Annotated in this window: 36 protein-coding genes (2 of these 36 cut by a window edge); 10 read left to right on the top strand and 26 right to left on the bottom strand. The window is 35.1% G+C overall.

Annotated features, from left to right (window positions below; genetic code table 11):
• Positions 1–1,550 carry the 3' portion of a MutS-related protein gene (locus tag NU08_RS09990; protein ID WP_129746986.1) on the top strand. Its footprint begins 223 nt before the window's first position, so 1,550 of the gene's 1,773 nt are visible here — the last part of the coding sequence; the start codon falls outside the window, past its left edge; it ends in the stop codon at positions 1,548–1,550.
• A gap of 75 nt (positions 1,551–1,625) precedes the next feature.
• On the opposite strand, the gene NU08_RS09985 is transcribed toward NU08_RS09990, so the two are convergent.
• The gene (locus tag NU08_RS09985) at positions 1,626–3,230 is read right to left on the bottom strand and encodes a Na+/H+ antiporter (RefSeq protein ID WP_129746985.1); all 1,605 of its coding nucleotides are present in this window, start codon (positions 3,228–3,230) and stop codon (positions 1,626–1,628) included.
• A gap of 173 nt (positions 3,231–3,403) precedes the next feature.
• On the opposite strand from NU08_RS09985, the gene ribB reads away from it, so the two are divergent.
• Both ribB and NU08_RS09975 read left to right on the top strand, forming a co-directional pair.
• Positions 3,404–4,066: a 3,4-dihydroxy-2-butanone-4-phosphate synthase gene (gene ribB / locus NU08_RS09980; protein ID WP_129746984.1), complete on the top strand. Its 663-nt coding sequence runs from the start codon at positions 3,404–3,406 to the stop codon at positions 4,064–4,066.
• 202 nt (positions 4,067–4,268) lie between these two features.
• Positions 4,269–4,841 (top strand): Crp/Fnr family transcriptional regulator, encoded by a 573-nt coding sequence (locus NU08_RS09975; RefSeq protein ID WP_207214065.1) that lies wholly within the window; start codon positions 4,269–4,271, stop codon positions 4,839–4,841.
• A 323-nt stretch (positions 4,842–5,164) separates the two neighbouring features.
• Here NU08_RS09975 and NU08_RS09970 read toward each other — a convergent pair whose 3' ends face one another.
• Together NU08_RS09970 and NU08_RS09965 are read right to left on the bottom strand one after the other, a co-directional pair.
• Complete coding sequence (locus NU08_RS09970; RefSeq protein WP_129746983.1) at positions 5,165–6,862, bottom strand: ribonucleoside-diphosphate reductase subunit alpha; 1,698 nt, start codon at positions 6,860–6,862, stop codon at positions 5,165–5,167.
• 19 nt (positions 6,863–6,881) lie between these two features.
• On the bottom strand, positions 6,882–7,856 hold the full coding sequence (locus tag NU08_RS09965; protein ID WP_008467402.1) for a ribonucleotide-diphosphate reductase subunit beta: 975 nt from the start codon (positions 7,854–7,856) through the stop codon (positions 6,882–6,884).
• A gap of 782 nt (positions 7,857–8,638) precedes the next feature.
• On the opposite strand from NU08_RS09965, the gene NU08_RS09960 reads away from it, so the two are divergent.
• The 4 genes from NU08_RS09960 to NU08_RS09945 all read left to right on the top strand — a co-directional run bounded on the left by NU08_RS09960 (position 8,639) and on the right by NU08_RS09945 (position 14,098).
• Entirely contained in the window at positions 8,639–10,129 is a 1,491-nt protein-coding gene (locus NU08_RS09960) for an ankyrin repeat domain-containing protein (protein ID WP_129746982.1), read from the top strand.
• A gap of 106 nt (positions 10,130–10,235) precedes the next feature.
• Complete coding sequence (locus NU08_RS09955; RefSeq protein WP_008467406.1) at positions 10,236–10,718, top strand: DUF2271 domain-containing protein; 483 nt, start codon at positions 10,236–10,238, stop codon at positions 10,716–10,718.
• A gap of 131 nt (positions 10,719–10,849) precedes the next feature.
• On the top strand, positions 10,850–13,033 hold the full coding sequence (locus tag NU08_RS09950) for a PepSY domain-containing protein (protein WP_129746981.1): 2,184 nt from the start codon (positions 10,850–10,852) through the stop codon (positions 13,031–13,033).
• Between the two features lie 72 nt (positions 13,034–13,105).
• Complete coding sequence (locus tag NU08_RS09945) at positions 13,106–14,098, top strand: FAD:protein FMN transferase (protein WP_129746980.1); 993 nt, start codon at positions 13,106–13,108, stop codon at positions 14,096–14,098.
• Between the two features lie 169 nt (positions 14,099–14,267).
• On the opposite strand, the gene NU08_RS09940 is transcribed toward NU08_RS09945, so the two are convergent.
• On the bottom strand, positions 14,268–15,143 hold the full coding sequence (locus tag NU08_RS09940; RefSeq protein ID WP_129746979.1) for an NAD(P)H-binding protein: 876 nt from the start codon (positions 15,141–15,143) through the stop codon (positions 14,268–14,270).
• 81 nt (positions 15,144–15,224) lie between these two features.
• Between NU08_RS09940 and NU08_RS09935 the strand changes: the two genes are divergently transcribed.
• The gene (locus NU08_RS09935) at positions 15,225–15,590 is read left to right on the top strand and encodes a winged helix-turn-helix transcriptional regulator (RefSeq protein ID WP_008467415.1); all 366 of its coding nucleotides are present in this window, start codon (positions 15,225–15,227) and stop codon (positions 15,588–15,590) included.
• 114 nt (positions 15,591–15,704) lie between these two features.
• Here the strand turns inward: NU08_RS09935 and NU08_RS09930 are convergent, their stop codons facing one another.
• The 15 genes from NU08_RS09930 to NU08_RS09860 form a co-directional block, all read right to left on the bottom strand.
• Entirely contained in the window at positions 15,705–16,658 is a 954-nt protein-coding gene (locus NU08_RS09930; RefSeq protein WP_242502529.1) for a M20/M25/M40 family metallo-hydrolase, read from the bottom strand.
• 280 nt (positions 16,659–16,938) lie between these two features.
• Complete coding sequence (locus tag NU08_RS09925; RefSeq protein WP_129746978.1) at positions 16,939–17,988, bottom strand: sialidase family protein; 1,050 nt, start codon at positions 17,986–17,988, stop codon at positions 16,939–16,941.
• 310 nt (positions 17,989–18,298) lie between these two features.
• On the bottom strand, positions 18,299–19,885 hold the full coding sequence (locus NU08_RS09920; RefSeq protein WP_129746977.1) for a SusD/RagB family nutrient-binding outer membrane lipoprotein: 1,587 nt from the start codon (positions 19,883–19,885) through the stop codon (positions 18,299–18,301).
• 16 nt (positions 19,886–19,901) lie between these two features.
• Positions 19,902–22,988 (bottom strand): SusC/RagA family TonB-linked outer membrane protein, encoded by a 3,087-nt coding sequence (locus tag NU08_RS09915; protein ID WP_129746976.1) that lies wholly within the window; start codon positions 22,986–22,988, stop codon positions 19,902–19,904.
• 263 nt (positions 22,989–23,251) lie between these two features.
• Entirely contained in the window at positions 23,252–25,912 is a 2,661-nt protein-coding gene (locus NU08_RS09910; protein ID WP_129746975.1) for a glycoside hydrolase family 3 N-terminal domain-containing protein, read from the bottom strand.
• Between the two features lie 13 nt (positions 25,913–25,925).
• The gene (locus NU08_RS09905; protein WP_129746974.1) at positions 25,926–28,166 is read right to left on the bottom strand and encodes a GH92 family glycosyl hydrolase; all 2,241 of its coding nucleotides are present in this window, start codon (positions 28,164–28,166) and stop codon (positions 25,926–25,928) included.
• A gap of 11 nt (positions 28,167–28,177) precedes the next feature.
• Entirely contained in the window at positions 28,178–29,662 is a 1,485-nt protein-coding gene (locus tag NU08_RS09900; protein ID WP_129746973.1) for an alpha-L-fucosidase, read from the bottom strand.
• Positions 29,663–29,698: 36 nt separating this feature from the next.
• Entirely contained in the window at positions 29,699–31,552 is a 1,854-nt protein-coding gene (locus tag NU08_RS09895; protein WP_129746972.1) for a glycoside hydrolase family 35 protein, read from the bottom strand.
• Between the two features lie 12 nt (positions 31,553–31,564).
• The gene (locus tag NU08_RS09890) at positions 31,565–33,877 is read right to left on the bottom strand and encodes a beta-N-acetylhexosaminidase (RefSeq protein ID WP_129746971.1); all 2,313 of its coding nucleotides are present in this window, start codon (positions 33,875–33,877) and stop codon (positions 31,565–31,567) included.
• 208 nt (positions 33,878–34,085) lie between these two features.
• The gene (locus tag NU08_RS09885; protein ID WP_129746970.1) at positions 34,086–35,108 is read right to left on the bottom strand and encodes an isoaspartyl peptidase/L-asparaginase family protein; all 1,023 of its coding nucleotides are present in this window, start codon (positions 35,106–35,108) and stop codon (positions 34,086–34,088) included.
• Positions 35,109–35,198: 90 nt separating this feature from the next.
• Positions 35,199–36,317, bottom strand: a complete 1,119-nt coding sequence (locus NU08_RS09880; protein WP_129746969.1) for a putative glycoside hydrolase — start codon at positions 36,315–36,317, stop codon at positions 35,199–35,201.
• Positions 36,292–37,359, bottom strand: coding sequence for a carbohydrate-binding family 9-like protein (locus NU08_RS09875; protein ID WP_129746968.1), 1,068 nt, complete (start codon positions 37,357–37,359; stop codon positions 36,292–36,294). The genes NU08_RS09880 and NU08_RS09875 overlap by 26 nt, the downstream gene beginning before the upstream one ends.
• A gap of 7 nt (positions 37,360–37,366) precedes the next feature.
• On the bottom strand, positions 37,367–38,332 hold the full coding sequence (locus NU08_RS09870; protein ID WP_129746967.1) for a glycoside hydrolase family 130 protein: 966 nt from the start codon (positions 38,330–38,332) through the stop codon (positions 37,367–37,369).
• A gap of 270 nt (positions 38,333–38,602) precedes the next feature.
• Positions 38,603–40,480, bottom strand: coding sequence for a sodium:solute symporter family protein (locus NU08_RS09865; RefSeq protein WP_129746966.1), 1,878 nt, complete (start codon positions 40,478–40,480; stop codon positions 38,603–38,605).
• A 22-nt stretch (positions 40,481–40,502) separates the two neighbouring features.
• Entirely contained in the window at positions 40,503–42,743 is a 2,241-nt protein-coding gene (locus NU08_RS09860; RefSeq protein WP_129746965.1) for a GH92 family glycosyl hydrolase, read from the bottom strand.
• A 130-nt stretch (positions 42,744–42,873) separates the two neighbouring features.
• Between NU08_RS09860 and NU08_RS09855 the strand changes: the two genes are divergently transcribed.
• Together NU08_RS09855 and NU08_RS09850 are read left to right on the top strand one after the other, a co-directional pair.
• Entirely contained in the window at positions 42,874–43,932 is a 1,059-nt protein-coding gene (locus NU08_RS09855; RefSeq protein ID WP_008467436.1) for a sensor histidine kinase, read from the top strand.
• 72 nt (positions 43,933–44,004) lie between these two features.
• On the top strand, positions 44,005–44,718 hold the full coding sequence (locus NU08_RS09850; RefSeq protein ID WP_008467437.1) for a LytR/AlgR family response regulator transcription factor: 714 nt from the start codon (positions 44,005–44,007) through the stop codon (positions 44,716–44,718).
• A gap of 345 nt (positions 44,719–45,063) precedes the next feature.
• On the opposite strand, the gene nagB is transcribed toward NU08_RS09850, so the two are convergent.
• The 7 genes from nagB to NU08_RS09815 form a co-directional block, all read right to left on the bottom strand.
• Entirely contained in the window at positions 45,064–46,977 is a 1,914-nt protein-coding gene (nagB, locus tag NU08_RS09845) for a glucosamine-6-phosphate deaminase (protein ID WP_129746964.1), read from the bottom strand.
• A gap of 479 nt (positions 46,978–47,456) precedes the next feature.
• Positions 47,457–49,550, bottom strand: coding sequence for an alpha-L-fucosidase (locus tag NU08_RS09840; protein ID WP_129746963.1), 2,094 nt, complete (start codon positions 49,548–49,550; stop codon positions 47,457–47,459).
• Positions 49,551–49,635: 85 nt separating this feature from the next.
• Complete coding sequence (locus NU08_RS09835) at positions 49,636–50,280, bottom strand: Pr6Pr family membrane protein (RefSeq protein WP_129746962.1); 645 nt, start codon at positions 50,278–50,280, stop codon at positions 49,636–49,638.
• A gap of 48 nt (positions 50,281–50,328) precedes the next feature.
• Entirely contained in the window at positions 50,329–50,886 is a 558-nt protein-coding gene (locus NU08_RS09830; RefSeq protein ID WP_129746961.1) for a YdeI/OmpD-associated family protein, read from the bottom strand.
• A gap of 53 nt (positions 50,887–50,939) precedes the next feature.
• Positions 50,940–53,348: a sugar-binding domain-containing protein gene (locus NU08_RS09825; protein ID WP_129746960.1), complete on the bottom strand. Its 2,409-nt coding sequence runs from the start codon at positions 53,346–53,348 to the stop codon at positions 50,940–50,942.
• A 272-nt stretch (positions 53,349–53,620) separates the two neighbouring features.
• Complete coding sequence (locus NU08_RS09820; RefSeq protein ID WP_129746959.1) at positions 53,621–57,151, bottom strand: malectin domain-containing carbohydrate-binding protein; 3,531 nt, start codon at positions 57,149–57,151, stop codon at positions 53,621–53,623.
• Positions 57,152–57,522: 371 nt separating this feature from the next.
• Positions 57,523–57,671 carry the 3' portion of a glycoside hydrolase family 20 zincin-like fold domain-containing protein gene (locus tag NU08_RS09815; protein WP_129746958.1) on the bottom strand. It continues 2,581 nt past the right edge of the window, so the window shows 149 of its 2,730 coding nt (coding positions 2,582–2,730); its start codon lies off the right edge, out of view — the gene reads right to left on this strand; it ends in the stop codon at positions 57,523–57,525.

Here is a 57,671-nt window from a genome sequence, read left to right as displayed (position 1 = left end):
AAAGATTGCTGGCAGAAACGCTTTTAAAAATTAATAAAAATGAAATTGCTTTTCTGAAAAGAGAAAAAACACCTTTTGAAAATGGAGCCGAATTTATCGATTTTCATCATCCTTATGCTTATGATTTGGATATTTTTGGAGAACATTCTTTATTTCAAAATCTAAACCGAACAGCTTCTTTTATCGGAAAAAAAACACTTGCAGAACTATTGCTGCATACGCTTCCAGAAGCTGAAATTTTAGAAAATCAGGAAGCAATAAACGAATTGAAAAATAAAATTGATTGGAGACAGAAATTTCAGGCTTTAGCAATTATAAGTGAAGATTCTAAACAATCTTACGAAGCAATAAAACATTGGACTTCTTTTACAAACAATTCGCTACCTAAAGTTTTAGTTGTACTATCATTTATTCTTCCAGTAACCTTTTTTGGATTTCTGGCTGCGTATTTTATTACATCAAAAACCATTATACTTTCTTATTTAACGTATGTCTTTATTGCCAATTTAATTGTTTTAGGAAGAGCTGTAAAGCGAATTCAATCGGAAATTGCAAAAGCGGATAATGTCGCTAACATCATAAAGCAATATAGTTTATTGATTGAAAAAATTGAACGTGAATCTTTCCAATCTAAAAAGTTACTTCGTTTACAAGAACAATTGAATTTCAAGAATGCCAAAGCGAGCCAGCATTTAAAACAGCTTTCTGAGTTGTTTTCAAGAATGGATACAATAAATAACTTTGTTACAGCCACTTTATTCAACGGAACATTTTTATTTAATCTTCATGTTTTAAAAGCGTTGTTAAAATGGAAAGAAGATTATGCTTCAGAAATGAATCATTGGGTTTCTATTATTGGCGAAATTGAAGCGCTAAACACTCTGGCAAATTTGGCGTATAACAATGAAGATTTCGTTTTTCCTGAAATCAATTCTGATTATAAAATTGAGTTTAAAAATCTAAGCCATCCATTATTGAATCCTGCGACAAGAGTTGGAAATGACACTCAATTTCATCCAAAATCTTTTGTGATTTTGACTGGATCTAATATGTCTGGAAAAAGTACATTTTTGAGAAGCTTAGGAATTAATATGGTATTGAGTGGAATCGGATCAGTTATTTGTGCATCAGAAGCTAAAGTGCATCCGCTTCCTGTATTGGTTTCAATGCGATTATCAGATTCTTTATCGGATAGCGAGTCTTACTTTTTTGCTGAAATCAAACGCTTAAAACAAATTATGGATGCACTTGAAAATCAGCCTGCATTTGTTTTATTGGATGAGATTTTAAGAGGTACAAACTCTGATGATAAAAGAAATGGAACAATAGAAGTGGTAAAAAAGATAATTTCTAAAAAAGCAATTGGCGCCATCGCAACTCACGACATCGAAGTTTGTCTGACCACAAATGAATATCCTGAAATTTTAACCAATCAATGTTTCGAAGTTGAGATTCGAAACAACGATTTACATTTCGATTATAAACTCCGAAACGGAATCTGCAAAAACAAAAGCGCAACTTTCCTAATGCAGAAAATGGGGGTTATTTAATGGTTAATGGTGAATTGTTAATTATTAATTTTCTAAAAAGGGAATCATTTACAATTCACCATTAACAATTAACAATTAATTTTCCTCGTACATTTCCATCCACAAACGAGTTTCTTCCAAATCCAATTCTTTTTCTATTTTACGGAAGATTTCTTCGTTTACAGAACCCGATTTATGCATTGATTCTAATTTTGCTCGTTCTACATTTAGTAAATCGATCTGAATTTTAGTGAAATCATTGAAAATTTCTCCTCCTAAAAGCTTTCCATTTCCGAAGAAATTAGCAGGAAGTTCCGTTTTTTGAAGACGATTGAATTTTACCTCATATTTACTTTTAATGTTATGCAACAATTCATCGTTCAATAGCGAGAAATTATCTTCTATATGTGCTATGGTTTCTGAAACAATTACATTTCGAATATTGTATTCTTCTGCAAGTATTGAATAACGCTCAATTTTAAGCTTTTTAATCAGCCACGGAAGTGTAAGTCCTTGTATCACTAAAGTTGAAAGTATAACACAGAAAACTAAGTATATAATTAAATTTCGAAGCGGAAATGCTTCTGTTTTATTCAACATCAACGGAAGCGCCAAAGCTGCTGCCATAGAAACCACTCCTCGCATTCCCGACCAGCCAAAAATGATCATATTTCGATAATCAAAAGCTTCCTTTTCACGAATTCTTTTACTAAGCATTCTTGGAATCATTGTTGCAGGAACAACCCATAAGAAACGAACCAAAATCACTACAATACTTATCACCGCTCCCCAGATAAACAATGAGTTCCCAGAATAATTGCTAATTCCTGCGATAATCTGCCTCAATTGAAGTCCGATTAAGATAAAAATTAAACCATTAAGAATATTATTTAAAACATCCCAAATTGTATTCGACATAATTCGGCTTTCGTGAGAAAAGATTGTTCCTGATCTTGCTGCCAGAAAAAGGCCTGTTGTCACTACTGCCAAAACTCCTGAGCCTTCAAAATGTTCTGCAAGCAAATAAGACGCAAAGGGTGTCAATAACGTCAATGTCACCTCGATAATATCATCACAAACAAATCTTTTATGAATATAAAACATGACATAACCAACAGCCAAACCTATTGCGATACCCAAAACCGACATCAACACAAAATTTAATCCAGCTTGCCATAGAACAAAATTCCCTGCTGTGATTGCCGTAAGCGCATATTTATACGCTACAAGACCACTAGCGTCGTTTACTAAACTTTCTCCTTCTAGAATAGCAATTAATCTCGGATTAAGCCCTAAACCTTTTGTAATGGCTGTTGCCGAAACCGCATCTGGAGGCGAAACAATAGCACCAAGCAAAAAAGCTAACGGCCAAGACATATCATCTATTAGCCAATGCGCAAAAACGGCAACCAATCCTGTCGTAAAAAAGACCAAACCTACAGCAGCAAAAGTTATCGGACGAATCGACTGCTTAAAATCGGACCAACTAGTGTGCCACGCGGCGTGATATAAAAGAGGCGGTAAAAATATTATAAATACAATTTCTGGACTCAAAGCAATCACGGGCAGTCCTGGAACAATACTAATTACAACGCCACATAAAACCAAAACAATCGGAATTGGAAAATTGTATCTTTTGCTAACAAGACTAAGAAAAGCTACACCGAAAAGCAGCATTATGATTACAGTAAAATTCTCCATTTGAGGGTATGTATTGGATTTTGGATGATAGAATTCGGGTACTAAATTAAGATTTTATGGCAACTAAATTAGATTAACATTAAAAAAATAGAATATCAATTTATTGACTTATATCAAACTTTTTGGTTTTAAACCGCTTTAGATTTGTTTCTTATTATTTCTAAAAACTTTTTATGATAAGTACAGAATTAAATCCGTTAGTGCAATTTGGAATTTCAAGTAAAGAACGTGTTGAAAATGCTTTGGAACAGCTAAGAAGCGGAAAAGGTGTTTTGGTAACCGACGATGAAAATCGCGAAAATGAAGGAGATCTTATCTTTTCTGCGCAACACATAAATGTTCAGGATATGGCGTTAATGATTCGTGAATGCAGTGGCATTGTCTGTATTTGCTTGACGAATGAAAAAGCCGATGAATTGGAACTTCCTTATATGGTAAAAGAAAACACAAGCAGTTTTCAAACTCCGTTTACCATTACGATTGAAGCAAAAAATGGAGTGACAACAGGAGTTTCTGCAAAAGACAGAATTACAACTATAAAAACTGCAATTGCAAAAAATGCAAAACCAAAAGATCTAGCTAAACCTGGACATATTTTTCCGCTTAGAGCAAACGATAATGGCGTTTTAGGACGAAACGGCCACACAGAAGGAAGTGTCGATTTAATGAAATTAGCAGGTTTGCAACCTGAAGCTGTTCTTTGCGAATTGATGAACGAAGACGGAAGCATGGCGAAACTAGACAAAATCGTTAGCTTTGCACAAGAACACGATTTGGTGGTTTTATCTATTGAAGATATTATTTATTACCGCAAATTTGTTAGAGATTATAAATAGCCCGTCTGCCGAAATTTGTTTAACACATAGAAACATAGATTTTAGAAATCTACAAAAGATGTTTCACTCTAAATAATACACAGAGGTCTATGTGTTAAAGCTTGCTTTTTCTGCAACCTTTAACAGAAGCAACAAAAACTATGTTTCTATGTGTTAAAATTAAATTTTGTTTATTTTCACCCAAGGGGCATTATAAATAACTATGATATACGAACAGCTTGGTAATTCCATTCGAAAAAGCATAAACGTTTCTGATGAAGATTTAGAAACTATTCTCTCTTATTTTAAACTTATCAAAAAAGGAAAAAACGAGATTTTGCTGGCTAAAGGCCAAATTAGCCAAGAAACTTTTTTTGTTGCAAAAGGCTGTTTAAGAATCTTTTTTATTAATGAAGAAGGAAAAGATGCCACCCGATATATTGCTTTTGAAAATCAGTTTGCTACAGCTTTAGTCAGTTTTATAACTAAAATGCCAGCGCTTGAAAATATTCAGGTTGTGGAGAAATCAGAATTGCTGAGCATTTCCCATGAAGATTTTAATCATTTAATGGAAATTGTTCCGCAATGGCGTGAGTTTTACAGCAATTATCTGGAAAAAGCGTATGTAAATAATGCCAATCGATTAATGTCTTTTACCACAATGGACGCTTTGGAAAGATACAATCAACTTTTGAAGATAAATCCAGCGATTGTAAAAAGATTGCCGAATAAAATTGTGGCTTCTTATATTAATATTTCTCAGGAAACTTTGAGTCGGTTGAAGTCTAAAATTTAGAGTTATTTTTTTAGCCACTAAGACGCTAAGACTCTAAGTTTTTTTTTATTTTTTTTTACATGAATTGCCTCCAGCTTTAGCTGGAGATAAAAAAGAAGAGTAAGAAGGCTTTAGCCAAATTCAAATTTTGGCTAAACCCTTTTACAATTTAAAACAAAAACCTCCAGCTAAAGCTGGAGGCTATTCATGTCTATCTTAATCAGCTTAAATCTTTTAAAATCTGCATGAAACCCTTTGCTTTTTTTGCAAGTGAATCTGCGTGAAACTTTCTGACACATTCTAAATAAAAAAACCGAATCTAATTTAAGATCCGGTTTTGATTTTTATGATTCACAACTGCTGCACGAAACAAGACTTGTTACTAATTCTTTAGAAACACTTTGGCTTCTTTGGTAGTACAAACTTTTTACTCCTTGTTGCCAAGCTTCAATCATTAAACGGTTTACATCTTTAATTGCCAATTCTGCTGGAATATTAAGATTTAAACTTTGTCCTTGATCTACAAATTTCTGACGAATTCCTGCTTGCTGTACAATTTCTAACTGACTGATTTCTTTGAATGTTTTAAAAACATCTTTTTCCTGTTGAGTCAATTGTTCCATATGCTGAACACTTCCTCCGTTTAACATAATTCCTCTCCAAACTTCTTCGTTATCTAAACCTTTTTCTTCTAACAGCTTCTTAAGGTATTTATTTTTACGCATGAAATTACCCTTGCTCAATCCAGCTTTGTAATAATTACTGCTGAAAGGCTCAATTCCTGGCGAAGTCTGTCCTAAAATTGCGGAAGAAGATGTGGTTGGAGCAATTGCCATTGTAGTTGTATTACGTCTTCCGTAACCTTTTAGCAATTCTGGCTCACCGTAAATTCTAGCCAATTCTTGACTTGCTTTATCGGCTTTATCACTAATATGTTTGAAAATTTCAGTTGTTTTCATTTTAGCCTCCATTCCTTCAAACGGAATCATGTTTTTCTGCAAATAAGAATGCCATCCTAAAACTCCTAAACCAAGCGCACGATGTCTTTTTGCAAATTTATTAGCCGCAGAAAGATAATAATTCCCTTCTGTTTTTTCGATGAATTCCTGTAAAACAGCATCTAAGAAAAAGATCGCCAATTTAACTGCTTCAGTATCTTTCCATTCTTCATACAATTCTAAATTCATAGAAGAAAGACAACAAATAAATGATTCGTCATGAGTTGATGGAAGCATAATCTCACTGCATAAATTACTTGCGTTGATTCTAAGATTTTGATCTTTATAAACTTGTGGTTTATTTTTATTTACGTTGTCACTAAAGAAAATATACGGCAATCCTTTTTGCTGACGGCTTTCTAATACTTTCGCCCAAATTTGTCTTTTTTCTGCATCTCCATCGATCATTTCCTGCATCCAGTAATCTGGCACACAGATTCCGGTAAACAAATTTTGAATTGGGTTTCCGATACTCTTAATTTTCAAAAACTCCTCGATATCTGGATGATCGACGTCTAAATAAGCAGCAAACGCACCACGACGAACTCCACCTTGAGAAATGGTATCCATTGCCGTATCAAAAAGCTTCATAAAACTTACTGCTCCACTACTCTTTCCGTTGTCTGTTACAGCACTTCCACGTTCGCGCAATTCGCCAAAATAACCAGAAGTTCCACCTCCAATTTTGGTTTGCATAATTACTTCTCCTAGTTTATGCGTGATGCCTTCAATTTTATCTGGAACATGCACATTAAAACAAGAAATCGGCAAACCTCTTTCTGTTCCCATATTGGCCCAAACTGGCGAACTGATACTCATCCAACCTCTTTCGATCATTTCCATGAAAGATTCTTTCAATTCTGGTTTGTAAAGCCTTCTAGCGGCAGCTGTACAAATTCTATCAATTGCTCCTTCTACAGTTTCTCCTTTTAAAAGATAACCGCGGTTTAAAATCTGTTCGCTTTCAGAATTTTTCCACCACATTTTAGTGCCGTTTTGTGGTTCAAAATTGTTGTTTTCAGGGTTTATGTCTGTTGTATTCATAATGTATTATGGGCTTGTATTAGAAAAGATCGTTTGCAGTGATACTTTTATCGTGTTTTGTATATTCTACAGGACGTTTTGCAAAGAAATCATCTAGACTGTTTGCAAAAACCTCTTCTTCAAACCAAGTCATTTTTGAGTATTCTTCTGGAGAAACATTAAAAATAGTTTCGATATTGATTTGTTTTAAACTTTCGTCAATTCTAAATTTCATGAAGTTTACCAAATCTTCTTTATTTATAGTTTCAACAGCACCATTTTCGAAAATCCAATCTAAAATATCAGCTTCAACACCAATAGATTCTTTAACCGTTTCTCTTACCAATTCTAAAGTTTCTGCATCAAAATATTCTGGGAATTCTTCTCTGATTTTATTAATGATATAAATTCCGCCATTGGCATGAATCTGCTCGTCGATTGAAGTCCAAGCAATAATATTGCTCACATTCTTCATATACCCTTTGAATCTTGTGAAAGACAACAAAATAGCAAATTGGCTAAACAAAGACACGTTTTCAATCAAGATGCTAAATAGAATCAACGAAACCATATATTTTCTGTTATCTTGAGATTTTGTGTCTTTCAATACATTCGAAAGATAATCTACACGTCTGCGGATAACAGGAACATCCAATAATTTCTCAAATTCATCATTATAGCCTAAAACTTCCAATAAACGAGAGTACGCTTCTGAATGTCTAAACTCACATTCTGCAAAAGTGGTTCCCAACCCATTAAATTCTGGTTTTGGAAAATGCTCATATATATTGCCCCAAAAACTTTTTACAGCTACCTCAATCTGAGCGATTGCTAATAAACTATTTTTGATTGCCGTTTTTTCAGCCAGATTTAAATGCGCATGAAAATCTTGCGTATCGGCAGTAAAATCTACTTCAGTGTGTACCCAGTAAGCTTTATTAATCGCTTCGGTAAATTGCAGAACCTCAGGATATTCAAAAGGTTTATAATTGATCCTTTTATCGAAAATTGACATAATATATAGAGTTTTAAGTGACTACTTTGAAATAGAAATACGAGCGCTCAAGTTGGGGAGTGGTATTAGCGTGATTTCTATAATTACAAATTTAGCCCAGAGTTATTCTTTTGTCTAGTTTTAGATGTTAAAAATCTGCCCAATTATCAACAGTTTTAAAACTTCAAAAAACAGTGATTTTAGAAATCTTATCAACATGAAAATAATAAGTTCTAATTCGCAATGAACTAGCATTTTCACTAAAATTAAAGTCAAGTTATCAACATGAAAAAAGGTGCTTTTTGAGATCAAAAGCAAAAGCAGTTATCAACATTTAATTTTTTGAAAATAGAAATTTGAAAGACAATTTCAATTGAAAAAAAGTTTTCTATTGATAATAATTCTAAATAATATCATTTACCCGAAAAACATAACATTCTTTATTACAGATATTTAAAACAAATACATTTGCAAAAAGCTTTCAAAACACAGCAAAATCAGCATAAAAAACTATAATGCTTAACTAAATTAACATTTCAAAATTCATAACGCCTAAAAGAAGAAAACAATCCTAAAAACTGACATCAATTATTGTCCAAATAAAACAAAATTAAAATGGACTTAAGCAATTTTTAATTTTTGGGCAAAACTGAAGTTAAAATGCCTTTTTACAGTAAATTATTCTTGTATTAAGAATATAAATTTTTACATTTGCTTTTATTTTTATTTATTCTAAATAGAATAAGAATTTCCAACAAATTAAATTAATCTTGTACAACTCAAAAACCATAAATTATCAAAATATGAAAAAGAATCTTTTTGTTTCTTTTGCATTTGCTGCTACTTTATTTGTAAGTGCCCAGCAAAAAAACTCATTGTTAGATGCTGCTTTCTGGAAAACTTCTCCAACTGTTGAAACGGTTCAGGCGGAAATCGCCAAAGGAAATAACCCAACTGAAGCTAATGCCAATGCGTTTGACGTTACTACCTTAGCCATAAATAACGATGCTCCTTTTGCAACAATCAAATTTTTAGTAGAACAGCCTGGAAACTCAATTACAAAACTGACTCACGATAATCGCATTTATCTGCACTGGGCTGCCAATAGAGGCAATACTGAATTAGTACAATATTTAATTGGAAAAGGCTCTGATGTAAACTTTGAAGACAGCCACGGAACAGCTCCAGCTGATTTTGCGGCTTCAAATGGCCAGTCAAATCCAGCAATGTATGATGCTTTCTTTAAAGCAGGTCTTTATCCGACGAAAAAATATGCAAATGGCGCAAACCTTTTGCTTTTGGCTATTGCTTCTGATAAGGATTTAAAAGCTGCAGAATATTTTTCTACTAAAGGAATGTCTTTAAAAGATGTTGACAACGACGGAAACACCGCTTTTACTTATGCTGCAAGATCTGGAAATATCGCTCTTCTGAAAAAACTTTTAGAAAAAGGAATTAAACCAACAGACACCGCTCTTTTATTTGCTGCACAAGGAAGCCGAAGAGAGACAAATACTCTTGAAACTTATAAATATTTGGTTGAAGAAGTAAAAATTAAAGCTACAGCTCAAAACAAAGCAGGACAAAACGTATTGCATCTTTTGGCTGGAAAACCAAATCAGACAGAGATTATTCAATATTTTTTAGCAAAAGGAGTTGATCTAAACAAAGCCGACAAAGAAGGAAATACTCCATTAATGGCTGCTGCATCTGCAAGAGAAACGGGAGTTTTAGAACTTTTCCTTCCAAAAGTTAAAAACATCAATGCTCAGAATCTGAAAGGAGAATCGGCTTTGACTTTTGCTGTAAAAAACGGATCTCCAGAAGCTGTAAATTTACTTTTGGCTAAAGGTGCTGATGTAAATGTAAAAGACAAAGACGGAAACAACTTAGGCGTTTATTTAGTACAATCTTATCGTCCGGCAGGAAGAGAAAAAGCTGCAACAGATCCTTTTGATGCAAAAGCAAAACTGCTTCAAGAAAAAGGTTTGGACTTAGCAGCTCCTCAAAACGATGGAAACACTTTATATCATTTAGCGATTACTAAAAACGATGTTTCGCTTCTTAAAAAAATTACCGATTTAAAAGTGGACATCAATGCTAAAAATAAAGATGGTTTAACGGCTTTACACAGAGCGGCGATGACTTCTAAAGATGATGCTATTTTAAAATATTTAGTTTCTGCTGGAGCTAAAAAAGACATCAGCACAGAATTTGACGAAACGGCTTACGCTTTGGCTAAAGAAAATGAAGTGCTTACCAAAAATAATATCTCAGTTGAGTTTTTAAAATAACTTTTACATAGTTATGAGTTTTGAGTTATGAATTAGGAGTTAAAAATGAAGCTCATAAATAATTCAAAACTTATAACTCATAATTTATAATTTATAACTAAATTTCATGAAATCAATATTAAAAATTGCTCTTACAAGCGCTTTTATCTTTTTAGTTTCTTTCCAATCTCAAGCACAATCGAGCAAATATAAAATCATGCTTCAAATGAACAACTATATGGGAGAAGGCGCTTATATCGTTGTTTCGTTAGTTAATTCGGCTGGTGAATATGAAAAAACGCTTTATGTAATGGGCGATGATAAAAAATGGTACAAATCATTAAAAGAATGGAATAAATTCCACTCAAAGAAAAATGAAGATATTAGTGCCAAAACTGGCGCTTCTGTAACAGGTGGTGACCGCAGTGTAACTACAATCGAAATTGAGAATTCTAAAATAAACAAAGGATATAAATTGCGATTTGAATCGGCTGTAGAAGATCAGAAATACTATGTAAGCGATCTTGAAGTTCCGCTTACGACAGAAGGTCTTGCTGAAAAAACAGATGGTAAAGGCTACATTAAATACGTAAGATTAAACAAAATATAATCTTAAGCACATTATTTTTTAACCTTATAATGAGCACAAATTTTATTTTTGTACTTAGATTTAAAATCTGAGCTTTGTCATCGTTCTAAACTTTGACAAAGCTTTAAACGTTTTATAACAGAATACACTCCATGACTCTTTCTTTCTGGCGTTACGCACACTTGGCTCTAGCCTTATTTTCTTCTATTTTTTTGCTTTTAGCTTCCGTTACCGGAATTATTCTGGCAGTTGATGCAGTTCAAGAAAAAACACTTCCGTATAAAGCAGAAGATTTTAATAAAATAACTTTAGGAGAAACGCTGCCAATTTTAAAGAAAGAGTATTCTGAAATTACAGAATTGAGTGTAGATTACAATCAGTTTGTAACGCTTCAGGCCATTGATGCAGACGGAAACGACGTTAAAGCATACATTGATCCAAAAACAGGAAAAGCACTAGGAACTCCTGCAAAGAAAACCGAATTCATAAACTGGATTACGAGTTTGCATCGTTCGCTTTTTCTTCATGAAGCGGGACGTTTTTTTGTGGGCGTAATTTCTTTTTGCTTGTTATTAATAGCCATTTCGGGTTTTGTGCTGGTTTTGAAAAGACAGCGCGGCATTCGAAATTTCTTTTCTAAAATAATCAAAGAATATTTTGCTCAATATTATCATGTTCTTTTAGGAAGATTGGCTTTAATTCCGATTTTGATTATTGCATTAACGGGAACCTATTTATCGTTGGAAAGATTCAATTTTTTTATGGGTGAAGAAAAAGCTAAACCTGTAAAAACAGAACTTTCAGAAAAATCTAAAACAGTTTCAATTTTCAATACCACTTTGTTATCTGATGTAAAGAAAATCGAATTTCCTTTTACAGATGATCCTGAAGAATATTATATCATTGAATTAAAAGACAGAGAAATTGAAGTAAATCAAGTTACAGGAGCTGTAATTTCTGAAAAACTATCGCCAATGACGGCACAATTTGCGGCATTAAGTCTTGATCTTCATACAGGAAGAATTAATGGAATCTGGGCTGTTATTCTAGCAATTGCCTGCATTAATATTTTATTCTTTATTAATTCGGGTTTTGCGATTACTTTAAAAAGAAGGTCAAGCCGAATTAAAAATAAATTTAAAGCAAACGAAAGCACTTTTATACTTTTGGTAGGTTCAGAAAACGGAAGCACGTTCCGATTTGCTAATGCGATTCAGAAACAATTAATTGATCATGGACAAAGAGTTTTTGTTAGTGAATTGAATAAATTTTCAGTTTATCCGAAAGCAGAACACATTATCGTTTTTACGTCGACTCACGGTTTGGGAGATGCGCCTTCTAACGGAACGCAATTCAAAGCATTACTAGAAAAACAAAATCAAGAACAAAACATTAATTTTTCTGTAGTTGGTTTTGGTTCAAAATCATATCCCGATTTTTGCCAGTTTGCTATCGAGATAGATCAACTTTTAGGAAAACAAAAATGGGCAGATCGTTATTTGGATTTGAAAACTGTCAATGACAAATCGGCTGTTGAATTTGTAGAATGGGTAAAATTATGGAGCGAAAAAACAGGAATTCCGTTGGCGACAACTCCGTCAATATATAACCACGTTCCAAAAGGTCTGCAAAAATTTATGGTTTTAGATAAAACACCAATTTCTGAAACCGAGCATACTTTTATTCTGACTTTAAAATCTAATGCTAGAACTAAATTTAGCTCAGGCGATTTACTGGCAATTTATCCTGCCAACGATTCTAGAGAGCGCCTCTACTCTATCGGAAATCATTCTGGCAATATTCAGCTTGTTGTAAAATTACATCCAAACGGATTGGGTTCAGGATTTTTGAATGCTTTAGAACCTGGAAATATAATTAAAGCACAGATTGTTAAAAATCCTGCTTTTCATCTTCCGAAAAAAGCTTCTAAAGTGGCTTTTATTTCTAACGGAACAGGAATTGCTCCTTTCTTAGGAATGATCGAACAGAATAAAGCAAAACAAGAGCTTCATCTTTACAGCGGATTCAGAATGGAAACGCCAACATTGATGGCATACAAAAAGTTTGCTGGAATTATGATTCAGAAAGAACAACTGGAAAATTTTCATGTTGCATTATCTCGCGAAGCAGAACATATTTATGTAATGGATTTGATTAAAAGAGATGCCAATTTCTTCGTGAATGTATTGAAAAAAGATGGTGTCATTATGATTTGCGGTTCACTGGCAATGCAGAAAGATGTGGAGAATATTTTAAGTGAATTGTGCAAAACAAAAGGATTAAAAACGCTCTCTGAATACAAAGCCAATAAACAATTTTTGACGGACTGTTATTGATTGTTGATTTTAGATTTTAGATTTTAGATTTTAGATTGCTGATTGTTGATTTTCAACTTTGACTAGATTACCATGCATAAATTATTATCCTATAAAATTTCATTGTTTTTTGTAATTGCTTGCTGTTTATCAGCACATTCTCAAGTATTACGAAAAAGAACTACGCTTTTGATGGGGGGACGTTTTGATATTTCAATTGTTGACAAAGATTCGCTTTCTGCGGAAAAAAATATAGATGAAGTTATTGCTGAAATCACTAGAATTGAATATTTAATCTCCGATTGGAAACCTACTACTCAGGTTTCTGAAATCAATCAGAATGCTGGAATAAAACCTGTAAAAGTCGATCGAGAAGTTTTTGAGTTGACTAAAAGAGCCATCAAACTTTCTGAAATTACAAATGGTGGTTTTGACATCAGTTTTGCAGCAATGGACAGAATCTGGAAATTTGACGGTTCGATGACCGAAATGCCTTCGGCGGAAGCCATAAAAAAATCGGTTGAGAAAGTCGGCTACAAAAACATTATCCTAGACAGCACAGAATCGACTATTTTCTTGAAATTGAAAGGAATGAAAATTGGTTTTGGCGCTTTAGGAGAAGGTTATGCAACTGATAAATGCCGCGCCATGATGATTGCAAAAGGGGTTCAAGCCGGAATTATAAATGGCTCGGGAGATATGAGCACTTGGGGAAAACAGCCTAACGGAAAAGATTGGAAAATCGGAATTACAAATCCGTTTAAGCCTGAAAAGATTTTAGCTGCAATTCCGCTTAAAGAAGGTGCTGTAACAACTTCTGGCAGTTATGAAAAATTTGTAGTTTTTAACGGAAAAAGATATTCTCATATAATAAATCCCGCAACTGGTTATCCTGCAACTGGTTTGTGCAGTGTAACAGTCCTTGGTCCAAACGCCGAAACCGCTAACGGATTAAGCACTTCTATGATGGTTTTAGGTCAGAAAGAAGGTTTGCTTTTACTTCAAAAATTTCCCGATTACAGCTGTGTTCTGATTACGGATAAAGGAAAAATAGTTAAGTCTAAAAACTTTCCTTATAAGTTATGAATCGTGATTTATGAATTACTTCCAGCTAAAGCTGGAGGCAATTCATAAATAAGTTTTTACTCTTAGCTCCCGATAGCTATTGACATTAGGAGATCATTTTAACTACATTAGCAATAGAATGCTTTGTGTAAACAGTGTGCGAAAAATTCCTTTCTTGATTTTTTTGCAATTAGAATTTTGAAGCAAATTCTTTTGCAAAATCTTCTAATTTGATTTTACCCGTTGCATTTCCATCATTCTTTAGAAAATCTGCGGCAATGGTTTCGTTTCTTAACCCTGTTCCCATTTCGGTATATAAACCTGCCATTTCTTCTGGAACTCCTGCTTGAGTCATTCCGCCAAAATATTGTTCGTCTGTAAATTCAATCCACGGAAGCTCTGGTTTTCCAATAGCAGTTCCAAATGCTTTTACAATTTCTGAAGGCGTTTTTACATCACTTATAATGTAACGGATGTTTTTACCTTCTGTACTTTTTTGTAATTCTTCGGCAGCTGCGTTTGCAATATCTTCTGGATGAACTAACGGAATACGATTTGACACTGGGAAATTAGCCCCCATAATCCCTGCTCCTTTTATCATCGGGATATCATTAAAGAAATTAAAGTAGAAATATCCTGCTCTTAAAAAGGTAATTGAAGTGTCTAATTTTTCGTAAATCTTCTCGATATTATACAATCCTGCAATTGGTCCGTTTCCTGTTGGCAAATCGGCTCCAATGCTGCTTAGCATCACTACTCTCTTAATCTTGGCTGTTTGGATTGCTTTCGCGAAAGCGGCACCAGCATCTGTAGTATTCTTCACAATATTTACTCCGCCCATATTCGGAGGTGTCATGGCAAATAGAGCATCAGCATCGGCAAAAGTTTTAGAAAGAAAATCGGCATCGCTAACTGAACCAATTGCTGCTTTTGCGCCTAAATCTTCAATAGCAGATTTTCTATCTGCATTACTGCTTATAACGGTTACATCGTGACCTGATTGTACTAATTGTGCCGTTAATGGCTTTCCTATGTTTCCTAATGAACCTGAGATTATAATTTTCATCTTTAAATGTTTTTTTATTTAACAAGACAAAGGTATCTTTGTACTTACTTTTATACAAGTACTTACCCTAAAGTATGTATTATGACAGCAATTAAAGAATCGTCTACAATTCAGGAAAACAAGCAGTATGCGTTGGAAAAATGTCCCGTGACTTTTGTTATGGAAAAAATTGGAGGCTACTGGAAACCTATTATTTTATATCATTTATCGACTGGAGATAAACGTTATAGCGAACTGAAAAGAGCTATTCCGGCCGTAACAGAAAAAATGCTAATTCAGCATTTAAAGCAGCTGGAAGCTGACGGATTGGTTATTCGCGAGGCAAAACCTGTTGTTCCTCCGTTTGTAACTTATAGATTAAGTAATGCAGGAACTGGTTTGCTCCCTGTTATTGACGCCATGGCTTCATGGGCTTTTAAAATGAAAGACGGAGTCTATAATATTTAATAGACACCGTCTTTTCAAAAAAACAAAAACTAATTAACTTAACTTTTTATATGAAATTGATCAGGCATTAATTTCACTAATCGACTTAATTTATTGTATGGAATAATGCTTTGTTTAATTCTGTTTGATAAAAAACAAAGCTTCTTCATAATTGGCAATCTGTGTGAGCGCATTGTAAATATATTTTGAGACTAACGCTCCTCCTTCTGAATTAATAAATTCAATATCGTCATCTGGCGTATGGTATTGCGGATGTCCGCCTGTATGAAAACCAACAGCTGAAATGGATACTTTGTAAAAAGAAACATGATCTGAACCGCCTACATCTCCTGCGTGAATAACAGGATTTAGTCCTGAGTTTTCCTGCAGTTTTTTCATTAATTCAACTCCGTTTGGAAAAGTTCCCGCGCCTCCCATATAAAGCTCTTTTTTATCATTCAATCTTCCGACCATATCCATATTGAGCATTACTTTTACAGCTTCTTTTGGAACTAGGAGATGATTAATAAAATACTTTGAACCCAATAATCCTTCTTCTTCTCCACTAAACGAAATAAAAATGATGCTTCTTTTTGGTTTTACTTTTTGTTTTGAAATTTCTTCTAAAATGCAGAGCAAAGCCGAAACTCCAGACGCATTATCATCTGCACCGTTATGAATGGCAAAAGCTTCTTTCTTTTTACTTCCAGAACCTTGTCCACCCCAACCCCAATGATCGTAATGCGCACCGATTACAATGTATTCGTTTTTCAAATTAGGATCTGAACCTTCAATATAACCTACAACGTTTTGTGTAGCCACACTATCCGATTTCATTTTATTGATTCCTTCTTTGACAAATACTTTGAAAGGCTGATAATAACTATCATTGAATTGCTGTAAACCATATTTCTTAAAATACTTTTTGATATATGCAGCGGCGTCGTTATTTCCTTTAGTTCCCACAAAACGTCCTTCCAATTTGTCAGATGAAAGATATTTGTCATGTTTGTAAAAAGTCTTAGCCATTTGTGCATTCACGAAAGTGCAGCATAAAAATGCAGTTGTAAAAAGAAGTTTTAATTTCATATTTAATTATCTATAAATGAGACGCGGATGAAACGGATTTGCTTTGCAAAAACGCGGATTTTTACTGATTTAAATTGTTTTTTTTTAACACATAGAAACATAGCTTACAATAACTCTAAAAAGGCGTTTCACTAATTTAAATACACATAGCCATGTGTTAAAGCTAGCTTTTTCTATAATCTTAAACTAAAGCAATAAAAATCTATGTTTCTATGTGTTAAAATTAAATATTGTGTTTATCCGCGTTTTCACGAAGTGAATCCGTTTTGTCAGCGTTCTATTATCTTAAATCAAAAGAAGTATGTTTAATATATTTTCTATCATAAGTATACAAAACGTGTATTCTCTTGTCTGCGGTCTGGATTATGGCTGGATAACTGAATTCTCCTTTTTCTTGTTTTTCTAGATCAAATAGTTTAGTCCAATTTAAACCATCTTTAGAATATTCAACATCTAGAATATTTCGTCCATTAAACCAATCTTTACCTATTGGAAGCGGATTATTTACCAATAGAAACAGATTTTTGTTTACCGTTAAAGCATCAATACCAGAATTAGAATTGATGACGTTTATGGTATTGGTTCTAATCCAGCTTTTACCATTATCTCCCGACCAGCTAGAAACCACTTTATTATGCTTGCTTCGAGACAGCATCTGAATATCGCTTTTACCATGAATCAAAAATGTCGGTTGGATAACATCAAAGTTTTGATTGTTTTCTACTGCTATTTTCTTCCAAGAATCTGTTGCTTCTGTATATTCTTCCACATGCACACGCCATTCGTCTGTGTTGACGCTTTCTGTACTGCTTCCGCACAAAATTACGCCTGCTGTGGTTTCGATTGGTTTATTTCGGATTGGTCCTAAAATTCCGTCTGGAAGATATTTTGGTTCTCCCCATGTTGTTCCGTTATCTTTCGAAACAATCATAGCGCCAAACCATTCCCTCGGATTTTTTCCAATTTTATAAAACAAATACAAATTCTGACTTTTGCTTTTAAACAAAACTGGATTCCAGCATGGCAGTGTGTCTCCGTTTTTAATTAAGGGCTGAATCAGTTCTTTAGGCGCAGACCATTTTTTGTCTTTATAGGCCGAAATGTAAATTCCGACATCTTTTGCACCTTCGTATTTTCCGCCAAACCAAGCCGCTAAAATTTCGTTTGGCTTGTATTCCACCAAAGTTGAGGCATGGCTATTGGTTGTAACAGGCGGGTCTGCAATATAACTGCTTTCGATATTTACAGCTTTTATCTGCGCTTTTATTCCATTAGAAAAAAGAAATAAAGCCAATAACGCCACAACAGTATATTTTGTCTTTACAATCATTTTATTTTGAAATTATTAAACACATAGAAACATAGATTTTTTGTTTTTACGAAAAAGAATAAAGAAAGAAACTAGTTTCTAACACATATCTATGTGAAAGAAATATTTTTCTCTTTGCTTCTCTTTTTAGACACAGAACCTATGTTTCTATGTGTTAAAATTAAATTTGTTCAATTTCACACAAAGGAAACTGCTAATTATGAATTAAAGTTGGGGCAAAAATTCATAGGTCTTCATAAAAAACAAAAGGAGAGTTACCTCTCCTTCTGCTCAAGTAACAAATCGATTGATTTTTACTTTACCAAATTAATTATTTTGTGTCCCACCAAAGTCTTGTTCCACCTGAATCTGGACCTCCTAATTTAGAAACTCCATCTTCTACAGCAGCTTTGTTTGATGAGTACTCATTTGTAGTGTAAATAATTCTTTTCATCAAAGATTTACCAACTCCAGCATCTGGATTATCAGTGTTTAAAACTGGATAAATTACTTTAGCATCGCTTCTACGTAAATCTGCCCAAGCTTCCCAAGATTCTGGGAAAATGGCTAAGTATTTTTGAACTGCAATTTGAGTTCTTTGATCAGCAGTAGATGCAGACCAAGCAACTGGCAATTTAACTGGAACATCTTGTAAATCTAAAGTTGGGTATAATGTCAAGATGTTTGGCAATGTTGGCAATGTAGAACCATTGATGTAAGCATTAACAGTTGTAGGATCAGTGATTCCCCATTGTGCAAGAGATAATCTAATACCTGTTTCATACAAAGTCTTAGCATCTCCGCCCATGTTCCATCCATTTAAAGCTCCTTCCGCTCTACTTAAGTAGTTTTCAGAAGCCATAAAGATTTCAATATTTTTAGTTTCGCTAAGCGTGTTAGCAGCACCATTTCCTAAAACATCATTGTTAAATTTAGAGAACTCCGTAGTTCCAAATTGATCTTCTAGACCTCCAACTGGATTTCCTCTATAAGCACCTGTAGAAACTGGGGCAAACCATTTTGATAAACGCGGATCGTTGTAACCTACTAAGATACTTTCCATAGAAGCTGTCATTACATAACCCCAGCTATTTACGATCATGTTTAAGTTGTTTGGTGTAATATTACTTGCTTTAAAGAATGCGCTCTGATCGTTTGTCTGCATAACTCCCGCAGCTACTGCGGCTTCAGCTTGAGTTTTTGCTTTTGCAGGATCTTTATCAGAAATTCTTAAAGCCAGACGTAATCTCATACTGTTTCCAAAGATTCTCCATTTATCAACACTTCCTGCATAAACTCTATCATTTGGGGCAAGAGAAGCAACTGAAGTTGCAGAAGTAGAAGTTAGTGTTGCATTAGCTTCGTCCAATAATTTAAAGAAATCTGCATAGATAAATTCTACGCTGTCGTAAGGAACTTTTTCTTTTCCGTTTCCTGCTTCAGTGTAAGGAATTGGTCCGTAAGCATCAACCATTTGGTTGTACATGAAAACTTTCCAGATTTTTAATACTGCAGTCGCTTCTGCATTTCCTTCAGATGCTTTAAAGGCATTTGCTAAAGCTGGAGCCGCAACGGTGTAAAATCTTGTCCATCCTCTACCTTCGTATCCGTTTACGAAAGCATTTCTTTCTGTTCCGTACCCACAGTTTAAATAGTGGATAAAAGTTGACGATAAAATACCTGTCGCGATACCCCAAGTACCTTGATCATCTACTCCTGGAGACGAATAAGATCCATTGTGGATACCTGCATAAAGTGCAGATGCAAATGCTGGACCTGCCAACGTTGGATCTAATTGACTTTCTGTAAGCGAATTAGGATCTGTATTTATTTCGTCGAAGTCTTTTGTACAACTAGAAAAAGTAGACAGCATCGCTATAGCAAGTCCTAGTGTTTTTATTTTAAAACTATATTTCATGATATCTCTTTTTTAATTAAAATCCGAATTTAACATTAACTCCATAATCTCTCGTTGAAGGAATGTTGAAAGATTCTATCCCTTGTAGGTTTCCTGTACCTGCTCCTGCTTCTGGATCAAAGTACTTCGCTTTGTTTAAGAAGAAGAACAAGTTTCTACCTACTAATGAGAAATCGATGCTTGTAAATCCTGAGTTACCTAATAAACGTTTTGGCATTGAGTAACCAAAAACAAGCTCTCTTAATCTGATGTTTGTAGCATCATAAACAAATGGTTCTGCAATTGGAGTTCTCTGTCCGATTGCTGTCCAGTATTGCTCAGCATTAATGCTTGTTGTGTTTGGAGAGTAAGTTCCGTTTCCGTTAGCAACCACCCCATCAACAATAATTCCGCCATTTCTTCCTGCTAATGTAATGTCACTAACCCCTAAACCAGCTTGTCTAGCTTGAGTGTATGAAATCACTTCACCACCGATTCTGAAATCTACTAAGAAGCTTAAAGAGAAATCTTTGTATTTGAAGTTGTTTTTGAAACCTGCAGTCCAATCTGGATTAAAGTTACCAGCGCGAACATCAAAACCATTTGTAGCTAATGGAATACCAGCACTGTTAACAATGATTTGTCCAGCATCATTTCTTTGGAAACCTTTGATGTATAAATCACCATACTCACCACCTTGAACCACTTTACTTCTCACTAAACGCCCTTCACCAAGAACTAACTCATCTCTTCCTTCAAAGATAGATTTTACTTTTGACTTATAAGAAGCGTAGTTAGCTGTAACATCCCATGTAAAGTTTTCTGTTTGAACTGGCGTAGCAGTAAGCGTGAACTCGATACCTTTATTCTCGATATCTCCACCGTTTACGATTGCTCTAGAATATCCAGAAGACTCAGGAGTGTTGATATAGAAAATTTGGTTGTTCGTTAACGTTTTAAAGTATGTAAAATCTAAACCTAAACGGTTGTTGAAAAATCTAACATCGGCACCAAACTCAGAAGAAGAAGAAATCTCTGGTTTCAAGTTTGGATTTGCTTTTGTGCTTTGTCCGTATAACATACCACCGTTTCCTCCGATGTATGAATATCTCTGTTGTGTCTGATAAGGATCTGTATCATTACCAACTTGTGCGTAAGAAGCTCTTACTTTAGCAAAACTAATTACTTCTGGCAATGTAACCATATCAGAAACAACTGCTGAAAGTCCAAAAGATGGGTAGAAATAATCTGTTGGCAATGTAGAAGACCAGTCATTTCTAGCTGTTAAATCTAAGAATAAATAGTTTCTGAAACCAATCTGACCAAATCCATAAACAGAATTAATTCTTTTTTCTGAAGCTGTAGAAGTAGATTGAACTGTCTGAACGTTTGATAATGCGAAGAAGTTTCTTTTACTTAAAACTCCTCCAGAAGTTAAAGCAGAACTGTTTTGTTGCAATGAACTCGCACCAGCATTAAGACCCACAGAGAAATCTCCGAATTTTTCGTTGTAAGAAAGTAAAGCATCTACGTTCAATTCGCTTACGGTTTCATAAGATTCGCTATAAGAACCTAAATTGCTGTTGAAAGCCGCAGTTGCATATCTGTTTCTTACGTTTTTGTTTGTCATCTGGTCTAAACCAGCTCTACCCTGCAAGCTTAACGTTTTTGTAAACTCATATTTAAGAGAAGCTAAACCAATAAATCTATTTCTTTTATCTGTACGAGCATCATCTCTTAAAGCAGACCAGAATGGGTTTCCACCTGGCGCTCCAGTTTCATCAAGGAAATAGTTTACTTGTCTTTGTCCTGCAGCATCAAAATATTCGAAATCTTTGTAATCGTTGTAAGCGATACTACGAGGCAATAAATAAGCAGATGTTCCGATAGACTCTTCACCTGTTCTCAATAAGTTATCGATATCTTGAACAATGTAGTTTGTTTTTACATCCAATGATAATTTATCAGAAATTTTGCTTGTCAATCTTAAGTTAAGATTGTGTCTGTCCATTTGGTTTCCTCCAACAATACCCTCAGCACGTGTGTTAGTATAAGAGAAATAACCTTGCGCTTTTTCGTTACCTGCAGTAACTGTTAAAGTGTTTGCCAAGTTATAACCTGTTTTGTAGAAATCAATAACGTTGTTTGGCTGTGGAGAATAGCTTTGTGTAGCTGGTCCAGCATAGTTTGGATTACGAACCAATTGCCAAGCAGATACCTGACGTCCGTCTAAAGGTGCACCCCAGCTTGAGCTTGAGTTAGAAACATAATTTCCGTTTGTTCCTTGACCGTACTCGTTTTGTAAATTCATCAAATTATAAGCTGAAGAAGCCATAAAGTTAGATGATAACGAAACTGAAGTTTTTCCAGATTTACCAGATTTAGTAGTAATAACGATTACACCATTTGATGCTCTAGAACCGTAAAGAGCCGCTGCAGATGGTCCTTTAAGAACAGTCATCGAAGCAATATCTTCTGGGTTAATGTTAGAAATACCATCTGGCTGTGTAGTTCCTCCTGTATCAATATCAGGGTTAGTTGTAGTTGTTCCGTTACTAATTGGAACACCATCTACTACATAAAGAGGCTGGTTGTTTCCATTAAGAGATCTGTTACCTCTTAAAGTAATTCTAGAAGAAGAACCAACACCGTTTGAAGTCGTAGAGAAGTTAAGACCTGCAACTTTACCAGAAAGTGAGTTGGCAACGTTTAATGATCTTGCTTCTGATAACTCATCTACAGAAACGTTTTGTGCAGAATACGTAATCGCTTTTTTCTCTCTCTTAATACCAAGAGCCGTAACCACTACCTCTCCTAGCTGCTGCGTATCTGGGCCAAGAGTTACATTAATTGTAGATTGAGATCCCACAGCAACTTCCTTTGTAGCAGATCCTACATAGGTAAAAACTAAAACTGCTGATTGATTAGGAACGCTAATGCTGTATTTACCATCAAAATCTGATGAAGCACTTGTTTTAGTTCCTTTAACAATAATATTTGCTCCAGGAATCGGAATCCCGCTTTGAGCATCTGTTATCGTTCCTTTTACTGTTGTCTGCGCTTGTAGGCTTTGAAACCCGAAAAGGCATATGACCAACAGTAATTTTAGTACGTTTTTAATCATATTAGTTGTTTTTTTAGAGTTAATAACATGTTAAACTTAAGAATACATTCTGTTAACAAAATATAATTTCGACAAATGACAATTTTGAAAAGGTGTTGGTAAATCTTTAGTGTTTTATTGAAAGAAAACGTTTTCATTTGTAATCCTACTCTGCCTTATAAAAAAAGGCAAAAACACTATTATCGAATAGATTTTAGCCTTTTATAATTGTATTCATTTTTTTAAAGCAAAAACGCCGAAAAATCTTCGGCGTTTTTGGGTTTTTAGTTCAAAACCTTGAATTTAGTTTTAAGCAAATCGGTCGAATTTCCGCCGACCATCACTTCGAAATCTCCGGGCTCTACAACGCGCTTCATTTCTCTGTTCCAAAGAGATAGCTCGTCTGGTGTAAGTGTGAATTCAACATTTTTTGTTTCGCCTTTTTTAATGTTCAATCTTTTGAACCCTTTTAGTGTTTTTTCTGGTGTAGTTGTACTGCTGTAAACATCATTAATATACAATTGAACTACTTCGTCTCCGTCTCTGTCTCCAACATTTTTAACATCAACAGATACTTTTACTTCTCCGTTTGGTTTAATTTCAGTAGTATTCAGTTTTAAATTAGAATATTCAAACTTCGTATAACTCAATCCGTAACCGAATGTATATAAAGGATGTTCGCTTTCTGCTACATATTTATGAATCGCAGACGGCTTTTGGTTATAATATATAGGTAACTGCCCAACTGATTTTGGAACTGTGATTGGCAATCTTCCTCCTGGGTTATAATCTCCAAATAAAACATCAGCCACTGCTCTTCCTCCTAATTCACCTGGGAACCAACCTTCTAGAACTGCAGGAATGTTTTCAGCAATCCAGTTTGTAGAAAGCGGACGACCGTTTAATAATACACAAACTACAGGAGTTCCTGTTTTTTGAATTTCTTCAATTAATTGCTGTTGAATTCCGAATAAGTCTAAAGAAGCTACATCTCTATTTTCTTCTACCAATTCGTTAGATTCTCCTAAAACTACAATCGCAACATCTGCTTTTTTAGCAGCATCGATTGCTGGCTGTAAGTTAACTTTTTCTAAATTCCAACGGAAATGAGCTCTCGCTCCCCAGCCTCCTTCCCACATTTCAATGCGGACTTTGTATTTTTTACCTTTTTCGATATTTTTAGGAACCGTAACCATACTTGTTGCCCCTTTTGTCCAGTTGTCGATAACCAATTGATCATCAATATACATTCTGATTCCGTCGTCAGAACTTAAACCTAACCACCCGTCTAATGCTTGATCTGATTTTAAGAATCCCGTCCATCTGATAGAAAAATCATCCACATTCACTCCATCACCAGGAGCCCAAGGCCAGTCAAACTCTAACTGATTATCAATACGAGTCAATGCTGGAGTTCCTTCTAAGTTTCTGTTATTGAAATATTCTCCTTTTAATCCGTTTTGAGATTCGTCTGGAGTAAATAAATATTTAGATGGAATAATTTGTCCTTTCACAATTAACGGAACTCCTTCTTCATAAACCACATTTGCAGTTTTTCCAACCAATTCTTTAACTCCTTCATAAACCGTCATTCCAACACTATTTTTAGGAGCATAACCTCCCATTCTTGAAGCATTTGCATTTGGTCCGATAACCGCAATGTTTTTTAAGTTTTTGCTTAAAGGCAAAGTATTGTTGTCATTTTTCAACAAAACCATAGATTTCTGCGCCGCTTCTAAAGCAACAGCTTGATTTTCTGGAGTATGAAAACGCTCTTTAATCAGATTTTTATCTGTGTACGGATTTTCAAATAATCCCAATAAGAATTTCAAACGCAAAACTGCTCCCGCCGCACGGTCGATGTTTTCCATTGTCAATTTCTTTTCATTTACCAATTCGATAACAGTATTCTGCCAGAATTCGTTTGAAAAATCATAAAACTGCATATCTACACCCGCCGAAACCGCTTCTCTAATAGCATCTTTTGGAGAATCAGCCACTTTATGTGTTGTCTGAATGTACTTAATTGCTCCTAAATCTGAAACTACCAATCCTTTAAAACCCCATTCGTTTCTTAAAACATCAGTCAATAACCAATGATTGGCTGCACAAGGAATTCCGTCTAACTCAGAATATGCGCACATTGTTCCTAAAGCACCACCTTTTGTAAATGCTTTTTCAAAAGATGGCAAATGATCTTCTCTAGCTGAACGTTCTCCAACCAAAATTGGCGAAGAATTTCCTCCAGCCTGCGGAATACCGTGAACGGCAAAGTGTTTTGGTTCGGCAATAATAGAACGATCCGATTTTAAATCGTCTCCCTGCATTCCTTTGATGAAAGCCAAACCAATTTCGCTATTCAAGAATGCATCCTCACCAAAAGTTTCCGCAACACGTCCCCATCTTGGTTCGCGTCCTAAATCTAAGTTTGGTCCAAAACCAAAATGAACTCCATGTGCTCTGGCTTCCATACCAATTACTTTTCCCACTTTGTCCATTGTTGCAATATCCCAAGTTGCTCCAAGACCAATATTCATTGGAAAAGCCGTGCTTCCTTCGTCTAAATAGCCATGAAGCATTTCACACATAATCAAGGCAGGAATTCCCCAACGGTTTCCTTTGATTACATTAGTCTGCAAATCATTAATCATTTTCGCTGAACGCGGATACAAATCATGAATCGCTCCAATTCCTAATTTCCCGATTTTTTCTGCCGATTTAGATTTAGCAAAATCTTCTTTATCTTTAAAAAAATCTCCTCTGTACATATCCATCTGACGCACTTTTTCTTCAAGCGTCATACGGCTTAATAAGTCTTTTACTCTGTCTTCAACAGGCGCTTTCGCATCCTGATACAGATACTTTTTCTGGGCATGGGTCTGGTTTAAAAAACCAACAGCCATTACAAAAATAATGGCCGTTTTCTTCATTCTTAATTGTAACATAGTTGTGTTGTGTTTAGTTTTGAATCACTTTAAGTTTTGTTCCGTTCACAAAAGCATCGTGCGAAATAAAAAAGGTATTAAGTGATTTTCCGTTTAGCTCAATCGAATTGATTTTTCCACCGTTATTTTCTTGTCTTTCAATTACGATGTTTTCTTTTTTATAATATCTAGGATCTAATTTGATTGTTACTCTATGAAACATCGGCGTCGTAATCGTATAAATTGGATCTCCCGGAGATATTGGATAAATTCCCATCATCGAATACACTAACCAAGCCGACATTGTTCCCGTATCATCATTTCCTGGCAATCCTTTTGGTTCGTTTTTGAAATATTCGCGAACCAATTTCTTTACCATGTCCTGAGCTTTATATTCTTCGCCTTTCACATAATTAAACAAATACGGATTGGCAATGTCTGGCTCATTTGCCATATCAAACTGTTTGCTGTCGAATATTTTCTGCAATTGAGCCGAAAATGGTATATCACCGCCCATTAATTTCTTTAATCCTACAATATCATGAGGAACCATAAAAGCGTATTGCCAAGCATTTCCTTCAATAAAACCAACATTTTCTTCAAAATTAGCTCCTGAATTTGGATCAAAAGGCTCATACCATTTTCCGTCAGGCGTTCTTGGACGAAGTAGATTTAAGTTTTTGTCGAATAATTTTCTATAAGATAAAGAGCGTTCTTTAAAACGTTTTACATTGTCTTTGTCACCGAATTCGTTGGCCATAAGCGAAATAGAATAATCTGAAATATTGTATTCCTGAGTCGTCGAAACTGGGCCTTTGTTGTCGGTTGTCAAATAGCCTTTTTTAATATAATCTCTCAATCCCGGACGAAGCGGATTATTTTCAATATTATCTGCGCCTTTCAACATCGCATAATAGGCTTTATTAATATCATAATCACGAATTCCTCTCATATAACTATCTGTAATTACAATACTTGCAGGATCTCCAACCATGGTAAAAGTTTCAGTCGAATTCAATTCCCATTTGGGTAACCAGCCGTTTTCATCAAACATAGTCAACATACTTTTTATCATATCCGATTGCTGTTTTGGATAAACCAAAGACATCAATGGATGCACATTTCGGTACGTATCCCATAAAGAAAATACGGTATAACGGGTGTCATCGGTTTTAGCAATTTTAGTTCTTTTGATTACAGGATATTGTCCGTTAATATCATTTAAAGTATTTGGATGAATTAAAGTGTGATACAAAGCTGTGTAGAAAATCGTATTATCCTCTTTTGTACCGCCTTCAACCAAAATTTTAGACAATTCTTCGTTCCATTCGTTGTAGGTTTCTTTGTAAATTGCGTCAAAAGATCTGTTACCCACTTCTTTTGCTAAGTTTTCACGAGCATTTTCGATACTTACGTACGAAATTCCGATCTTCACTTCAACCGTTTCTTGTTTCTCGAATTTATACGTAAAATAACTTCCAATACTGTCACCTACTACAGTTTTAATGGTATTTTCCATTATTCTCGCTTTTCCGTTGTAACCCATCCATTGCGCTTCAACGCCGTTGTATTTTGCAGGTTTTTTCCAAACTCCAAATTTATGGGCAGGTTTAGAAAATTGAGCCACAAAATAAACTGGGTAAGCATCTTCTGGACTGTTGTAACAAAACGAACCAACCGAACGCATTCCTTCAATTTCTGTAGAAGAAACCACTTTTATCATGGCGCCTTCTTCATTTGTTAATCCCAATCCAAGATTTAGTAAAATATTAGATTGCCCTTTCGGGAAAGTGAATCTGCTCACTCCTACTCGTTTTGAAGTGGTAAATTCGCCTTTTACTTTGTACTTGTCTATGTTTACGCTGTAATACGCTGCTTTGGCAACTTCATTAGAATAAGTCGAGCCGTATTTTAAATGATCGATTTCTACATTTCCAGTTGTCGGCATCAATAGAATAACACCCAAATCTGGACAGCCAACTCCACTTAAATTTACTTGAGAGAATCCAGTCAAGAAAGTATTCTCATTCACATACGGATTAGAAAGCCATTGACTGTCTTTTTCCATTGGAGTATTTTTAACTCCAGCCACATTAAACGGACTTATACTTGCCATTCCGCGCGGAGCAATTGGCCCAGGAAAAGCAGCACCATAATTGGAAGTTCCAATAAACGGATTAACAAAATCGGCAGGTTCTTGCGCAAAAATGGTAATGCTAAAAAACAGCATGCAAAAAATACATGCTGTTTGAAATTTGTTTGTATTTAAAACCATAGGTTTCATTTTTATCTGTTGATCGCTTCTATTTTTAAAGTCCAAGCTTCTTTCGCTGGAAGATTATTTCTTAAGCTTTCCGGAATTACTACTTTAAATCCGTTTCCTTCTTTGGTCCATTTTAAAGAAGTTTTAGAACCCAACATTGTAATTTTTGTTCCTTTTTTAGGACTGATAGATTTTACTGTAACTTCAGCAGGAATTTTATCTTCTCCTTCTTTAGCTAAATAAAATGCAAATACATTTCCTGCTTTATTTTGTGTAAAACAAATGTTTTCTTCTTTGTAAGGTTCGATTGGTTTTGTGTTGTAAATCGCTGTGCTGTTTACTTTCATCCAATCACCATAAGCTTGCAATAAATCGTAAGCGCCTTTATCCCATTCTCCTTCTGGACTTGGCGCAACGTTTAATAATAAGTTTCCGCCTTTCGCAACAATATCAATCAATAAGTGAATTCCTTGACGTCCAGTCATGTATTGAGCACCTGGAGAATAAGACCATCCTCCGCCTGCAGGGATACAAGACTCCCAAGGATAAGGCAATGTTTTAGCAGGAACACGTCCTTCTGGAGTTAAGTAGTTTTGGTTTTTACCGTGAACCGCTCTATCCACAACAATCAAACCTGGTTGTTTTTGACGCGCTTTTACAACCAATTCATCCATTTTAGGATCTTGATCAACTACTCTGTGTTTGATGAAACCGTTTTTAGATTCGTTTTCAGTAAATTTCTCGTCATAGTTTTCTTTGATGTTCACTTGGTCTCTTTTTCTAACCCATCCTCCATCTAACCATAAGATATCTACTTTACCGTAATTAGAAAGAATCTCTAAGATTTGGTTGTGCGTGAAATCAACATACTTCTGCCATTTTTCTGGGTATAAAGACGGATCGTAATTTACGTTTCTGTCGAAAGGAGGAAAATATGGATCCCAATAGTTTTCGTTATGCCAGTCTGGTTTAGAAAAATAAGCTCCAGTTGAAATGCCTTCACCTCTAAAAGAGTTGAAAATTTCTTTTAAAACATCAGCTTTTGGGTTGGTATGAAAAGGAACATCTTTGCTAGTAATCTTGTAATCAGAATATTTCGTATCATACATATTGAAACCGTCATGGTGTTTGGTGGTAAAAACCATGTATTTCATTCCTGCATATTTAGCCGCTTTAGCCCATTTTGCAGGATCAAATTTTACAGGATTAAAAGTCTTTCTTAAACCTTCATAATCTTTGATATAATCATTATAATTAGATGGATTACTTCCTTTTTTACGTTCACACCATCCGTAATCTTCAGGGCAGATAGACCAAGATTCTACAATACCCCACTGGCTGTAAGTTCCCCAGTGCATTAGCAAACCAAATTTTTTGCCTTGCCATTCGTCTAAGTTCTTTAAAACTAACGGATCTGTTTCTGGTACGTATCTTTCATCTTCATAAATCGCCTGCGCGAACATCTGAGCTGAAAATAAAAGGGCGATTATGAATATTCCTTTTTTCATCTTTAATCTAATTTATAATTTATTATTCTTTGTTTTTTAGTTTAGCTTATCAAGTATCGGTTGATCTGTAAAAGTTAATTCTGTTTGAGCATTTTCATTAAGCTGCTCCAATACAACAAATTTATTCTCACCCGCTTTCAACCAACAGCCTGGCACATAAAGCGTTTGTTGCGGCCCAACTTTCCAATAGCGACCAAGATTGTGTCCGTTAACAAATACAATTCCTTTTCCCCAATTGGTCATATCAAGAAAAGTATCGGCTGGTTTATCAATGTTTACTGTAGCTTCATATAAAACTGGTCGTCCAGATTTTACTGTTTCATTTTTAACAGCTGGAACTTCACTCATTGGCATTTTATACATTTCCCATCCACCACTAATTTCATATTCATTAATGAATACTGGAGAAATAATACCTTTAGTGTTATGCACTATTTCGGCTCCGTAATTAATACGTCCCATATTTTCAACCAGAATTTCTAAAATACCGTTGAAAGGAATAGAAAGGGTCAACTCGTAATTTTTGAAAACTCTATTCAATTCACCCACCTTAACTCCATTTACATAAACGGTAGCAAAGTCTCTTAATCCCTCTATTTTTAATTTGCCAGAAGAAATTGGCTGCGTAAATCTTTTTCGATACAAAACATATCCATTTCCCTGACCTAACTTTTCAAATGTTAATGGCTGGTCATTTACAACAGGTTTTTCTTTTTTGATCCAACTTAAAACATCCATACTTGATTTGACAGGCTGATTAGGATATTTTATAACTGGTATTTTCTCTGGAATCGGTGCTAATTTTGTTTTAGAATACTTTTGCATTACTTCACGAATAGCCATAAATTTTGGCGTTGCCCAACCTGCTTCGCTAATAGGTGCATCATAATCATAGCTTGTAATATCCGGCTGAATATCACTTTCTTCATTATAATTTGCTCCAGAGGTAAATCCGAAATTAGTACCGCCGTGCACCATATAATAATTGAAAGAAACGCCTGCATCAAGGTACTTTTTAGTTTGGCTTGCAATCTCTTCAGATCCAATTTTAATAAATGGTTCTGCCCAATGATCCAACCAGCCAGAATAAAACTCTGCAACCATGTAAGGCCCTTGCCCTTTATGATATTTATCGACTTGTTTCTTTAAATTCTCTATATTTGATTCTCCATTGGCAGTTGGCAACACGCCTTCAACAGCGCCACCTTCAAACAACCAACTACCGTCAGAAGTGAAAAAAGGCTCTGGAAACCCAGTTTCTTTAAGCATGTTGTAAATGGCAGTTTTGTATGCTTTATGATCTTCGGCACTAATATCGGTTCTTTGAGAAACATAAGAACCAAATTCATTTTCCGCCTGAACCATAATAATTGGCCCTCCCTGGTTAGCAAAATTTCCTTTTACCACCGCATATAAATGTTCCAGATACGATTTACAAGCGTCTAAAAATGCTTTGTTATTGGTACGAATTACCAAATCTGGATTATTTTGCAGCCACCAAGGATATCCTCCAAATTCCCATTCACCACATGCATAAGGGCCTGGTCTAAGAATTACGTATAATCCTTCACTTTTAGCAATACGTAAAAATTCTGCCAAATCTCTATTTCCAGTTTTAAAATCCCATACACCTGGCTCAATTTCGTGATAATTCCAAAACACATAAGTTGCCACGGTATTCAATCCCATTGCTTTAAGCATTTGCAATCGATGTCTCCAATACTCTTTAGGAATACGCTCATAGTGCATTTCTCCTGAATGTATTTTTACAATTTTCCCATCTTTTTGAAATTCTCCATTAGATATAGAAAATCCTTTTGTTTGCGCCTTAGTAAAAAAAGGCATCAAGCAAATCAATACTACTCCAAGCTTAAATAATATCTTATTCATTTTTTAAAATATTTAATTCACCAAAATCTCATCCACAAACAACCAAGAACTTTCTCCTTTCGGACTTTTCTTTAAGTTACCACCGATTACTTTCACAAAACGTGCATTTTGTTTTTGGAAATTGATTTTGAAATCTTTCAATTCAGGAACCGGATTTGCTGCATATGGGCGTGTAATTTTTCCAACTTGCGTATATTTAATTCCATCAGTAGAAATCAATACTTTTATCTGAATTGGGAAATTAACCCCTGCACCTTGACTTTCTAAAGCTCCTACAGATACTTGTTCAATACTTTCTACTTTTTCAAGATCAATTACCAATTCCATATCATTAACCAGCCAAGCCTGCCATTGTCCGTCATGGAAATTTTTGCTTCCGCGAATGGCATTTACCATTGTATTAGCATCTCCTTTATAACTCTGGTTGAAAGGCGTTAAGTATTTCACTTTTTTTGCAAACCCTTTATGGAAAACAATAGTATCTGTAAATGTTTTTCCAACAGGTTTTTCATCTTGAAATAAAGAAGCTTTTAAAACTGTTGTTTCTTTGATTTCAATTGGACTTGTATATCTTATTGCATGATGCTCAATGCTTTGATTTCCTAAAACATATCTAATGTCTGGATTAGGAAACTCATTCTTCAGCTCTACTTTGATTTGTTTGTTAGCCAAATCAGCTGTAGATGAAGCCGTTACCAAATAAGCACTTTTCGCATAATTCAATCCCTGATAATCGTAACGTTTAAACATTGAAAACAATCTTGATGTAAAATCATTCCAATTGCGTTTTTCTTTCGGACTCCATAACGTTTCTGATAAAGCGGCCAATCTTGGGAAAATCATATATTCAGAATCTTTTGGACCCGTAATATATTCTGCCCATAAATTGGCTTGACCTCCTAAAACATGAGCAGCTTCCTGTGGAGTCATTGTTGAAACTACAGGATCAAATTTGTACACTTCACTTAACGGATTGTAAGCATCAAAAGCTAGAGGTTCTTCGTTTTGTGGCCCTTGATAAAAGTTGAAATAACAAGGTGTTTCTGGTGTCATAATCACATCGTGGCCTTGATCTGCTGCTTCAATTCCGCCTTTCATTCCTCTCCAGCTCATTACTGTTGCATCTGGAGCTAACCCACCTTCTAAAATTTCATCCCAACCGATAACTTTTTTACCTTTTGTGTTGATATATTTTTCCATGCGTTTTACAAAGTAGCTTTGCAATTCGTCAACATTTTTTAAACGCTCATCTTTAATTCTTTTTTGGCAGTAAGGACATTTTGTCCAATTGGTTTTAGTAGCTTCATCGCCTCCAATATGAATGTATTTTGAAGGGAAAATCGTGATTACTTCATCAATTACATTTTGCAAAAACTCAAACGTAGTTTCTTTTCCAGCACAATAAATGTCGGTAATGGGCCAAACTCCACCTGACGGAACACCAATTCTCTGATTAAAACATGCCAATTCAGGATACGCCGCAATAGCACTGCTTACGTGTGCCGGCATTTCGATTTCCGGAATTACTTCAATTCCTTTTGTTGCGGCATATTTTACAATTTCTTTTAATTCTTCCTGCGTAAAAAATCCGCCGTAAGTTCCTTTTTCGTCTGGATTTGTAGTCAATCGGGCATTCCAGCTTCTATTTTCCTGATCTACTCTCCAAGCACCAACTTCTGTTAGTTTTGGATATTTTTTGATTTCGATTCTCCAGCCTTGATCATCCACTAAATGCATGTGCAAAACATTCATCTTATGAGCTGCCAAACGATCGATCGTAGCTAAAACATAATTCTTATCGAAAAAATGACGAGAAAAATCTAGCATTAAACCTCTCCATTTAAAACGAGGTTCATCATTAATGGTCAAACTTGGAATCTGCCATTTTGCAGAAGTAATCGCAAATTTGCTTTCGATAGCTTCTGGAAGTAATTGTCTGATGCTTTCTAAAGCGTATAAAAAACCATTATTCCCTTTTGCAGAAATAACAATATTAGTCGGATTTACATCTAAAACGTAAGCTTCATTCTTTAAGTTCGGATCTGTTTTCAGCAAAACATAATTACTTACTGGAGCTTTTGCAGTTACTTCTGGTTTCCATCCTGCTGCAGTTTCAAATCTTGAAGCCAAAGCATTAGCAGCATCTTTTTGAAAATCTCCGTTAACGACAAACTTTGTGTCTTTTGTGAATTCAAAAACACCTGTTTTAATAAGGGTCTGAGTCGGTTTCGGAATGATACGAATATCACTTTCCGTGTACACTTTCTGAGCATTAACAGATAGCACTGAAGTGATTAGGGTTAATAGGACTAGTAATTTTTTCATTCTTTGTTTTTTGGTTTCTTTAAAAGTACTTTTTGAGTAACTTTTAGAGATTTAGGTTTTTACGTTTAGTTTGTCATTTCGACTGAAAGGAGAAATCTCCGTGAGTAGCTCCTCATAGTAACTCACTAATCTTTGTAGAGTTTCTTGTGGAGATTTCTCCTTCGTCGAAATGACAAATATTGCGTTTAATCTCTTCAATGGATTAAAATTATTTCTCCCAAGACATTTTAAATTTTGCGTCTTCCATTCTGTGGCCTTTTACATCATCAGAAACGGCAAAATTAAAACCAGATCTTAGACTGTAACCTGCATATTCACCGTTTTTGTTCAAAGCAATAAAACCAACTTGCAAGTATTCCATATCCTTGTGGTTTTTATGTTTGTTGTAAATACGTTCTGTAATTTCTTTACAAGCATCAAAAGGAGATTTTCCTTGACGCATTAATTCAACCACCATGGCGCTTCCAGCAGTTCTGATTACGGCTTCTCCTAAACCTGTTGCCGCAGCGGCTCCCACTTCGTTATCCAAGAAAAGACCCGCGCCGATTATTGGGGAGTCACCGACGCGTCCGTGCATTTTCCAAGCTGCTCCACTTGTGGTACAGCCGCCAGAAAGATTGCCCTCTTGGTCTAACATTAGCATGCTTATGGTATCGTGATTTTCTATATTAATAACTGGCTTGTATTTAGAATCTTCCAGCCATTTTTTCCAATCTCTTTCTGATTCCGGAGTTAATAAATTTTCCTCTTTAAAACCTTCAGACAAAGCAAACTGCAATGCACCTTGCCCTGCTAACATTACGTGAGGTGTATTTTGTAAAACTCTTTTTGCAACAGAAATTGGATGTTTGATTCCTTGAAGGAAACAAACCGAACCACAATTGCTATTGTGATCCATGATACAGGCGTCAAGAGTCACTTTTCCTTCGCGATCCGGATATCCGCCATAACCAACACTGCGTACATTTGGATCGGCTTCAGGTATTTTCATTCCGGCTTCGATTGCATCTAAAGCTGATTTTCCTTCTTTTAAATTTTTCCAAGATTCTTTATTAGCAGGCAAACCATGATTCCATGTCGAGATGATAATCGGTTTTGTCTGTTTTTTTTCTTTTGATTCTACTTCTGGCTCATTTTCATGATTGGCTGCAAATCCGCTTACGCCCAAAACAGAACTAATGGCTAATGTGCCCAAAGTGGTTTTCTTGATAAAATCTCTTCTATTTGACATGTCTTTTGGTTTAAATTCAACTTTCAAAAACAAAATATTCTTGATGTTGCTAAATTAATCAGTAATACTTTTTAATCCCACAAAAATCGACTACAAGGCCGATTTTACAGCTGCAATTGTTTTTAAATTACTATCTGATAAGGCGTTTCCGTCAAAAAACGAAACTCCGGTTGCACCGTTTTTCTTAGCTAGCAAAATCGCTTCTTTTAATTCAGCATCCGATTTTAATCCCGGAATGTAAATTCCTGTATTTACTTTCGTCTGCTTTCCCTCCAAATCGGCTACACCTTGTTTGGTTGCGTAACCCACCCAGTCAATTTCTTCATCGTAAAAACTATGATAAATCATTGGATATACTTCGTCAATATTCCATTTATCCCAACGTTGGCGCACCATATGATCTGCCATTTCTGGATAAGGAAATACTGCTGCTGTTAATTTTTTATTGTGTTTATGAGCGATTTGATACGCATCATCAACCACTGCTTTTACAGCATTTAATCTGAAGTTTTTCCACTCCATATCAATTGAAGTATTGTGGCTGTTTTTTGGATTTTTATGATGTTCTTTTTCGAATTTAGAAACACATGCATCACAATAACAGAAATCAAATTGTGGTAATTCTACATCTTGAACCAAGTTGTATTTTGGCAATAAACTGATTGGCAGAAAAATATCTGGGAAACGAATGTAATCTAAATGTACGCTTTCGATTCCTTCAACTTTTGCCAATCCTTCAACTAAACCTAAAACGTGGTTTCTAGATTCTTCTTTAGTTGGGCAAAGCCATTGGTAATAATCTACATATGGACGATTATCAAAACAAGATTTTCCTTCTTTGCTTACTTGATACCAATCTGGATGCTGCAAAGCAACTGAATCGTTTGGACGATTCATTGCCATAATCCAAGCATGTACTTTTAGTCCTTCTTTTTTTGCAAGTGGAACTAATCTTGCTAATAGTTTTGGGTCGGTTTGCGTGTTTATTAAAACTTCGTCAATACCGCCGTCTTTGTATTTTTTGAATTCTTTCGAATAATCTGCATCCGATTTTTTAGCGTCAACAGTTGTCCAAACTCCAAAAGTGAATTTACCGTTTTCTTGATCTTTATTTTCTTTTTGTCCGCAAGAGAATAAACTCAGCGAAAGCGCTAATACTAAAACTTTTGATAGTTTTTGCAACTTATTCGTTCGTAATAATTTTACCATCTTCTTTAATTATTAAGGTTTTGTTTGAAAAAGGACTCTTTACCAAGATATTAAATCCAGATGAATGATTTTCTAAAACTGGTTTTAAAACTTTTCCATCAACAACTATATTTTTTTTACTGATACTTTGCAGTGATTTTGCCCAAGATTTATTTTTATCGAAATATCTCTTTTGAGCGCGATACAATGTATACAGTTCCCATTTTACTTTTTCTTCCTGTGGAATTGTAAATTTATCATCGCTTTCTTTTGAAGAAAAATATACATAAGCCCATTTTTCGGGCTCATGCATATTTATCACTCCCATAGGCGACCAAACCCAATTGTATTCTGGGAGAAACTTTCCTTCTGAATCTTTTTTACGTTCATATTTTCCGTCAACAACTGAGTGCTGCCAATTCACTCTAGAAAAATTGACTTTCCAAAATTTATCTTTCGGAACAATATTATCGAAATAGGATGTTTTATAAACTGACCACGGAATGGCAATTTCTAATGTCCAGCCTTTATCTATGTCTGAAGCATTATTTAAAGTTCCATCAACTTTTACCGCCGATTTTAAATCATCGATATTCCAGTCGTTTAAAACCGTATTTTTTTCTCTGTAAGGTTTATTGATGAATAAATCCCAAGCCGTGTTTAACGCATTAATTTCTAATTCATAATAATTATGAGTATCATTATCTGGATCGATAAAAACTTCAAAATCATTATTGTAGAAAATAATAGTATCACGCTGTCTTAGATTTGCCCAAACGTGAGGCTCTTCTATTTTTGCCAGAATATAGTAGTAATTATCGTCCCAGAGCATTTTAACCTGAGTTTTATATTTTGGAGTTTCAACGCCTTCTATGTCGACAAAAGGTGTTGTCCAAGATGCTTTTTCCCAAGCTTTGTCTGCTTCATCGCCGTCAATAACAATTTCTTTTGATGTTTTATAGGCAATATAACTTTTCGGTGTAACCTCTTTTTCAGATTGCGCATAACTCATCAATCCAACAAAAAAAACGGCAAGGGACAATAATTTACTTCTACTATGCATCTTTATATTATAAACTATTATTTTTTGTAAACTCAATTACTTCACTCAATTTTCCGAAAGCGATAGCCACATGAGTATCTGCCGCACCGTAATAAACTGCTAATTTATCTTCTTCGATATCGTGTAAAGCAGCACATGGGAAAACTACGTTTGGCACATCTCCAACCATTTCATACGCTTCTGCAGGTCCTAAAAGATAAGGTTGCGTTCTGTATTTTACCTGATCTGGCGAATCAACATCTAAAAGTGCTGAACCCATTGCATAACGGAAACCGTTGCAAGTATTGATAACTCCGTGGTAAATCATTAACCAACCTTCGTCAGTTAAAATCGGAATTGGTCCTGCACCTACTTTTGTACACTGCCAAGCGCTTTGCTCAAATGGACTTGGTTTCATCACTAATCTGTGTTCTCCCCAATATTTCATATCCGGGCTATAGCTAATCCAAATGTCTCCAAATGGCGTATGTCCGTTATCACTTGGACGGCTTAACATAGCGTATTTTCCGTTGATTTTTTGTGGAAACAAAACTCCATTTCTGTTGAATGGCAAAAAGGCATTTTCGCATTGGAAAAATTCTTTAAAATCGAAAGTATAACCAATACCAATTGTTGGTCCGTTATAACCGTTACACCAAGTAATCCAGTAACGGTCTTCGATCCAAACTACACGTGGATCGTATTTATAAGCCGATTCGATCATTTCTGTGTTACCAGATTTCATCTCAATTGGTTCGTGATTGATGTCCCAATTTATTCCATCTTTACTGAAACCAGCAAAAATATTCATCTGAACCGCTTTATTATCACATCTGAAAACCCCAGCATATCCGTCTCCAAAAGGTACAACTGCACTATTGAATATACTGTTTGATGAAGGAATCGAATATCTGTCGATAATTGGATTCTCAGAATATCTCCACATTACATCTTTACTGTTTTCGGGTCTGTCTTGCCAAGGAATAGTACTCATTTTTGTTTTTTTTATTTATTAGTTTTTTGTTTTTTATTCTTTTGTTTGTGACTGTTGTTTTGAACTGTCACACACTGTTTTGTCATTTCGACGAAGGAGACCCGAGCGATAGCGAACAGGCGAAGCAAATCTTCGCAAGAAGCTCCATCTCGTAAGTTGCCAATCTTTGTAGAGTTACTCGTGGAGATTTCTCCTTCGTCGAAATGACAAACTTTGGAGAAATTCTCTACTCTAAAATCTTGCTTCTTTAATCTTGCCTCTATCAAGTCTTTACTCTTCAATCTTTCTAACTCTATCCAGCCAAGTAAATTTCAATACCGTAGTTGTAACCAAGAAAACCGCTAAAGCCACTAATGCTTTCGGATAATCTCTAATGATGAAATAAATTGGAAGCAGAATCATACTTGACTGCCAAACTATTCCGATAACACAATTCATCATATCTAAATAGAAATCATTATTTTTTTGGAAAGACTGATCTTCCGCTTTTAATTGTTTGTAAACCGGATTCCAGAATCCCCAAGGTCTTACATTACTGTAAAACGATTTTAAGACTTCCATGTCGGTTGGTTTGCTTAAGTAAGTTCCTAAAAGACAACCTAAAATTGACATTCCGAAAATTAATGGAAACAAGTAAATCGATGGAACTTGAGAAAGATCATGCAAGAATGTACCCGCTGCTAAATTTCCTTTGTTTTGATCTAAAATAAATTGAAGAGAAGCCGCAATTAATCCGCCGACCATTCCCCAGAAATAACCCCATCCGTTGAAACGCCACCAAATCCATTTTAAGAAGTTGGCCGCAACGTATCCTCCATATAAAGCACTTGTTATCCAAAGTGTTAAAGAGTTGATAGAATCTGCAAAGAACCCCATGAAAACTCCTAAACCAACCACTAAGAAAGAAGAAATCTGACTTACTTTGATATAATGTTTGTTTGACGCAACTGGTTTGAAGTATTTTTTATAAATATCATTTACGATATATGCTGGTCCTGCATTTACGAAAGCTGAGAATCCAGACATAAAGGCTGCTAATAATCCCGCTAAAAGAATTCCTTTAATACCAACTGGAATATAAAGATTGACCACTTTTGGCATCAACAATTCTAAATCTGCTCCAGTAAGATTAACGTTTGCATTTAATTCTGGTGCTAAATTCACTAAAGCGATAACCACAATTCCCGTAATCAATAAATATCTAGGAATAAACAAAATCAAATTCGTGAAACCGCTCATATAAGCCGCTTCTTTTACCGATTTTGTAGAAAGGACACGCTGTAGATCGTAACTTGGAGTTGGTCCAGCCACACTTGCAAAGAAGCCTTTAAAAAGCGTCATTCCGATGAAAGCGCCAAACATTTTATATCCTTCCGTATCAATTAATCTGTTGAATGTTTCGAATTTATCACTCCACTGTGTTTCAAATTCCCATCCGAAGAAAACATTCTTCCATTCTGGTGTAATAACCGAATTGATCTGAATATCAGTATAATTAATGAATGCATAACCAGCGATTAAAACTCCGGCAACAATCATAATTAAATATTGCACAACCTCTGTTGCTACAACAGAAAACATTCCGCCTTTAACCGTATAAATTGTAGTTAAGAAAATGATTAACAAAGCATAAGCCTGTTCTGATGTTAAGAAAACTGAACCATTAATATGAACTGTCAAATCCCAAGGAAGAATGATCGTTACAAATTTTCCTATTCCAACAAAGAAATAAGCGATAAAACCAATTGTAGAAATAATCGCAAAAATCGCCACAATAATATGGGATGCTTTTCCTGCCTGATCGCTTCCAAAACGAGTTAAAATCCACTCAGAACCCGTCATTACTTTTGATCGTCTAATCCAAATGGCAAGGAACATCATGACAAAAATCTGATTCCATATCGGCCAAAGCCACATAAACATGAAACTTTTTACACCATATAAAAACAAAACTCCAATCATCCAGGAAGTACCTGAAACATCAAACATTCCTGAGCCATTACTCAATCCTAAAAAATACCATTTGATTGATTTCCCGCCAAGGAAATAATCGTCAAGTCCTTTTGATGCTTTTCTTGAAATCCAGATTCCAATACCGACCGAGAGTACGATATAGATTAAAATGATTGATACGTCTATTATGTTCATTAAATTATTTATTTTGAATTAGTTAGTTTAGACCCCAGTTTTGGTTTGGCTGCGCTCCCATTACAAAATGAAGTACGCCGCCTTTTAACATTTCTTGATGAGAAATGGCTGTTTTATTAAATGCCTTTCCGTTTAAAGTAGCCGATTGGATATAGAAATTTTTGTCTGAAACATTTTCTGCTTCGATTACAAAAGTTTTTCCGTTTGGAAGATTTAAAGTTGATTTTTCAAAAATCGGACTTCCAATTTCATATTCTCCAGAAGCTGGATTCATTGGGTATAATCCCATTGAACTAAATACATACCAAGCCGACATTTGGCCGCAGTCTTCGTTTCCGCTTAGACCATTAGCTGTTGTATTATATTGAGTATCCAAAATATGACGTACCCAATATTGCGTTCGCCAAGGCTGTCCAGCGTGGTTAAACATATAAGCAATATGATGGCTTGGCTCATTTCCATGCGCATATTGTCCGATCAAACCAGAAATATCTGCCGAAACGTTGTTCCCTGTAATTTCAGAACTCTCCGTGAATAATTGTTCTAAACGTTTTGTGAAAGTGGCATTTCCTCCGTGAAGCTTAATAAAATCATCAACATTATGAGGGACAAACCAGCTGTGCTGCCAAGCATTTCCTTCAGTGTAATCGGTATGTTCTCTGTGATTGGAGTGTTTTGGGTCGAAAGGCTCATTCCAAGATTTTCCATCTTCCGATTTTCCTCTCATGAAACCAGATTTCGAATCAAATAAATATTCGTAAGCTTTAGCACGTTTAGAGAAAAACTCATAATCAGCTTGTTTTCCTAAAGCTTTCGCCATTTGAGCTACACACCAATCATCGTAAGCATATTCTAAAGTAATCGTAACTGATTCATCTAATAGATTATACGGAATATAACCGTATTTTTTGTAGAAATTCAATCCGCGTTCGTCTTGCATCATCGTTGCTTTCATCGCCTCAAAAGCTTTTTCAGCATCAAAACCTTTAATGCCTTTTAAATAAGCATCTGCAATAACTGGAATCGAATGATATCCTGTCATCGTATTAGTTTCATTAGCATATAAGGTCCAAACCGGAAGTATTTTTTTTGTTTCATAATACGCTAACATCGAGTTAATCAAATCTGAAACTTTCCTTGGTTCTAATATCGTCAACAATGGATTTTCTGCTCTAAATGTGTCCCAAAGTGATAATGTAGAATATGCTGTATAATCTTTCGCTGTAATAATTTTATCGTCTTCTCTTCTAAACTGACCGTTTTTATCGCTGTACGTTACAGGTGCAACTTGTGCATGATATAAAGCGGTGTAGAAAATAGTTTTCAAAGAATCAACTGGAGTTTCAACTGTAATTTTGCTTAAAGCTTTGTTCCAATCTGAAGCTGCATCCGATTTTGCTTTTTCAAAACTCTGTCCTTCAGCATCTAAATTGTCTTTTGCATTTTCAACACTGACAGAAGAAAGTGCCACTTTTACGCCTAATTCTTTAGAATTTTTAGAGTGGAAAAACAACTGTAAAGCGGTATTTTCGCCTTCAGCGTTTTGACCAGAAACTACTTTTTTATCAGCAGTGATAATAGATTCTGTAATAGGTTTCGAAAATTTGGCGACAAAAAACACCTTTTGATTTTTTGCCCAGCCTGTACTGTAGCGATAACCACTGATAGTATTGGCATCTTCAATTTTAATAGAAGTTTTTACCGCTTTATCCCAGTTAATGGCAAAACCTAAATCGACAACAACAGATTGTGTGTCGTTATTATTATAGGTATATTTATGGTATGCGGTTCTTTGCGTAGAAGTTAGTTCTACATTGATTTTAGGATCTTCAAGAAAAACCTGGTAATAACCCGGTACTGCTTTTTCGTGTACATGATTGTATTTTGATTTATACGGAAGGAAATCGCGTGAAGCGGCTTTGGCGGTTAAATCTAATTTTTTGTTTGTCGGCATAAATAAAATATCTGCCAAATCACCGATTCCTGTTCCGCTTAAGTGTAAATGACTAAATCCAGAAACTATTGAGTCAGAATAATGATAGCCTGAACACCAGTCCCAGCTAGAAATTCCATTATCTGGACTCACTTGCAGCATCCCAAACGGAACTGTCGCACCTGGATATGTGTGTCCGTGGCCCCCAGTACCTATAAAAGGATCTACATAATTTACTGCAAAACTTTTGTGATGCGTATTTTTATCTACATTTATTTTGCAACTTGCAGTAAAAATTACCGTTAAAGAAAGCAGAGTAATTTTCCTCATATCAAAACAATATTAATTTAACTTTAAATTTAGATAAATTCAATTTTTACCAAAATATTTTTAGACGGACGACATTTAAACAGCCCTAAACATCAAAAAATAGTAACAAACGACATTTTTTTCTACGATTATGATTTTCAACTCCAACAAACCTTATAGTTTACCTATACGCTATCATGTTTACTTTTGGCTGACGTATTTTGTGTTTAACACATTCCGATGGGGAAGTTATTTTAACGATTATGTTTATTCCTTAAAAACCACTTTGCTTGGATTTCCTATTCACATGGCATTGTGTTATTTGAATATTTTGGTTTTGATGCCTCATTTGGTTTACAAAAAAAAATACTTCCTATATATAGTAACTGTATTGTCGGCAATTTTTGTGATGGTCGTCCTAAAATTTAATCTAACATATTTACTGATCACACACGATGTCTGGCCTGAAGGTCCTCAAACCATAAACACGCTAACGCTCAATTATACTATCGATATGATGATGGGCGAATTGTATGTAATGACTTTTGTGACAGCAATTAAAATCACTTTGGATTTCTTGAAAGAACAAAGACGTGTAACCGATCTTGAGAAGTCACAGTTGGAAACCGAATTATTGTTTTTGAAGTCACAGATTTCTCCGCACTTTTTCTTCAATACCTTAAATAACATTTATTCTCTTTCGGTAGAAAAATCAAATAAAACGCCTAAAATAGTTTTAAAACTTTCTGAGCTAATGCGATATATGCTTTATGAAACAAAAGGCAAAAAGCAGACTTTGGAAAATGAGATTATGTGCATCCAGAATTATCTTGATTTGGAAAGAATTAGAAACGGAGAACGTTTAGAAGTTGATATGTCCATTTCGGGAGATATACATGACAAAGAAATCTCTCCCGTTTTACTTTTGACTTTCGTCGAAAATGCCTTCAAACATGGAGTAAACAAAAACACTGGCAATGTTCTCATTGATATCAGGTTTAAGGTAAAAGGTGATTTTTTATATTTCAGTGTTTCAAACCCAATGCCCGAATTTACCGTACATAAAGATAATTTTAACAAGGCAAGTGGCATAGGTATCGAAAACGTAAAAAAAAGACTTGAATTAGGATATAATAAAAATGACTATAAGCTTTCATTTAAAAATAAAAAGAATATTTTTGTCGTTAAACTAGTTATAAAAGTCACTTAAGCCTCAGCTTTTATCGGTTTAGAAAACTATACCTACAAAAAACCAAATATCGGCCTAAAATACTATTTAGAAATGAAAATAAAGTGTTTAATTATTGATGATGAGCCATTGGCAATAAACGTTATTAAAAATTATATTGAACAGATTGAGGATTTAGAATTAGTAAACACTTTCAGTAATTCTATTGAAGGATTAAATTTCTTAAAAAACAATACTATAGATGTAATTTTTCTGGACATAAATATGCCTGTTTTAGACGGTATTAATTTCATTAAAAGTCTAGAAAACCCTCCTTTGCTTATTATCACAAGTGCCTACGACCAATTTGCAATTGAAACTTACGAGCTTGATGTTTTGGACTATTTGGTTAAACCAATTGAATTTCCACGTTTGATGAAAGCGGTAAACAAAATCAACAAACGCCTTAACAATACCAGTAAAATTCCGCAAGAAAACAGCAAAGAGAATCCTTTTATTTTTGTGAAAATCGACAAGAAAAAAATGAAGAAGATTTTCTTGAACGAAATATTAGTTATCGAAAGCCTAAAAGATTACTTAAAAATAAGCACTACTTCAGGAAAGTTTATCATACACAGCACTTTATCTGATTTCACAAGTTTACTTCCCGAAAGAGATTTCATTAGAATACACAGATCATACACCATTGCCATTGATAAAATTGACGCTGTAGAAGGAAACAGTATCGAAATTGAAGGGTTAAGATATGTTATAGGAAGATCTTACATAGACGAAGTAAAACAAAAAATCCTAAACTCTTCTATCTAAAGGTTTAACCGCAAAGCACACAAAGATTTTACGCAAAGTTCGCAAAGTTTTTTTGCTCAATATAAAAGAAAAATAAAAAAGTTCGCAAAGCTTAACGATTAAGCTTTGCGAACTTTTTTATTCTCAAAATATATACGCTTGAATAAATATTCTTTGCGAACTTTGCGTATCCTTTGTGCACTTTGCGGTAAAAAAAACTTTGCGAACTTTGCGGTAAAAAAACTTTGCAGTAAAAAAATAAAAACGAAAATGCGGCCAACCACGACCGCATTTTCTCTCAATTATAGGTAACTAACCAAAATAAACCATGAAATAGTCTATTATCTTCATTGCTGCAAAAAGCACTTAGAAATGATAACGTTTAAACGCCTCAATAGCCGAATAATCTGCTAATCCTAAGCTGTGGTATTTTTCTGCAGTCAATCTGTTTCTGTCTTCAACTCGCACCCAAAACTCTCTGCTGTCATCACCTTGAAACATAACGCCGTCTTTTTGAGACTGGTGATAAAAAATAGCATGTCGTTTCTTTAAAACCTGATCAGGACTCATTGGTACTGCCATGTCAATTTGGTACGATTCCCATTCATGCCAAGCTCCTCTATAAAGCCAAACCCAGCAATCGTTCATAAAGTCTTTGTGTTTTAATCTTTTCAAAGCTTCAAACAAACTGTCTAGACACACTTTATGAGTTCCGTGCGGATCTACTAAATCTCCTGCGGCATAAATTTGATGCGGTTTTATTCTTTCTATAATATCAGACATAATATCGATATCTGCATCTGAAAGATTATTCTTTTTAACAGTTCCCGTTTCGTAAAATGGAAGATCTAAAAAGTGTACATTCGAATCTGGCAAACTTAAATAGCGAGTTGCTCCGAAAGATTCACTTCTTCTAATTAATCCTTTTAATTTTCTTACTTCTAATGAATCGATCTCATTTCCAGTTCTATTCTGAAGAAATTCGATTATTTTATCAGACATTCTAGAATCTGGATGCAATGCTTTCGAAATTTCAGCAAATTTCAACGCTTCTTCATTAGAAACGGCAATATTTCCAGAGGTTTGATATGCGACATGAACTTCATGTCCCTGCTCTATCAAACGGTCAAAAGTTCCTCCCATCGAAATCACATCGTCATCAGGATGCGGACTGAAAATGATTACTCTTTTCTTTTCTGGCACAGAACGTTCTGGTCTATACGTATCATCAGCATTTGGTTTCCCGCCTGGCCATCCCGTAATCGTTTGCTGCATTTTATTAAACATCTTAATGTTCAAATCGTATGCAGTTCCTTCTTCCGTTAAAAGACTTGACATCCCATTGTCGTTATAATCTTTATCAGTCAGTTTCAAAAACGGCTTTTTAGTCAACTCACTTAACCAAGCCACCGCTTTTAATTTTAATTCATCTGTCCAAACACAAGACTTTACTAGCCAAGGCGTTTTCACTCTTGTCAATTCAGATGAAGCTTCTGTATCTAGAACAAATGTTGTGTTGTGATGCTCTTGTAAATACGTAGCCGGTACTTGCGAAGAAATTTCTCCTTCGATTGTTTTTTTTATAATTCCTGCTTTACTAATTCCCCAACCCAGTAAAACAATTCGTTTTGCATTTCTTACGGTTCCAATTCCCATTGTAATGGCTTTTCTAGGAACATTATCTATTCCTAAAAAAGAAGCGGCCGCATCAACTCTTGTGATATGATCTAATGTAATGCTTCTGGTTCCTGAGTTTACGTGAGAACCAGGTTCATTAAACCCAATATGTCCCGTTCTTCCTATTCCTAAAAGCTGAAAATCTAATCCTCCGTAAGAAATAATTTTCATCTCATAATCAATACAATATTGCTGCAATTCCTCGGCACTCACCTGCCCGTCTGGAATATTGATGTTTTCTGGGTGAATATTGACATGATTAAATAGATGTTCATGCATAAAATGATAATAACTCTGAATATCATTTTTATCCATAGGATAATATTCGTCCAAATTGAAGGTCACGACACCAGCAAAACTAAGTCCTTCCTCTTTGTGCATTCTAACCAGTTCTTCATACACTTTGATAGGAGAAGATCCAGTAGCCAAACCTAAAACGCAAGGTTCGTTCAGCTCACTTTTTCTCTGAATTAAATTAGCGATTTCACGAGCAACCAATAAAGAAGCTTCCTGAGACGATTCGAAAATAACGTTATGAATTTTCTCAAAACGAGTCTCCTCAAATTTTCCTGCTTCTCTAAAACCTATATCTTCTTTAATCATGCTCGCGCTTGCTGTTTTAATTAACACAAGATAAAAGTAGAATTAAATTATCCGCTCGTAGTAAAAATTCGACTAATAGCGGCTGCCGTTCGTCAGAAAACAAAATAGGAATGAAATAATACGCGGATAGAACAGATTCGCTTTGCGAAAACACGGATAATTGCAGATTTATTATAGTCACTTCTGCAAGCGAATTATATTTTAATATTCCGTAGGTATATCTCGTAGGTAGAAAAAAAATATTGCATTAAATTGTGTTCCGTAGGAACACCTAATTCATAGAAATGGAACCCTATTTTATAAATCGAACGTTCCTACGCAACGTATAATCTTAACGCAAATTTGGTTCTACCGACGAAACATTCCTACGAAATGAATTGTTTCTGAAAACCTATGATTCATTCCGCAACTCCTATTTCTGCAATCGAAACTACCGACGAAACATTCCTACGGAATGATTTTTACTAGAAACCTGTGTTTTATTCTACAACACCAATTTCAGCAATCGAAACTGTTTGCGCTTTTCCTACCGCAGCTGTAGCGACAAATTTCAAAAATCTTGCTTTAACCGCAGAAAAACTTTTAACTTGTTCAATTGGGTTATGTTTAATATTCGAAAACTCTCCTTCTGATTGTTTGTCCCAATAAAAACTGTCTACACTTGTGTACAATTCATAATTTGAAATCAAATTTAAATTGTTGCCAACTTGTTGCGGCGTATAAGTAAAACCTTTAATACTAATCAATTCTCCCATATCTATAACAACAGTTTGCGGCAGCTTGTTTTCATCATTTCCAAATCCCCAATCTGTGTCTGGATTTCCATCAATTATTCGTTCTACAGATTTGCTGTCACCACTCGAAACCGAAGTTACTTTCCATTTTTCTTTAGAAACTCCATATTTTGCCGACTTTATGCCACTATTGATTTTCTCTTTCGTATTTCTTGAAATAGCTTTAATTTCTACTTCCTTATTATATATGAATGGCGCTTTATACAAAGTACTTTTTTCAGTAGGTGTTTTTCCATCCATAGTGTAATAGATCGCATTTCCTTCTTCCGATTTAATAGTAACCAAACCATTTTTATCTCTAAAAATCTGCGGTTCTTTTACAAAAGTCGGTGCATTGTAAGCCTCAACTGTACTGATTACAAATCCTGCTTTAGCATCCAAAACATTGACTCTAAGTGCTGAAGCCGTAACTCGATTCAAACGCAAAATTCTTTTGTAACCAATTGTAGTTTCGTTAGCAATAGTTTCCCATTTTCCGTCCACTTTTGCTTCAATAGAAAATGCTTTTACACGCTGACCCAATTTAATATATTCTTGAAGTAAAACTCTATTGATTGTCGTGGGCTTTTTAAAAGTAAATTCAACCGAAGCCTCTTTTACTTTATCATCTGTTGCCCAATAGGTATTTTTATTTCCGTCGATAACATTTTGCGGACCAAAATTAGGATCGTTTCCACGAATGTTTGAAGCCTGAACCTGCGTTCCTGCCAATAATTCTGTTTTGAAATCGGCCTTAATTGTAGCAACTAGTTCTTTTAATCTTGCTTCATCATTTTCATGAACCAAACCACGTCTATCCACTGGAAGATTTAACAACAAAGTAGCATTTCGTCCAATCGATTCGTAATAAATATCCACCATTTCGTCAAGCGAACGCACTTTATCATCCTCTACTGAATGATAAAACCATCCTGGTCTGATAGAAACATCGGCTTCTCCCGGAACCCATTTTTCGCCATCTTCATGACCAGACATAAACTCTGTATAATGTACTTTTCCTGCCAATTCATCTTTCTGACGAAGTAACGACCAATTGGTTTTTCCTGCACGTCCTTCTTCGTTTCCAATCCATCTTGCTTCAGACGGTCCAACTCCCCAAACTAAAGTTTTTGGTGCGATATCGTAAATTAATTTGTACGTTTCATCCCAATTATAATACGTAAGTGTATTGATTTTTCTAGTTTCGTTTGCGCCGCCATAATAGCCATCTCCACCATTTGCGCCATCAAACCACATTTCGAAAACATCTCCGTAATTGGTCAATAATTCTTTTAATTGATTTCTGAAATAGGTGATATATTCAGGTTTTCCATATTGCGGATGATTTCGATCCCAAGGCGAAAGATATAAACCTAACTTTAAATCGTATTCTTTGCAAGCAGCAGCCAGTTCCTTTACTAAATCACCTTTTCCGTTTTCCCAAGGCGAATTTTTAACTGAACGTTCTGTATAAGCCGAAGGCCAAAGACAAAATCCATCATGATGTTTGGCAACTAAAATAATTCCTTTCATTCCAGCTTCTTTTACCACGCGCGCCCATTGACGGACATCTAACTGCGAAGGATTAAAAAGCTCTGGCGATTCGTCACCATAACCCCATTCTTTATTGGTAAATGTATTTAATGAAAAATGCACAAAAGCGTAGAATTCCATTTCCTGCCAATCAATTTGCTTTTGCGTCGGAACTGGTCCAAAAGGCTTTGGCGCATTGGCAAATTCCTGACTTGAAGCATTAGAAATTACACCAAAAAGACATAAGGAAAGGAATATTTTTTTCATTGCTGGTTGCTTTAAAATAGTCTGTACAGCATAAATGTAGTATAAATTGAAATCTATTGTTTAGAATTTCGACCAACAGCAATTTTTAAACCGTTTTGGTTCTAATTTTCGAAATCGAAATCAAAATAACAGACAAAACCACAAAAGCAATTAGAACAAAAACTCCATTTATAAGTGCAGTTTGCAATCCTAGTTTTGTAACATCAATAAAGGGATAAGGGTAAAAGCTGGAAATAAAACCATGAAATAGAGTATAAATCATGTAAATAATGGGATATAACAACCAAAACCAAATAGTTTTAAAAGAAATTTTCTCTGGACTAACAAAAAACAGCCAGAAAAAGAAAAATAAAATGGGAACAACGACATGAAAAATTTCGCTCACTATTCGATGATGTCCTTGTAAATCAACAATGGAACGCAGAAGCAAATTAAAAACAATTCCAACAATCAAAATATAAACTGTAATTGCTGTGATTGTTGTACTTTTTCTAAAGAAGGCATTTATTGCACTTTTTCCGCCAAACAATATCATGGCAGAGCAAATGAAAACTATAGAATTTGTTGTAATGGTAAAGAAACTAAAAAAGCGGACTGCAGCACTAAAAAAGGTAAATTGACCTCCTTCTAATAACAAATAAAACTGCGTTGGCAAAGCGTACAATTCGAGAGCAAAAATAATACCCAGCAAAATTTCCCCTTTAATTGTCGTGGTATTTTCTTTTTCCATATTTCACTAAAAGTCAGATTACTAAAGTAACGATTTTATTCGAAATATTTACATGACTCTTTTCTGTTTTTCGCTTTCTAAAATAGTTTTTTCAAGTCGTGACAACTGTGTTTTTTCCTGTTTGGCGCTCATAATCCAATGAATCATCACTTTCTTGTATGAAGGTGCTTGTTTTTCAAAAAACTCCCAAGCGACTTTATTGCTTTTAAACTCTTTTTCATAAGATTCCAAAAGCGGAACTGGCTCTTTTTCGTGCGAATAAATCTTAGACTTATTTTCAGTTCTAAAACTAAAAGCTTTCAAGCCCGCATCTGTCATTAATCCAGCTTTAGTCAAATCTTCCATTTTCTGAATATTAATCGCACTCCAAATGCTAGAAGGTTTTCTCGGAGTAAATCGAATTGTATAACTATCCTTGTCAATAGACTTTCTGACACCATCAATCCATCCAAAACAAAGTGCCTGATCTACAGATTCTGGCCAGCTTACAGAAGGCTTTCCGCTTGTTACTTTATAAAAACCAACCAAAAGCTCTTTTTCGTTTTGATGGTTTTTCTCAAGCCATTTTCTAAATTCTGATTGATTTGCGAAGAAAGTTGGAGTCATTTCATTTTTTTTTATAAATGTATAAAGAATATGGCAATCCAGGGATTGCGAGATTAATTCACTTTAACTTTAATCGTTGAGGCCTGTAAACCAGCAGTTGTTGCTTTCAACTGAATATTTTCTTTCTTCCCATTAGACTGAATAATCACAACACATTTCCCATTAAACAACTTACAGGAATTGGCTTTAAACGATTCCAAGTTGGCTTGATATCCATTATCAACTCCAACTAATTTTCCTCCGCCAGTTACTTCAAAATTGACTAAATCCATTGCGTTTGGCACTAAGTTTCCATCTTTCTCAAGCATTGAAACGGTTACGTAAACCAAATCGTAAGTATCATTTTTAATTGATGGTTTATCAACTTTTAAATCAATTTTAGAAGCTTGTCCCGCAGTTTTGATTTCCTTTTCTAAAACCACTTTCCCATTCTTTCTTGAAACTGCTTTTAAAGTTCCAGGCTCGAACTTCACTTTCCATGAAATATGCAAATCATCATTTTGTTTTGATTTTGTTCCAAGTGATTTTCCGTTTAAGAATAATTCCACTTCATCTGCATTATTGTAATAAGCCCAAACGTTAATTTCCTGATCTTTTGTCCAGTTCCAATGCGGTAAAATATGCAAAACCGTTTTCTTTGACCATTCGCTTTGGTACATATAATACACATCTTTCGGAAGTCCAGCTAAATCTACGATTCCAAAATACGAACTTCTCGCAGGATACGGATACGGATCAGGTTCGCCGATATAATCAAATCCTGTCCAGATAAAAGTTCCCGCCATGAAATCCTGACTTTTAATTGTTTTCCAGTTTTCTTCGTGTGTTGCGCCCCAATACGATTTTACCTGATCGTAAGCAGAAACCGTCCAATCTGCATTTCCGTCAAACGGAGCGCCGTGTTTTGTTGGCCAGGCTTTTATAACATCCGATTGGTCGTAATGTCCACGCGTTTCTAGAGCCGAAACACTTTCTGAAGCCAAGATTTTTTGTCCTTTAAATTTCGTTGGGAAATATTTGTAATCTTCATGTTTGTAATTGAAACCTAAAAGATCTAAAGCTCCAGATTGATAAATAAAGTTTTTCTCAATTACATTCTCTGTCAAAGCCGAAGTTACAGGACGGGTTGTGTCCAATGATTTTACGATTTTAGCCAATTCTCTAGTAATTGCAATTCCAGTCGAATCAAATTGTTCTCTGATTTCGTTCCCAATACTCCACATCATCACCGACGGATGATTGCGATCTCTTTTGATAAAATCTTCTAAATCTTGTTTGTGCCAAGCATCCCAATCTTTATGGTAATCGTTGGTTACTTTTTTCTTTTTCCAAACATCAAAAGCTTCATCCTGAACGATGAATCCCATTTCGTCGCACAATTGCATCATTTCCAAAGAATGCGGATTATGTGACATTCTAATAGCGTTTGCTCCCATTTCTTTCATCAAAGTCAGTTTTCTTCTAACCGCATGAATGTTTTCTACCGCTCCCAAAGCGCCATTATCATGATGCAGGCAAACTCCTAATATCTTGGTTGGAACACCATTTAAAGAAAATCCTTTTTCTGAATCGAAATTAAAAAATCTAAATCCAAGCGGCGTCTCATAATTGTCAACCAACTTCGATTTTTGGTAGATTTTTGTAATGACTTTATACAAATACGGATTTTCTAGACTCCATAATTTTGGCTGTTTTACTTCTAGATTATGTATCTTTTTTTCTGAGGTTTTAGCTCCGATTTTTTCTATTGAAGTCATATTTGCCACTTCAATATTTTTTGAATCTACGATCGACGTGACTAGTCTAAATTCTTTCGCAGAAGCATTATCATTATCAATGGTAACTTCTAAATGCATTTTTGATTTTTCGGCTGAAACTTCTGGAGTAGTTACAAAAGTTCCCCACTTCCCTACATGCAGTTTTTCACTCGCAACTAAACGCACATTTCTGTAAATCCCAGAACCTGTGTACCATCTTGAATTAGGTTGTGAATCATTATCTACTTTTACAGCAATAGTATTTGATTTTCCGAACTTTAAATAATGAGTCAAATCATAACCAAAAGAAATATAGCCATTTGGACGAACTCCCAATGATTTACCGTTTATAAAAACTTCGCTATTCTTAAAAACACCATCAAATTCAATTGAAACTGTTTTGCTTTTCCAACTCGCCGGAATAGTAAAAGTTTTACGATACCAACCTTTTCCTGCAGGTAAAAATCCTTGCGCTTGTTTGGTTTTTGCATCTTTATCAAATGCGCCTTCAATACTCCAATCGTGTGGTAATTGCAACGTTCTCCAATCCGAAGTATTGAAATTTGCATTTATTGCTTCTGGATAATCTCCTAATTTAAAGTTCCAATTTTTGTTGAAATCTTCTACAATTCTGACTTGTTTTTGCGCAAAAATGGATGCTGAAAATAGTATTGTTAAAGCAATTATTATCTTTTTTAAAATCATAATATATTTAAATAATCATTTTTTAAAATTCAGTATTTCCCCAATCTTGTCATTTCGACGAAGGAAAAATCTCCGCGAGTAACTCCGTAATGTTAATCGTCAATCTTTGTCGAGCTTCTTGTGTGATTTCTCCCTTAGGTCGAAATGACAAACTAAGCGCTATCAAGCTTTGAGGGATTACTTTGCGTGGACTTCGACTTCGCTCAGCCTGACAAACCAATCCATTATCAAAGAAACCTTTGTGCCTTTGTGCCTTTGTGCCTCTCAAAAACCTATTGAAACTCAAAATTATCCAACATTAATCCTTTCAAATCATCACCTTCCAAAGTAATTTTATATGTTCCTGCATTAATATAACCTCCAGACGTCGTATTCAAAATCTTCCATTTTTCAGGCGAAGGAAAAAACTCAATCGTATCATTTCGCATTAAAATTCCGTACGCATCTTCCATTTTGAATTTCACTTTTAAAGGCGTTTCATTTCGATTCATAAAACGGAAACGCATTAAATAAATTCCCGCAACGCCCGGTTTTACTTCAAACTCGATACTGTTATTTGTCTTTTTAGCGAACTCAATATAATCTGCTTTTTTGAAATTTCCCTTTTCAATTCCAGTTCCAGTTGTTTTTGTTTTTTCTGCTTCGATAATTACGACTGGTCTAGAATCGTCTTTTTCACCCATATCATACGTTGGAACGACGGCAATTGTATTTATAGTTTCTGAATTATCAAAAAGAACTTTCTCGTCTTTCTTTATTTTTTTAGTGAAAACATCAAATGAAATTCCGTTGCTGTTTTTTGCTTTTTCTTCTATTTTTTTATAATCTGAAAGCCCTTTTAATGCTTTGATTTTACTATCAACTAAAACATAAACAGTTGATTCTTCTTTCGCTGTGAATGATCCCGAAACTTTTGAATTAGAAGAAAATTGTAAATAATCTGCTCCAAAAACTTCTGAAGGCAATTCTGTAAATATAATTTCTGAATTTGAATATTGTTTTGAATTGATATCCAACCAAGAAGCTACCCAATTTCTACTTTTATCATAAGTACTCAAAATCAAGTTTTCAATATTTTTTGAAGATTCAGACGCTGGTCTTGCATGAATATCTTTCGTCGCAATTGCAATTGCCGAAATAATCGCTTGAGAAGCTTTTACATTTGGAAACGAAATCACAATTTTGCCGTTTGTACTTTTTACTTTGAATGTTTTCTTCACAGCGTTATCATGTCCAGCTTCTGCCCAAATATCAAAATCTTTTAAAACTACATTTTCATTGATGGCAACATCAAACAAACGCCATCCTTTGCAGTCTAAACCTCCGCCAGTTCCGTACCACGGTTCTGTGAAATATAATTCGACTAAATATTCGTCGTTTGGCGCAGGAAATTCGTAACGCAATTTGTCAACGCCATATCTAAAACTTTGAAACAACTCAGGATCTTTTGTGCCGTTTATTGGATCGAAAGTTTTTCTTTGACTTGCAAAAAAGTCTGGAAGTTTCTCAAAATTATCGGTCCATGATAATGAACCCCAAGTATTTTGTCCGTTTTTGTGCGTATCAGTTAGCCAAGTATTTCCGGCAGAATCTGTCAATTCAGAACCACCGCAGTTTACTCTGTAAATATAATTATAACCGCTTTTGGCTTTTGTAATATCAACTTTATTAGTTGTTAAAGCATCAAAACTTGGTGCTTTTGGAAAGTTATTTAAAACGATATAATCATTAGCAACCGCTTTTCCGTTTACATAACCAACAGCATATAAAACATTGTATTGGATATTTACATTATTAAACTGAAAATGCTGTCCGATTCCTGGATTTTTTAGTTTTCCAAGTGAAATTTTATCAACGTCATTAAACAATTCTACTTCATCACAATTCGAATAAATATCGATTCCGTTTTTGATTCCCGCAGTTTCCCAACGGCTTGGCCAGGTGTGCGAAACGATATAAACCATCGGATTGGTTTTGTTCGAAACATAATTCGCTCGATACATATAAAATGCATCCAAAGGTTCACCCCAAATCGTAAAAAGCCCTTTGTAATTTACTGGGCCGACTTTATCAATATCTCTAAATCCTTCGCCATTTTGAACGCGTCCCGGATTTTCGTGAGAAGCAAAAAGCCAGTTAAATTGTCCCGCAATTTTATCTTTTACCGATTCTGCTTCTCTAACTTTAATTTCCATTAACTGAGAAAAACGGTTTTCGCTTAAAGTTCCTTTTTGGTCGAATTCACCTTCGGTATGTAAATCGGCTGAACGCCATGCGCCGTATTCACCGTTTAATAACTGAGTTGTCATTTCCAGATGATATTTTAACGGATCTCCTCCATACGTTCCAGACCAGTTTTGAACTACATTCCAATCTGTTCCTTCTCCACCGTTACAAGTAGTTACGATTCTTTGTGAAGCCGATAACGGATCCATTTCACGGATTATCTGCGTGCATTCTTCGGCAAATTCTTTTGGGATCGTACTTTCGTTCTGCAATCCCCACATTACTACAGACGGACTGTTTCTGCGTTCTTTAATCCATTCTCTTAATAATGTTTTAAAGTTCTCTTTGAATTCTGGCGTATCGTACCAAATATGTGCTGAAAACTGGCTCCAAAATAAGATTCCGTTTTCGTCTAATTCTTTTTGATATAATAAATTGTGAGGCTGATGCGCTTCTCTAAAAGCATTAAATCCGCCAGCTTTTATTTGCTCAATTCGAGAATGAATCATTTCGTCTGAAAACGAATGGCTTTTTCCAATTAAATGTTCGTATTCGCAAACGCCATTTATAAAAATAGGTTCATCATTAATGAAAAAACGATTGTCTTTTCCGTCACGACTCACAGGCCAGCTTACCCAACGAATTCCATAAGGAGTTGTTAACTGATCAATTATTTTTCCATTTTCATAAACCGAAGTAACCAATTTATACAAATACGGACTGAATGGCGACCATAATTTCGGATTATGAATTTCTGGAAGTGTCTGTGCTATTTCTTTTGTTTCTCCCGAATTGATTTTGTTATCGCTTTTTGCAATAGCAACTCTCTTTCCAGAGGCATCCAAAAGAATGTTTTCGATAGTCAAATTTCGCTGTGAAGTGCCATAATTATTGATTTCTGTAGTTGTATGAAGAATTGCTTTTTGTTTTGAAACCGATTTATCATTCCAGATATGAACGCCAAAAGGCTGAATTCTAACATCGTTTGTTATGACCAAAGTAACGGGTCTGAAAATTCCCATTGGCTGAGAACCTTCTGAGAATCCCCATTCTCCCGAACAGCCACCGCAAACCCATGGTAAATCGGCTATAAATGACGGATGAGAAGCTTTTACTAAAATGATATTTGCTGCATCGAAAGAAACCGCTTTGGTAATGTCTAAAGTAAAAGTAGTTCTTCCACCTTTGTGTCCTCCTACTTTTTTACCGTTTACCCAAACTGTTCCGTAAGAACTAACGCCTTCAAAAAACAAAAAAAGTCTTTTTCCAGCAGCAGTTTTGTCGAGTTTTAATGTTTTTTTGTACCAAGCTGTACCGTGCAAATTTCCATGTTTTGTTCTTCTGAAACCATAATACTGATCCCAATTGTGAGGCACACTAACCTTCTGCCAATTAGAATCAGTTTTTGAATTTTCTACAAAATCTTCTTCTTTCAGCGGAAGATTATCCAAGATTACGGTTTCCCAAGACGAATTCAGCGAAATTTCTTTACGAAACTTCCCTGAATCTTTGCTCTGACTCCAAACAGAGCAAAGACTTGAAAAAAAACAAAAAATAAAAAAAACTATTTTATTCATATTTTTAAAACCATATAAGTGATTATAAGGTTGTTTAAGTTTTTATTTTACCTGTTTTGTCATTTCGACCGAAGGGAGAAATCACACTAGAAACTCCGTACAGTTATTCCCTATCTTTGTCGAATCCCGCGTGTGATTTCTCCCTTCGGTCGAAATGACAAACTGTACGGAGTTTCTTGCGAAGATCCCTCGTTCCTCGGGATGACAAGATTGTGTTTATATTTTCAATTAAAACTAACAGATTTTAAAAACATGTTAGGTCTAAATTAGCAACGAGTACGCGTGAGGGATTGAGGCGGTATCCTTTTATGTAGCGGAGCGGAATAAAAGATATAGCCGAAAGCCCGACCCGGAGGGACACGCCCAAAATATTAATAAAACAACCAGTCAATAGCTGCTTTTTCTCCTGCATCGATATAGCCTACGTCACGCGGTGTTATGGTTTGATCTGCGTCGATGAAACCTAAAATCAATACCTTTCCTTTTCCTAAATCCAATTTATTCTCGCCCGGCTGGAAAG

Origin of the sequence: Flavobacterium anhuiense, from assembly GCF_004151235.1 — a bacterium.
Taxonomy (GTDB): Bacteria; Bacteroidota; Bacteroidia; order Flavobacteriales; family Flavobacteriaceae; genus Flavobacterium; species Flavobacterium anhuiense_A.
Note: the sequence above shows the minus strand (reverse complement) of the source record. Positions and strands in the feature narration are given on the sequence as shown.

Coding starts and splice junctions, on each gene's coding strand:
- NU08_RS09840 (WP_129746963.1), bottom strand. CDS start 49,550: ATGAAAAAAATATTCCTTTCCTTATGTCTTTTTGGTGTAATTTCTAAT.
- NU08_RS09855 (WP_008467436.1), top strand. CDS start 42,874: ATGATTTTCAACTCCAACAAACCTTATAGTTTACCTATACGCTATCAT.
- NU08_RS09970 (WP_129746983.1), bottom strand. CDS start 6,862: ATGAATACAACAGACATAAACCCTGAAAACAACAATTTTGAACCACAA.
- NU08_RS09860 (WP_129746965.1), bottom strand. CDS start 42,743: ATGAGGAAAATTACTCTGCTTTCTTTAACGGTAATTTTTACTGCAAGT.
- NU08_RS09865 (WP_129746966.1), bottom strand. CDS start 40,480: ATGAACATAATAGACGTATCAATCATTTTAATCTATATCGTACTCTCG.
- NU08_RS09895 (WP_129746972.1), bottom strand. CDS start 31,552: ATGAATAAGATATTATTTAAGCTTGGAGTAGTATTGATTTGCTTGATG.
- NU08_RS09825 (WP_129746960.1), bottom strand. CDS start 53,348: ATGATTTTAAAAAAGATAATAATTGCTTTAACAATACTATTTTCAGCA.
- ribB (WP_129746984.1), top strand. CDS start 3,404: ATGATAAGTACAGAATTAAATCCGTTAGTGCAATTTGGAATTTCAAGT.
- NU08_RS09935 (WP_008467415.1), top strand. CDS start 15,225: ATGACAGCAATTAAAGAATCGTCTACAATTCAGGAAAACAAGCAGTAT.
- NU08_RS09900 (WP_129746973.1), bottom strand. CDS start 29,662: ATGAAAAAAGGAATATTCATAATCGCCCTTTTATTTTCAGCTCAGATG.
- NU08_RS09875 (WP_129746968.1), bottom strand. CDS start 37,359: ATGCATAGTAGAAGTAAATTATTGTCCCTTGCCGTTTTTTTTGTTGGA.
- NU08_RS09910 (WP_129746975.1), bottom strand. CDS start 25,912: ATGTTACAATTAAGAATGAAGAAAACGGCCATTATTTTTGTAATGGCT.
- NU08_RS09820 (WP_129746959.1), bottom strand. CDS start 57,151: ATGAATAAAATAGTTTTTTTTATTTTTTGTTTTTTTTCAAGTCTTTGC.
- NU08_RS09905 (WP_129746974.1), bottom strand. CDS start 28,166: ATGGTTTTAAATACAAACAAATTTCAAACAGCATGTATTTTTTGCATG.
- NU08_RS09945 (WP_129746980.1), top strand. CDS start 13,106: ATGCATAAATTATTATCCTATAAAATTTCATTGTTTTTTGTAATTGCT.
- NU08_RS09930 (WP_242502529.1), bottom strand. CDS start 16,658: ATGAAATTAAAACTTCTTTTTACAACTGCATTTTTATGCTGCACTTTC.
- NU08_RS09975 (WP_207214065.1), top strand. CDS start 4,269: ATGATATACGAACAGCTTGGTAATTCCATTCGAAAAAGCATAAACGTT.
- NU08_RS09830 (WP_129746961.1), bottom strand. CDS start 50,886: ATGACTCCAACTTTCTTCGCAAATCAATCAGAATTTAGAAAATGGCTT.
- NU08_RS09960 (WP_129746982.1), top strand. CDS start 8,639: ATGAAAAAGAATCTTTTTGTTTCTTTTGCATTTGCTGCTACTTTATTT.
- NU08_RS09850 (WP_008467437.1), top strand. CDS start 44,005: ATGAAAATAAAGTGTTTAATTATTGATGATGAGCCATTGGCAATAAAC.
- NU08_RS09890 (WP_129746971.1), bottom strand. CDS start 33,877: ATGAAAAAATTACTAGTCCTATTAACCCTAATCACTTCAGTGCTATCT.
- NU08_RS09870 (WP_129746967.1), bottom strand. CDS start 38,332: ATGAGTACTATTCCTTGGCAAGACAGACCCGAAAACAGTAAAGATGTA.
- NU08_RS09920 (WP_129746977.1), bottom strand. CDS start 19,885: ATGAAATATAGTTTTAAAATAAAAACACTAGGACTTGCTATAGCGATG.
- NU08_RS09915 (WP_129746976.1), bottom strand. CDS start 22,988: ATGATTAAAAACGTACTAAAATTACTGTTGGTCATATGCCTTTTCGGG.
- NU08_RS09985 (WP_129746985.1), bottom strand. CDS start 3,230: ATGGAGAATTTTACTGTAATCATAATGCTGCTTTTCGGTGTAGCTTTT.
- nagB (WP_129746964.1), bottom strand. CDS start 46,977: ATGATTAAAGAAGATATAGGTTTTAGAGAAGCAGGAAAATTTGAGGAG.
- NU08_RS09925 (WP_129746978.1), bottom strand. CDS start 17,988: ATGATTGTAAAGACAAAATATACTGTTGTGGCGTTATTGGCTTTATTT.
- NU08_RS09880 (WP_129746969.1), bottom strand. CDS start 36,317: ATGGTAAAATTATTACGAACGAATAAGTTGCAAAAACTATCAAAAGTT.
- NU08_RS09955 (WP_008467406.1), top strand. CDS start 10,236: ATGAAATCAATATTAAAAATTGCTCTTACAAGCGCTTTTATCTTTTTA.
- NU08_RS09965 (WP_008467402.1), bottom strand. CDS start 7,856: ATGTCAATTTTCGATAAAAGGATCAATTATAAACCTTTTGAATATCCT.
- NU08_RS09950 (WP_129746981.1), top strand. CDS start 10,850: ATGACTCTTTCTTTCTGGCGTTACGCACACTTGGCTCTAGCCTTATTT.
- NU08_RS09940 (WP_129746979.1), bottom strand. CDS start 15,143: ATGAAAATTATAATCTCAGGTTCATTAGGAAACATAGGAAAGCCATTA.
- NU08_RS09885 (WP_129746970.1), bottom strand. CDS start 35,108: ATGTCAAATAGAAGAGATTTTATCAAGAAAACCACTTTGGGCACATTA.
- NU08_RS09835 (WP_129746962.1), bottom strand. CDS start 50,280: ATGGAAAAAGAAAATACCACGACAATTAAAGGGGAAATTTTGCTGGGT.